The organism is Acrocarpospora pleiomorpha, assembly GCF_009687885.1.
Taxonomy (GTDB): Bacteria; Actinomycetota; Actinomycetes; order Streptosporangiales; family Streptosporangiaceae; genus Acrocarpospora; species Acrocarpospora pleiomorpha.
On record NZ_BLAF01000079.1, the window covers coordinates 1 to 46,274 of the forward strand.

At 68.3% G+C, this 46,274-nt stretch carries 37 protein-coding genes; 14 read left to right on the top strand and 23 right to left on the bottom strand.

Features of this window, described 5'->3' with window-relative positions; translation table 11 throughout:
• On the top strand, positions 1–1,264 hold a 1,264-nt coding region (locus Aple_RS44490; RefSeq protein WP_155350827.1), incomplete at its 5' end, for a flavin monoamine oxidase family protein.
• A gap of 14 nt (positions 1,265–1,278) precedes the next feature.
• Here the strand turns inward: Aple_RS44490 and Aple_RS44495 are convergent.
• From Aple_RS44495 to Aple_RS44520, 6 genes are read right to left on the bottom strand one after another with little or no spacing between them, the layout of a single operon-like run.
• A complete protein-coding gene (locus Aple_RS44495; RefSeq protein ID WP_246265271.1) occupies positions 1,279–2,118 on the bottom strand; it encodes a DeoR/GlpR family DNA-binding transcription regulator in 840 nt (279 codons plus the stop codon).
• Positions 2,118–3,632, bottom strand: a complete 1,515-nt coding sequence (locus Aple_RS44500) for an FGGY-family carbohydrate kinase (protein WP_155350828.1) — start codon at positions 3,630–3,632, stop codon at positions 2,118–2,120. The genes Aple_RS44495 and Aple_RS44500 overlap by 1 nt, the downstream gene beginning before the upstream one ends.
• Positions 3,629–5,257 (bottom strand): glycerol-3-phosphate dehydrogenase/oxidase, encoded by a 1,629-nt coding sequence (locus Aple_RS44505; protein ID WP_170321977.1) that lies wholly within the window; start codon positions 5,255–5,257, stop codon positions 3,629–3,631. The genes Aple_RS44500 and Aple_RS44505 overlap by 4 nt, the downstream gene beginning before the upstream one ends.
• Before the next feature lie 52 nt (positions 5,258–5,309).
• A complete protein-coding gene (locus Aple_RS44510) occupies positions 5,310–6,356 on the bottom strand; it encodes a substrate-binding domain-containing protein (RefSeq protein ID WP_155350830.1) in 1,047 nt (348 codons plus the stop codon).
• Positions 6,357–6,396: 40 nt separating this feature from the next.
• Positions 6,397–7,395, bottom strand: a complete 999-nt coding sequence (locus Aple_RS44515) for an ABC transporter permease (RefSeq protein ID WP_218038825.1) — start codon at positions 7,393–7,395, stop codon at positions 6,397–6,399.
• A 9-nt stretch (positions 7,396–7,404) separates the two neighbouring features.
• Positions 7,405–8,961, bottom strand: coding sequence for a sugar ABC transporter ATP-binding protein (locus Aple_RS44520; RefSeq protein ID WP_155350831.1), 1,557 nt, complete (start codon positions 8,959–8,961; stop codon positions 7,405–7,407).
• A 142-nt stretch (positions 8,962–9,103) separates the two neighbouring features.
• On the opposite strand from Aple_RS44520, the gene Aple_RS44525 reads away from it, so the two are divergent.
• Entirely contained in the window at positions 9,104–10,135 is a 1,032-nt protein-coding gene (locus Aple_RS44525) for a tagatose 1,6-diphosphate aldolase (protein ID WP_155350832.1), read from the top strand.
• On the opposite strand, the gene Aple_RS44530 is transcribed toward Aple_RS44525, so the two are convergent.
• Positions 10,091–10,579 carry a hypothetical protein gene (locus Aple_RS44530; protein ID WP_155350833.1) on the bottom strand — a complete coding sequence of 163 codons (489 nt, stop codon included), beginning with the start codon at positions 10,577–10,579 and terminating at the stop codon, positions 10,091–10,093. The two genes, Aple_RS44525 and Aple_RS44530, sit on opposite strands and share 45 nt — an antisense overlap.
• A gap of 85 nt (positions 10,580–10,664) precedes the next feature.
• Between Aple_RS44530 and Aple_RS44535 the strand changes: the two genes are divergently transcribed.
• On the top strand, positions 10,665–11,876 hold the full coding sequence (locus Aple_RS44535) for a M20 metallopeptidase family protein (protein ID WP_155350834.1): 1,212 nt from the start codon (positions 10,665–10,667) through the stop codon (positions 11,874–11,876).
• On the opposite strand, the gene Aple_RS44540 is transcribed toward Aple_RS44535, so the two are convergent.
• The 4 genes from Aple_RS44540 to Aple_RS56685 all read right to left on the bottom strand — a co-directional run bounded on the left by Aple_RS44540 (position 11,866) and on the right by Aple_RS56685 (position 18,429).
• Positions 11,866–12,336, bottom strand: a complete 471-nt coding sequence (locus Aple_RS44540) for a TIGR02611 family protein (RefSeq protein WP_246265266.1) — start codon at positions 12,334–12,336, stop codon at positions 11,866–11,868. The two genes, Aple_RS44535 and Aple_RS44540, sit on opposite strands and share 11 nt — an antisense overlap.
• Positions 12,337–12,385: 49 nt before the next feature.
• Complete coding sequence (locus Aple_RS44545; RefSeq protein WP_281361699.1) at positions 12,386–13,564, bottom strand: acetate kinase; 1,179 nt, start codon at positions 13,562–13,564, stop codon at positions 12,386–12,388.
• Positions 13,564–15,624 (bottom strand): phosphate acetyltransferase, encoded by a 2,061-nt coding sequence (gene pta / locus Aple_RS44550; RefSeq protein WP_155350836.1) that lies wholly within the window; start codon positions 15,622–15,624, stop codon positions 13,564–13,566. The genes Aple_RS44545 and pta overlap by 1 nt, the downstream gene beginning before the upstream one ends.
• A 78-nt stretch (positions 15,625–15,702) precedes the next feature.
• On the bottom strand, positions 15,703–18,429 hold the full coding sequence (locus Aple_RS56685) for a cellulose-binding domain-containing protein (protein WP_155350837.1): 2,727 nt from the start codon (positions 18,427–18,429) through the stop codon (positions 15,703–15,705).
• Between the two features lie 259 nt (positions 18,430–18,688).
• Here Aple_RS56685 and Aple_RS44560 point away from each other — a divergent pair, with 259 nt between their 5' ends.
• The 4 genes from Aple_RS44560 (at position 18,689) to Aple_RS44575 (ending at position 22,396) form a co-directional block, all read left to right on the top strand.
• On the top strand, positions 18,689–19,084 hold the full coding sequence (locus Aple_RS44560) for a nitroreductase/quinone reductase family protein (protein ID WP_246265269.1): 396 nt from the start codon (positions 18,689–18,691) through the stop codon (positions 19,082–19,084).
• 1 nt (position 19,085) lies between these two features.
• Entirely contained in the window at positions 19,086–19,988 is a 903-nt protein-coding gene (locus Aple_RS44565; RefSeq protein ID WP_155350838.1) for an aminoglycoside phosphotransferase family protein, read from the top strand.
• 305 nt (positions 19,989–20,293) lie between these two features.
• Positions 20,294–21,055, top strand: coding sequence for a sulfite exporter TauE/SafE family protein (locus Aple_RS44570; RefSeq protein ID WP_155350839.1), 762 nt, complete (start codon positions 20,294–20,296; stop codon positions 21,053–21,055).
• 312 nt (positions 21,056–21,367) lie between these two features.
• Positions 21,368–22,396 carry an ion channel gene (locus Aple_RS44575; protein ID WP_155350840.1) on the top strand — a complete coding sequence of 343 codons (1,029 nt, stop codon included), beginning with the start codon at positions 21,368–21,370 and terminating at the stop codon, positions 22,394–22,396.
• 234 nt (positions 22,397–22,630) lie between these two features.
• Here Aple_RS44575 and Aple_RS56545 read toward each other — a convergent pair whose 3' ends face one another.
• From Aple_RS56545 to Aple_RS44635, 12 genes are all read right to left on the bottom strand, one after another.
• Entirely contained in the window at positions 22,631–22,900 is a 270-nt protein-coding gene (locus Aple_RS56545) for an integrase core domain-containing protein (protein ID WP_155350841.1), read from the bottom strand.
• 491 nt (positions 22,901–23,391) lie between these two features.
• Positions 23,392–26,394 carry an aminotransferase class III-fold pyridoxal phosphate-dependent enzyme gene (locus Aple_RS44585; RefSeq protein ID WP_246265272.1) on the bottom strand — a complete coding sequence of 1,001 codons (3,003 nt, stop codon included), beginning with the start codon at positions 26,392–26,394 and terminating at the stop codon, positions 23,392–23,394.
• Positions 26,395–26,841: 447 nt separating this feature from the next.
• Positions 26,842–27,843, bottom strand: a complete 1,002-nt coding sequence (locus Aple_RS44590) for an ABC transporter substrate-binding protein (RefSeq protein ID WP_246265273.1) — start codon at positions 27,841–27,843, stop codon at positions 26,842–26,844.
• A 354-nt stretch (positions 27,844–28,197) separates the two neighbouring features.
• Entirely contained in the window at positions 28,198–29,322 is a 1,125-nt protein-coding gene (gene ald, locus Aple_RS44595) for an alanine dehydrogenase (RefSeq protein WP_155350844.1), read from the bottom strand.
• 115 nt (positions 29,323–29,437) lie between these two features.
• On the bottom strand, positions 29,438–31,291 hold the full coding sequence (locus tag Aple_RS44600) for an amidohydrolase (RefSeq protein ID WP_155350845.1): 1,854 nt from the start codon (positions 31,289–31,291) through the stop codon (positions 29,438–29,440).
• 103 nt (positions 31,292–31,394) lie between these two features.
• The gene (locus tag Aple_RS44605) at positions 31,395–32,366 is read right to left on the bottom strand and encodes an alpha/beta fold hydrolase (protein WP_218038826.1); all 972 of its coding nucleotides are present in this window, start codon (positions 32,364–32,366) and stop codon (positions 31,395–31,397) included.
• A 49-nt stretch (positions 32,367–32,415) separates the two neighbouring features.
• On the bottom strand, positions 32,416–33,468 hold the full coding sequence (locus tag Aple_RS44610; RefSeq protein ID WP_218038827.1) for an extracellular solute-binding protein: 1,053 nt from the start codon (positions 33,466–33,468) through the stop codon (positions 32,416–32,418).
• Positions 33,469–33,530: 62 nt separating this feature from the next.
• Positions 33,531–34,613 (bottom strand): ABC transporter ATP-binding protein, encoded by a 1,083-nt coding sequence (locus Aple_RS44615; RefSeq protein WP_155350846.1) that lies wholly within the window; start codon positions 34,611–34,613, stop codon positions 33,531–33,533.
• Positions 34,610–35,425, bottom strand: coding sequence for an ABC transporter permease (locus tag Aple_RS44620; protein WP_155350847.1), 816 nt, complete (start codon positions 35,423–35,425; stop codon positions 34,610–34,612). The genes Aple_RS44615 and Aple_RS44620 overlap by 4 nt, the downstream gene beginning before the upstream one ends.
• Positions 35,418–36,305 carry an ABC transporter permease gene (locus Aple_RS44625; RefSeq protein WP_155350848.1) on the bottom strand — a complete coding sequence of 296 codons (888 nt, stop codon included), beginning with the start codon at positions 36,303–36,305 and terminating at the stop codon, positions 35,418–35,420. The genes Aple_RS44620 and Aple_RS44625 overlap by 8 nt, the downstream gene beginning before the upstream one ends.
• Positions 36,302–37,600 carry an aminotransferase family protein gene (locus Aple_RS44630; RefSeq protein WP_155350849.1) on the bottom strand — a complete coding sequence of 433 codons (1,299 nt, stop codon included), beginning with the start codon at positions 37,598–37,600 and terminating at the stop codon, positions 36,302–36,304. Before Aple_RS44630 ends, Aple_RS44625 begins: the two co-directional genes overlap by 4 nt.
• A gap of 14 nt (positions 37,601–37,614) precedes the next feature.
• On the bottom strand, positions 37,615–39,075 hold the full coding sequence (locus tag Aple_RS44635; protein ID WP_155350850.1) for an NAD-dependent succinate-semialdehyde dehydrogenase: 1,461 nt from the start codon (positions 39,073–39,075) through the stop codon (positions 37,615–37,617).
• A 240-nt stretch (positions 39,076–39,315) separates the two neighbouring features.
• Here Aple_RS44635 and Aple_RS44640 point away from each other — a divergent pair, with 240 nt between their 5' ends.
• From Aple_RS44640 to Aple_RS44670, 7 genes are all read left to right on the top strand, one after another.
• The gene (locus tag Aple_RS44640) at positions 39,316–39,819 is read left to right on the top strand and encodes a MarR family winged helix-turn-helix transcriptional regulator (protein WP_155350851.1); all 504 of its coding nucleotides are present in this window, start codon (positions 39,316–39,318) and stop codon (positions 39,817–39,819) included.
• Positions 39,820–39,923: 104 nt separating this feature from the next.
• The gene (locus tag Aple_RS44645; RefSeq protein ID WP_155350852.1) at positions 39,924–40,865 is read left to right on the top strand and encodes a hydroxymethylglutaryl-CoA lyase; all 942 of its coding nucleotides are present in this window, start codon (positions 39,924–39,926) and stop codon (positions 40,863–40,865) included.
• Positions 40,862–41,599: an enoyl-CoA hydratase/isomerase family protein gene (locus Aple_RS44650; protein ID WP_155350853.1), complete on the top strand. Its 738-nt coding sequence runs from the start codon at positions 40,862–40,864 to the stop codon at positions 41,597–41,599. The genes Aple_RS44645 and Aple_RS44650 overlap by 4 nt, the downstream gene beginning before the upstream one ends.
• Entirely contained in the window at positions 41,596–42,801 is a 1,206-nt protein-coding gene (locus tag Aple_RS44655) for a CaiB/BaiF CoA transferase family protein (RefSeq protein ID WP_155350854.1), read from the top strand. Before Aple_RS44650 ends, Aple_RS44655 begins: the two co-directional genes overlap by 4 nt.
• Positions 42,798–43,574: an enoyl-CoA hydratase/isomerase family protein gene (locus Aple_RS44660; protein WP_155350855.1), complete on the top strand. Its 777-nt coding sequence runs from the start codon at positions 42,798–42,800 to the stop codon at positions 43,572–43,574. The genes Aple_RS44655 and Aple_RS44660 overlap by 4 nt, the downstream gene beginning before the upstream one ends.
• 5 nt (positions 43,575–43,579) lie before the next feature.
• Positions 43,580–45,205, top strand: coding sequence for an AMP-binding protein (locus Aple_RS44665; protein WP_218038828.1), 1,626 nt, complete (start codon positions 43,580–43,582; stop codon positions 45,203–45,205).
• The gene (locus Aple_RS44670; protein WP_155350857.1) at positions 45,202–46,161 is read left to right on the top strand and encodes an NAD(P)H-dependent flavin oxidoreductase; all 960 of its coding nucleotides are present in this window, start codon (positions 45,202–45,204) and stop codon (positions 46,159–46,161) included. The genes Aple_RS44665 and Aple_RS44670 overlap by 4 nt, the downstream gene beginning before the upstream one ends.
• Positions 46,162–46,274: the final 113 nt, after the last annotated feature.

The window sequence follows — 46,274 nt, forward strand, 5'->3', positions numbered from 1 at the left end:
GGTCCACACCCTGCGCGGGTTCGCGCCCGGCCTGTACGCGGAAGCCGGCGCCATGCGCATCCCCCGGGTGCACGACCTGACCCTGGAGTACTGCCACCGATTCGGCCTGGACCTGCGCCCGTTCGTAATGGACAACCCTCACACGCTCGCCTACATCCAGGGCAAACGCCTCACCATGGGCCGGCTCGACGCCGAACCCGATCTGCTCGATTTCGATCTGGCGCCCCACGAGCAGGGCCGTACGTACACGGATTTGTGGCGAGAAGCCACCGCCGAGATCCACGACCTGTACGCCCAGGAAGGCGAGAACGCCCTGGACCGGCTCTGCGCCGAATACGACCGCTACTCAATCCGGGCGTTCCTCCTCGAACGCGGCTTCTCCCCAGGCGCCATCGAGCTCTACGGGATCATGAGCTTCCGCGAGGCCAACCTGAACGCCGCCATCATCGAGCAGTTCCGCGAGATCATCGGCCGCGCCTTCGAGGACATGCAGGAGATCGCGGGCGGCTCCGACCTGCTCCCGACCGCGTTCTACCAGCAGATCAAGGACCAGGTCAGGTTCGGCCACGAAGTCCACGCGATCGAGCAGGACACCGACGGCGTGCGCCTGCACGTGCGCACCACCACCGGCCACACCACCCTCACCGCCGACTACGCGATCTGCACGATCCCCTTCTCGGTGCTCCGCGACATCGAGATCACCCCGCCCTTCTCCCGAGGCAAACAACGCGCGATCCGCGAACTCCACTACAACGCCTCCACCAAGATCCTCTTCCAGGTCCGCCACCGCTTCTGGGAACGAACCGACGGAATCATCGGCGGCACCACCGTCACCGACCTCCCGATCCGCCGCATCTGCTACCCCTCCTTCTCCGACCCCCACGAGGACCGCGCCGTCCTTCTCGCCAGCTACACCTGGGGCCAGGACGCCCTGCGCTGGGGCGCCATGTCCCGCGAACGCCGCATCCAGCAGGCCCTCGAAGACGTCGCCAAAGTCCACCCCGAAATCAACGACACCTTCGAATTCGGCATCAGCCACTGCTGGTACGACGACCCCTGGGCGGCCGGCGCGTTCGCCCTGTTCGAGCCCCAGCAGCAGTCCGGCCTCCACGACGACATCCTCAAGCCCGAAGGCCGGATCCACTTCGCCGGCGAGCACTGCTCGCTCTGGCACGCCTGGATCGAAGGCGCCCTGGAATCAGGCCTACGCGCGGCCACCGCCGTACACGAAGCGGTTTCCGGCACCCACAGCAGCGGCTCCTAGCACCACAATGGAGATCACGCGGTCACGTCCGGGGCGACCACGACCTCGACGCCGAGGTGGCGGATGCCCTCGACCGTCTCGGTGGGAGTGGCGGAGTCGACGATGACAACGTCGAAGGCGCTCAGCGGCATCATCATGTGCAAGGCACGACGTTCGAACTTGGTGTGATCGACATACAGGATGCGCTGTCGAGACGACTCGAACATCGCCTGCTTGATGAGCCCGGTCTCCACCGCCTGGTGGAAGCAGGCGTTGTCGATCACGGCCGCGGTCGACATGACGAAGACGTCGGCGCGCATCCGCCGGATGGTCTCGACGGTCTGGCCGTCCTGATAGGCATCGCACCACTCCTGGTACTTCCCGCCGACGAGGTTCAGGGCGATCCCCGGCTCGTGCTTCAGGGCTTGCGCGACCGCGTCGAAGTTCGTGATGACGGTGAGCGGTGATATCCCCTTGATCTCGTTCGCGAAGAAGATCCCTGTGGTCGAGTCGTCGAGGAAGACAGCCTGGCCCGGCTGGATGAATGTCGCCGCGGCCCGGCCGAGGGCGAGCTTGGCCAAACGGTTCTCGTCGAGGCGGTACTCGGTGCTCGACTCGAACAGTCTTGTCGAGACCGCGGTGGCCTTGCCGTGGCTGCGGCGGAGGATGCCGACGGTCTCCAGCTCGACGAGGTCGCGCCGGATGGTCATGGCGCTCACATCGAACCGTTTGGCCAGAGTGGCCACCGCGACGCTGCCGTGCGCGATCACATACTGGGCAATCGACCTCTGGCGCTGCTTGTTACCGCCTTCCGGTTCGGCGGACTGTCCGTCCATCTCCTCCGTCCCCTGGGCAGGCCCCGTGCTGGCGATCATCACGTGTTCGACCCTATCGCTGCCAGGCTCCGCCATACCGGGCCAAGCGCGTCCACGGCCGTGAGATACGCCTGATACCCGCGTTCCATGACGGCGGCGCCCGCCTCCGACGGCTCGTGCCTGCGCTGGTAGCGCACACAGCGGTCGACGGCCTCGGCCAGATCCGAGAACACCCCTACACCCACGCCCGCGCACAGCGCCGCGCCGAGCGCACCGGTCTCGTTGCTCTCCGGCACCGAAACCGGCCGGCCCAGCGCGTCGGCGAACATCTGCGACCAGATGCCGCTCCGGCCGCCTCCTCCGGTGATGGTGACCAACTCCGGCTCATACGTCCGGCGGAGTTGCTCCACATGCCATCGGTGGGTATGCACGATCCCCTCCATGACCGCGCGAACCAGCTGTCCTCTGGAGTGCCACGCACGCAGCCCGACGAAGCCTCCCGAGGACTCCTTACCGAACGGCGAGCCGTACAGGAAGGGCAGGTACAGCAGGTCGTGAGGCTTGTGCAGATCCTTGGCGACCTCGACGTTGAGAGCGGCGAACGGGTCCGTGTTGTCTTCTAGTCTCACTGAGCTCAGGTTGTCGGCGAACCATTCGAGGTTGCTGGCGGAGGTGGGTGACACGGCCATGCTCATCCACTGTCCGGGCTCGACGAAGCTGCGGCACAACCACATCGGGCTGGTGTGCGGCTGGTCGGCCACCACCTCGTTGATGTTGTAGGTCCCGGCGATCAGCGTCATCGCGCCCGGTTTCGCGCTACCCGAGCCGATGGCGCACGCGTCCACGTCATGCAGTCCCGAGACCACCGGGGTCCCCTGCCGCAACCCAGTGTATTCGGCCACCTCGGCGGTGACCCGCCCAGCGATCCGCGTCGAACCGACGATCGGGGGCAGCAGGGACCGAAGTGATCCCAGTCCGTAGAGCTCGAACGCCCGCTCGTCGTACCGCTGGGTCGCCACGTTCACGAATGAGCAGCTCGCGTCGGTGAGGTCGGTCGTCGCCTCCCCGGTGAACGCGAGCTTGAGCAGGTCCTTGCAGGACAGGGCGAAGCTGCTGCGCGCGAGCACCTCCGGCTCGTGCTCCCGCAACCAGGCGAGCAGCGCCGAGGCGGCCGCAGGGAACGGCGGCTGGCCGGTGAGTTCCAGCGCGGCGTCGTGAACCCCGGCGCGTTCCCACTCCTCGACGAGCTCCGCGGCGCGGGTGTCGAGGGAGAGGATGCCAGGCCGGGTGGGCTTCCCCGCCGCGTCAGTCAGGTAGACACCGTCTCCGTGGCCGGTGATGGCGACGGCACTGATCGAACCGCCGGCGTCGGAGCCTGGGAGGTTGTCGACCACCGCACGCACGGCCTTCAGGCCGGCCTCGACGACCTCAAGCGTGTCGCGCTCCACCCAGGCCGGCCGCGGCGTCGCGATGCGGACGCGGCACGAGGCGGAGGTGACCTCGTGGCCCGCCACGTCGAAGATGACGGCCTTGGTGATCGTGGAGCCGGCGTCGATACCCAGCAGATAGGTCATGGTGTTCCCGAGTAGCGTGGCTGCAGCTTCTTGATGTAGTGACGGTAGTGGGCCATGTCTGTTTCGACCCGGTCCACGGCCCAGCCGCAGAACCGTGTCACGACCTCGGCCACCTCAGCCAGCGAGGCCAGGCCGAGGTCGTCGTCGAGTCCGGTCATGATCCGCCGAGCGATGATGTCCTCCAGCGTGACGGCCTGTGACTCCTCGACGGCGAACACCACCTCCGCTGCGGTCGTCGCCCTCGTCCCCCGGAGCACCTCAGCGAGCCGGGGGTTTCGTGCGGCGATGTCCTCGACGGCCTGCGCCCGGATCCCGTACGAGGCCACGAGCCTTGCGGCCACCTCGGGAGGCAGCGCGGACCTTTCAAGGTATCCGGCGATCCAGGCGTTCCGGTCCGGGTGCTCGGCGCCGGGCAGCCGCGCCGTGCGGGTCGGCGTGCGCGTGACCTTCCGGTCGAGGAGCTTGAGCACCCGGTCGACCACGTCCTCGCCGACCGATCGGAAGGTGGTCAGCTTGCCGCCGATCACCGACAGGACTCCCCGCAGCGGTCCGTCATGCGTCTTGACGATATGCCGCCGGGTGATGTCGCCTGTCGGCCCGTCCGCGGAGTAGGGCAACGGGCGGACGCCCGCGTAGCACCACACCACGTCGTCGCGGCCCAGCCGGGCCTCGGGGATGAGTATGTTGGTCTCGGCCAGGATGTAGTCGATCTCGCCGGCCGTCGGCGACACCGCGCCCGGCTCACCGGAGAAACGGTCGTCGGTGCTCCCCAGCAGGTAGCGCCCCCGCCACGGGATCACGAACAGGGCCCTGGAGTCCGATCTGGCCTCGTAGTAGACGGCGTCCGAAGGCGCTCCGGGGAATCGGCCGACGACCAGGTGGGTGCCTTTCGTCCCGCCCATGAGGGGGACGGGTTTCGAGCTGTGCATCGCTGTCAGCACATCGTCGACCCACGGGCCGGCGGCGTTCACGACCAGTCTGGTCGTCACGCCGTACCGCCGGCCACTGGTGGTGTCGGTGAAACGCACGCCGGTGATCCCCTCGCCCGACCAGGTGGCCCCGTCGACCTCGGCGTGGTTGACGATATGCGCTCCGGCCGCACGGGCCGCCGCGGCGAGTTCGGTCATCAACCGCTCCGGCTCGGCCACCTGAGCCTCGAAGTACGCCACCCCGCCGCGCAGGCCGGTCCGGTTCAACGATGGCAGCAGCCTGACGAAGGATCCCGTGGAGTACTGCCGGTGCCAGGCGGTCGACTTGTCGAAGGACAGCACGTCGTAGGCGAGCATCGCCGCCCGCAGCAGCCACGGCCGATGGGTGGCGTCGCGGTAGAGCGGGAGGCAGAACCGCAGCGGCTCGATCAGGTGCGGAGCGGCTCTGAGGAGCCACTCGCGCTCCCTGAGCGAGTCGCGGACCAGGGCCACGTCCCCTCGCTCCAGGTACTTGAGTCCTCCGTGGATGAGGCGGCTGTTCCACGCCGACGTCGCCCACCCGAAGTCATGCTTCTCGAGGAGCAGTACCGGTACTCCGCGAAGCGCGGCGTCCCAGGCGATCGCCAGCCCGTTGCAGCCACCCCCCACCACGACGAGGTCGTACTGGGATCGAAGTGACAGTTCTCTGGAGTTCACACGCGAATCCTTGGACTTGGGGTCGGGTCGAAGGGGAACACGGGCAGGCCGGTTACCCGGCCTGGTCGCTGAGGCTGCCCGCCGAGATGTCGCCGCTCGCCACGTTGGCGTCGACAAGACCGGGCAGTTTGGCGAGGAATGCGTCCTTGCCGGTGACCACGTTCTGGTAGGCCGCGTCCACGTTGTCCTCGGTGATGATCGGCATGTTGTAGGTGTAGGCCTTCTGGTACGGCTTGCCGGTCGCGACCAGTCGCGCCACGGCGAGCCCCGCCGCCATTTCCACCACGCCGTGCTGCAGGTTGGTGCCGAGCATCGAGCCGTTCTGGACCGCCTTCAGGCCGTCCTCGATGCCGTCGATCCCCACGACGAAGATGTCCTTGCGCCCGGCCTCGGCCAGACCCTTGGCGGCGCCCAGCGCCATGTCGTCGTTCTGGGCCACGATTCCGTCGATCTTCCCGCCGGCCGACTGCAGCCACGTCTTCACCTTGTTGCCGGCCACCTCGGGCTTCCAGTCCGCCGCGTCCTCGGCGACGACCTTGATGTCCGGGTTCTTCGCCAGGATGTTGTGCATGCCCTTGGTCCGGTCGATCTCGAAGGACGAGCCGAGCGCGCCCTGGAGAATCGCGATGCGACCCTTGCCGTTGAGCTTGTCGACCATGATCTGCATCGCCTGCTCACCCGCCTTGACGTCGTCGGGCAGCACCGAGGTGGTGATGTTGGAGGTGTCCTTCAGCGTCGCGTTCACCGCGATGACCGGGATGCCCTCCTTCTTGGCGCGGGCGAGCTGAGGGCCGAGGGAGTCGGCCTGGACCGGCGCCACGATGATCGCGTCGACATGCTGGTTGATCATCTGGTCGATCTGGCTGGCCTGGGTGCTCACGTCCTGTTCCGCGGAGTTCCACAGCAGATCGATGTCACGCGCCTTGGCGTACGCCTCCATCCCCTCCTTGCCCTGGGTGATGAAGGGGGACATGAAGTAGACCGTGGCACCAATCCGAAGCCGGTGCTCGCCGCCTTCGGCGGTGTCGGGCCCGCAGGCGCCCAGCGTCATGACCAGGCTGGTGGCGGCTAGTGCGGTCAGTTTCCTGAAGGTACTCATCTGGCGTCCTTTACCGGTTGGGGGGTTGAAAGTGCGAGGGCTAGCTCTTGCGGCGGGTAACGAAGACATCCACGGCCACGGCGGTCGCGATGAGCGTGCCCTTGATGACGCTTTGCCAGTACGAGGGGACGAGGAGCAGGTCCAGCCCGTTGTTCAGCGTCTGGATGAGCAGCAGGCCGATCAGCGTGCCCCAGATCGTGCCGCGGCCCCCCATCAGGCTGGCCCCGCCGATGACGACGGCGGCGATCGCGTCCAGCTCGTAGCCGGCGCCCAGGGTGGGGGCCGCGGTGACCACCCGGGAGGACAGCAGCCCGCCCGCGAGCCCGGCGAGTGCGCCGGACACGGCGTAGACGCTGAACAGCACCCCGCGTACCTTGATGCCCGCGATGCGCGCCGCCGTGATGTTGCCGCCGACCGCGTACACCCGGGTTCCGTAGGTGGTTCGGCGCATGAGCAGGGCGAGGACGGCGAGGACGAGGAACATGAGCCAGACGGGCAGTTCGAGCCCGAACAGCGTGGTGTTGGCGAAGGCGCCGAACCCCGCGGGGATCCCGTTGATCGGTGCGCCGCCGCCCACCACGTACGCCAGCCCGGAGGCGGTCGTGAGCATGGCGAGCGTCGCCACGAAGGCGGGCAGGTTCAGGCCGGCGACCAGGATGCCGTTGACCGCGCCGCAGGCCAGGCCGGCCGCGACGGCAACCGCGATGCCCAGCCACAGCGCCTCGGGATTGGCCTTGGCCACGATCGCGCCGGACATGGCCGCGAGCGCGATCACGCTGCCCACCGACAGGTCGATGCCGCCGGTGAGGATCACCAGGGTCTGCCCGCACGCGATCAGCGCGAAGGGTGCGGCTGCCACCAGGATCGTTGCGAGGTTTCCCGCGGTGGCGAAGTGGGGGCTCGCGAAGGAGAAGTAGACAAGCACGCAGAGCACGGCGAGTGACATGCTGTTGGCGATCATGCCGTTCTTGACCTTGGTCGCGATCGCCAGCCGCCTAGAGACCGTCACGTCCGTTCCCGCGACGATGAGTTGCGTCATGAAAGGGGCCTATCTGGGAGAAGCGTGGAATCCGGCGGCGTGGGAGAAGATCTCTTCCTGGGCTGCCGCGGCCGAGGTCGTCGCGAGCGAAATGTCGCGCTCGATGCGTCCCCGGCGCATGACGAGCACCCGGTGCGCGAGCCCGAGCACCTCGGGCAGGTCTGACGAGGCCATGACGATCGCCATTCCGGACGAGGCGAGATCCGCGATGACGCGGTAGATCTGGCTGCGCGCTCCCACATCGACACCGCGCGTCGGTTCGTCGAGCAGCAGGACGTCGACCCGGTCGGTGAGCCATCGTCCGAGGACGACCTTCTGCTGGTTGCCACCGGACAGGGCGGCCACGGGCTGGTCCAGAGAGGCCGAGCGGAGACGCATGTCGTTCATCACGTCCGTCACCCGCGATCTGGCCAGGGTGACGCGCTTCCAACCGCCGACGGAGAATCGCGAAAGCCGGGGCAGGATGCCGTTCTCCAGGATGCTGAGACTTGGCACCAGGCCCGCGACCTGCCGGTCCTCGGGGACGATCGCCATGTGGGCGCCGATCGCGGCGGCGGGGTCGTTGCGGCGCACAGCGCGCCCGGACACGGTGACCGAGCCGCGCCTGCGACGTCGGATCCCCATGATGGTCTCGATCAGCTCGGTACGCCCCGCGCCTACCAGCCCGGCGAGCGCCACGATCTCTCCTGGGCGGACCGAGAAGCTGACCGGTGTGCCGAACCCCTCCACCTCGACGTCGGTGACCAGCAGCCGGGGCGCCTCGTCACGGGGTGGCGGGATCTCCGGGAAGATCTCGTCCAGATCGCGGCCGATCATCGCGGTGACGATCTGATCATCGGTGATCTCGCCGCCTGGCCGGTCCTCGATGAGGTTCCCGTCGCGCAGCACGACCACCCGGTCGGCCACCGCGCGGATCTCCTCCATCTTGTGCGTGGTGTAGATCATCGCGACCCCGCGCTCGCGCAGCCGGTCGATGATTCGGTAGAGCCGTGCCACCTCCACCTCGGAGATGGCCGATGTGGGCTCGTCAAGTAGCAGGACGTCGCATCCGGTGGAGGTGCTCTTAATGATCTCCACGATCTGCTGCATGGCCAGGCTGAGTTCCCGCATCGGGCGGCGTGGGTCCACGACCAGCTCGAACTCGCGAAGCAGCCGCCCGGCCTCCGCGATCATGGCCGATCGGTCGAGCAGGCCAAGCGCGCCCTTGAGCTCCCGGCCCAGGAACAGGTTCTCGTAGATCGTCATATCGGGGATCGGCGCGAGTTCCTGGGGCACGATAGCGATGCCCGCCTCGCGTGCCTCTCGGACGCTGGCCGCCCGGAGCGACCTCCCGCATACGTGGATCTCGCCAGCGCTGGGCGCCTCCTGGCCCGCGATGATCTTCATGAGCGTCGACTTCCCCGCTCCGTTCTCGCCGACGAGCGCCGTGACGGTGCCGGACCGCAGTGTCAGGTCCACCCCCTTGAGGACGGAGACGTGGCCGAAGGCCTTGTGCACGTCGCGACATTCGACGACCGGGGCGTCAGGTGATCGATCCGGGTACTCCTGGGTCGAGTGAAGCCGCACAGCAGCCTCCTTGTGCGTTTAATGTGTATTGCAACACCGTTTTAACATCGTTTACTGTGATGTACGGCATGTAGAGCCGTCAAGTGCACGAGCAAATCTGTGCGAACGATCAGTTAGCCCCGGACCAAGGGAGTCGCAACCGATGGCCAGACACAACGTGGATCCGGGCAAAATCCGCGGGCTGACCAGCCTCATCAGTGCGGACGGGCATTTCCTCATGTCCGCCATCGATCACCTGGGAGACTTCAGCCGGCTGCTGCCCGACGTGGGCGGTACACCAGATTTCGCACAGATTGTGTGTGCGAAAGCACGGATCGCGAGGGTACTCGCCGAGGAGTCGTCCGCGATCCTGCTCGATCCCGAGTACGGCATCGGTCATCTCACCGCGAGCGGCGCGGTACCGGCGGGGATCGGCCTGGTGGCCAGCATCGAAGGCGACGACTACGAGGTACGCCACGCCGAACGCCACACCCGCCTGCGCCCCGGTTGGTCACCCGCCAAGGCCAGGCTTGCCGGCGCGGACGCCGCCAAGCTTCTCTGGTACTACCGACCGGACGGGAATCCGGACGTACGGGCGAGCCAGCTCCGGGTACTGGAGAACTTCCTTCAAGCCTGTGACGACAACGGCCTCGTCTCCATCGTGGAGCCGATCTGGTCACCTCTCCCCGAGGAGAACGTCCTGGATCCGGCCTGGAGGGCGGGCCGCGTCAGGGGCATCATCGAGTCGGCCATCGAGATCGACCGCATGGGTACCGATGTACTGAAGGTCGAGTTCCCCGGTTACCTCGGGGACGAGAGGTCCGAGAAGGACGCGCTGCGGGCCTGCGAGGAACTCGATGCGCGCACCGACGCACCATGGCTGATCCTCTCGGCGGGCGTCGGTTACGAGGACTTCGTCACCCAGGTCGAAATCTCCGCGACCGCGGGCGCGTCAGGCTACCTGGCAGGGCGCAGCCTGTGGCGAGAAGCGGTCACGGCGTCCACACCGGCGGATCGCGAAGCGAGCCTCGATCTCGTGCGCGAACGCCTCCGTCGGCTCAACGCCACCGTCCGCGACAATGCGCGGCCGTTCGTAGCCACCCACCCGCTCGACGACATCCTGGGTGCGCTCGGCCCGTTCTGGTACGAGTCATGGCACGAGAACTCCGACGCACCGTCGAGATCGGGTCATTAGGTAGCTCGCGGTCGCCGCGCTGGTCAGCACCAGCAGCACCACGAGTGCGGTCAGCACCCCGGCCCCGGGTGTGACCTGCGGATCCGGGATCTCGTCGATGTCGGTTGAGCAGACCAGTGCCCTGCTCAGATCGCCCGCGTACACGCAGGCGGTCGCCGCCACCGCTGAGCCCGGATCCCCGCGCATGACGCCGCTCACCTCGTAGGTGCTCTCCCCCGGCGGCATCGTGACCAGCCAGGACGCGTGCGTCTCCCCCACCGACGCCCCCGCCGCCTCGACCTTCCGGAGTCCTGGCGGGAACGTGATCCGCACATTGGCAGCCAGCGGCGTGGTCTCGTGGTTGACGGCCTTGATGACGTAGGTCGTTCTCTGGTCGATCTCGTTGACGCCGTTGGCCAGGCCGACGGTGACCTGCGGCGAGGCCAATAGAATCGCGATCATCATTCCCCCCGCGGCTTAGGATCGCAGGTGGGGACCCCGGATGGCGCGGCGCATTGCCGGGACGCCCGCGAGTCGCGCACGATGAGGCATGAACATTCAGGACGAGCTGGTACGCCTCCGCCACTCCCTTCATCAAGAACCCGAGCTGGGCCTGACCCTCCCCCGGACTCAGGAGAAGCTACTCGCGGCGCTGGACGGACTGCCCTTGGAGATCTCCACCGGTGAGGCGCTGTCGTCGGTCACCGCCGTCCTGCGCGGGGGACGTCCGGGTCCCACCGTCCTGCTGCGGGCCGACATGGACGCGCTGCCCATCCAGGAGCGCGCGACGGTGCCGTACCGCTCGAAGATCGACGGGCGGATGCACGCGTGTGGCCACGATCTGCACATGGCCATGCTGGTCGGGGCGGCGCATCAGCTCAGCGTGAGCAGGGACAATCTCGCCGGGGACGTGGTGTTCATGTTCCAGCCCGGCGAGGAAGGCTACGAGGGCGCCAGACTGATGATCGAGGAAGGCGTGCTGCAATCGTCCGGCTGCCACCCCATCGCCGCGTACGGCATGCACGTCTTCGCCACCGCCGTCCCCACCGGCCTGTTCCTCACCAAGGGCGGCCCGATCCTGGCGGCGGCCGACACCTTCCAGGTGACCGTGCGCGGGCGCGGCGGCCACGGTTCCGCGCCGCATCGCGCGCTCGACCCGATCCAGGTCGGCTGCGAGATCGTCTCCCAGCTCCAGACGTACGTGACCAGGAGCTTTGACGTCTTCGACCCGGTGGTGGTGACCGTCGGGCAGTTCCACGGCGGCACCGCGGACAACGTCATCCCGGACGACGCCCGCTTCGACGCCACCATCCGCTCCTTCTCCGCCGAGACCCGCGCCCAGGTCAAGGAAGGCGTCGTACGGCTCGCGCGCGGCATCGCCGAAGCGCACGGCCTGACGGCGGAGTGCTCGTTCGGCATCGACTACCCGGTGACGGTCAACGACGAGGCGGAGGCGGAGTTCGCGGCCGAGACCGTGCGGGAGGTCCTGGGCGCGGAGCGCTACGTCGCGATGGCGCAGCCGGCGACCGGCTCGGAGGACTTCTCGTTCGTGCTGAACGAGGTGCCGGGGACGTTCCTGGTGCTCGGGGCGTGCCCGGCGGGGCAGGATCCGGTGGGGGCTCCGGCGAACCATTCGGCTGAGGCGGCCTTCGATGACGGGGTGCTCTCCGACGGGGCGACGCTGCTGGCGGCGCTGGCGACGCGCCGCCTGGCGGCGGCCTCGGCGGTGCCCGCCGGGGAGCTGAGCGAGCTCACCGGTTGAACAGGAGTTTCGCTTCCTGGATCAGGTCGATCTTGAGGGTGAGCTTCAGGGAGAGATAGACGATGGCGAAGGCGAGCAGGAAGGTGAGCGTGCCCGCGACGATGCGGACAAACCAGTTCTGCCGTTTCAGCCAGGCGGTCGCCGCGCCGACCACGCGCTTGGCGAAGTCCAGGACGTTGCTGGCCCAGTGGAACTCGGTGGCGAGCACGGCCAGGCCGCCGAACACGATCAGCCAGCCGGGGCCGGGGAACGGGACCATGATCAGGCCGCCGATCACCATGGCGCCGCCGATGATGCCGACGATGATCTTCAGGGTCAGTCGGCCGGCTGCGGTGGAGCGCCACCGGTCGAGCCATTTCATCGGCCCTCTGGCCTCCCCGTTGCGCGTGTATTCCGCTAGTTTCTCCTCCTCCCCGCTCTCAGTCCGTCCTTGTTCCTGCGCGTTCTCGGTTGTCGACACGGTTCACCCCCACACCTACGATAGCCAGCGGGATCTTCCGGTCTCCTCATCAATGCGGAGGAGTTCTCCCTACATCCGCAGTATCGACGGTCTGTTCGGCGATCTCCAATTCTTCGTCGGTCGGGATCACCAGGACCGTCACCTCGGAGCCGTCCTTCGAGATCGTCCGGGCTCGGGCGGAGTGCGCGGTGTTGCGGGCGGGGTCGATCGTGATGCCGAGACGGTCGAGGCCGGTGAGGGAGAGTTCGCGGGTCCGCGGGTCGTTCTCCCCGACGCCTGCCGTGAACACGATCGCGTCTACATGTCCGAGGACGGCGTAATAGTTGCCGATATATCCGCGTATGCGGTGGGTGTAGACGTCCATGGCCAGGCGGGCGTCCCGGTCGCCGTCGTCGACCTTGCGCCAGACCTCGCGCAGGTCGTTGGCCCCGGCGAGCCCGCGCAGGCCGCTCTCCCGGTTGAGGGCGGAGTCGATCTCGTCGAGGGTGAGTCCGGTCAGCCGCGCGACGTAGGGCAGCACGCCGGGGTCGAGGTCCCCGGATCTGGTGCCCATGACCAGCCCGGCCAGCGGCGTCAGGCCCATCGAGGTGTCCACGCTCCTGCCTCCCCGGACCGCCGTCGCGCTCGCGCCGTTGCCCAGGTGCAGGACGATTGTGTTGACCTCCTCGTACGACCGTCCGAGCAGTTCAGCGGCCTTCCGGGAGACGTACGCAGCTGACGTCCCATGAAAGCCGTATTTGCGGACATCCCACTCAGCGGGCACTGCATACGTATATGCCGCCGGTGGCAAGGTCTGATGGAAAGCCGTGTCGAAAACGGCCACATGCGGAAGCGTGGGAAACGCCCGCCTGGCGACCCGGATCCCTTCCAGATTCGCCGGATTGTGCAGCGGCGCGAGAGGAATCAACTCCTCGATCGCCGCCTCCACCTCGTCGTCGACCAGCTCCGCCCTCTCGAACCGGCTGCCGCCGTGCACCACCCGATGCCCGACCGCGACGACCCGATCCAGTGCGGGCCCTCGCGCGGCGAACGTGTCCAGCACCGCCCGCAACCCGGCCTCGTGATCGGCGAAACCGTCGGCGCCCACGGCCTCGCCATTGTGGACCAGATGCCCGGACGACTCCCCGATGCGGTCGACCAGGCCGGTCGCCAGCCGCGACCGCGTGTCCATGTCCAGCAACTGGTACTTGATCGACGACGACCCGCTGTTGAGAACGAGAACGTGCATCATTCTCCCTGCGCCTGAATCGCGGTGATCGCCACGGTGTTGACGATGTCGTGCACGGTAGCGCCCCGCGACAGGTCGTTGACCGGTTTCCGCAATCCCTGCAGCACCGGCCCGACCGCGACCGCCCCCGCGCTCCGCTGCACGGCCTTGTACAGGTTGTTCCCCGTGTTGAGGTCCGGCACGACGAACACCGTCGCCCGCCCGGCCACCGGGCTGCCGGGCATCTTGGTCCTGGCCACGCTCGGCTCGGCGGCGGCGTCGTACTGGATCGGGCCCTCCACCGGCAGGTCCGGTCGCAGCTCGCGGACCATCGCGGTGGCCGCGCGCACCTTCTCCACCTCGGGTCCCGCGCCGGACTCGCCGGTCGAGTACGACAGCAGCGCCACCCTGGGCTCCACCCCGAACCTGGCCGCCGTGGCCGCCGAGGAGATCGCGATGTCGGCCAGCTGCTCGGCGGTCGGGTCGGGGACCACGGCGCAGTCGCCGTACACCAGGACGCGGTCGGCCAGGCACATGAAGAACACGCTGGAGACCACGCCGACGCCGGGGCGGGTTTTGATGATCTCGAAGGAGGGGCGGATGGTGTGCGCGGTGGTGTGGATCGAGCCGGAGACCATGCCGTCGGCCAGGCCGAGGCCCACCATCAGGGTGCCGAAGTAGGACACGTCGGTGACGGTGTCGCGGGCCCGCTCGACGGTGATGCCCTTGTGGGCGCGCAGGCGCGCGTACTCGACCGCGAAACGTTCGCGGAGTTCGGGGTCGAAGGTACTGAGCACGCGGGCTTCGCCCAGGTCCAGACCGAGCCGGGCGGCCTGGGCGCGGATCTCGCGCTCGTCGCCGAGCAGGGTGAGGTCGGCGACGCCGCGCCGGAGCAGGATGTCGGCGGCGCGCAGGATGCGGGGTTCCGCGCCTTCTGGGAGCACGATGTGGCGGCGGTCGGCGCGGGCGCGTTCGAGCAGGTCGTATTCGAACATGAGCGGCGTGACCACGGTCGCGGGGGTCACGTGCAGGCGGTCGAGCAGGGCGGAGCCGTCCACGTGCGCGGCGAACAGGCCCAGCGCGGTGTCGATCTTGCCGTGGGCGTCGGGGGTGAAGCGGCCTTCGACCCGGGAGAGGCGGGTGGCGGTCTCGAAGGTGTCGCCGGGGGTGGTGATCACGGGGAGGCTGATCTCCATGCCGGTGAGCAGCCGCAGCACCGGCTCGGGGAGGGGCATGCCGCCGTTGAGGATGATCGCGGACAGGGCGGGGAAGGTGTCGGCGTGGTGCGCGGCCAGCAGGCCGGGGAGCAGGGCGGCCGCGCGGTCGGCGGGGGTGATCACCGCGACGCCCTCGGTGAGGCGCTCCAGGATGTTGGGGAGCGACATGGCGCCGACCATCAGGCCGCCGACCTCGCGGCCGAGTTGCTGCTCGTCGCCGAGGACCAGCGTGCCATGGCAGCCGGACAGCAGATCCGCGACCGTAGGCGCCGACAGCCTCGCCACCTCCGGGAGGACCCAGACCGGAGTGGGGCAGTCTTCTACGGCATCGGCCACTTCGGCCAGCTGGGCGGGGTCGACCCGGGTGATCGTGACCGCGATGCCGAAGGCGTGTTCCTCGGCGAGTTCCTTGGCGGAGAGTTCGACGGCGGCGGCGATCTCCTCCGGCGTTCGTTGCAGGCCGTTGACCACGTTGAGGACGGGGGTGCCGAGGTTGGCGGCGACTGCGGCGTTGAACTCGAACTCGGTGGGCGCGCCGACGTCGGTGTAGTCGGTGCCGATCACGACGACCGCGGCGCAGCGGGCCGCGACCGCGCGGTATCCGGCCACGATGTCGGCGATGGCCTGCTCAGGGTCGGCGTGCACGTCCTCGTAGGTGACGCCCGCGCAGACTTCGTACGACAAATCCATTTTGAAGCGGCTTCGGGCGGTGTTGATGAGGTTGTCCTCCACACCGGCCCGAACCACCGGCCGGTAGACGCCGACCACGCCCACCTGCCGGGAGAGCAGCTCGATCAGTCCGAGGGCGACCGCGCCCTTGTTGCTTCTGGCGTCGCTTGCCGCGACGTAAACGCCGATCGCCATGCGGGTAATGGTATGGCTCCCGCCGCTGGGCGGGCAGCGGGAGCCGTACCGGACTGGAGGTCGGAGGAACCTCCAGAATCAGAGGGCCGTGCAGGTCACCGGGTTGGGGACGTTGTTGGTGCCCGGCGCGGCGGCGTTGAACCCGAACGTTGTTGTCGCGTTCGGGTTGAGGTTGCCGTTGTAACTCATGTTGTTCACCGTGACGTTCGCCCCGCTTTGGGTGTGAGCGCCGTTCCACAGCGATTGGATCGTCTGGCCGTTCGCGTAGGTCCAGCGGACCTGCCAGCCGGTGATGGCCACCGTGCCGCTACTGCGGACGGTCACGGTGGCGCTGAAGTTGCCCGGCCACGTGTTCGTGATCGCGTACGTCGCGGTGCACGCCTTGCCGACGCCCGGGCTGGGGCTGGGGCTAGGCGAGGGGCTGGGGCTAGGCGATGGGGATGGGGACGGGCTGGGCGACGGACTCGGGCTGGGCGAGGGCGACGGTGACGGCGAAGGCGACGGGGGTGCGCCCGTGCGGTCGCCGTAGATGATGCCGCGGCCGTTGGTGCCCAGGTAGACCCGCCCGTAGGTGCGCGGGTCACCGGTGATCGCCTCGCCGATGTTGCCGTACTGGTGGGCGTCGTCGTTGATCCGCACCCAGGTGCCGCCCGAGTTGTCCGACCGGTACACGCCGCGCACATTGTCGATCTTGGCGATGGTGAACAGCGCCGGGTAGCTCTGCCCGGGAGCCGCCCGCCCGAAGCCGACGTTGTCCGCCTCCTGGACGTTCGCCAGCTTGGTGAAGGACGCGCCCGAGTTGGTGGAGTGCCACAGGCCGTAGGTCGCGCCCGTGCCGCCCGCCAGCCAGATGTCACCCTCGCGTCCGGGCACCGCCTTGAACCGGCCGGTGGTCGGCAGGCCGGTCGCCGCGGTCGCCGTGAAGGCCGCGCCGCCGTTGGTGCTGACGTAGAACTGGCCGTTGGCGAAGGCGTAGAACTTCTGCGAGTTCACCCGGTCCGACTCGATCCGCGAGTTGGCCGGCACGCCCGTCGCGGTCTGCCACGAGTTGCCGAACCCGACCGAGTAGACGACCTGGATGCCGCTGTCGCCCGGAGCCCAGACGAACCTGCTGCCGTCGGCCGACGCGGCCACCGTGCCGCCGTTGTTGACGCCGCCCGGCTCGCCGCCCTGGAACCAGTTCGCGCCGCCGTCGGTGGAGAAGGACACATGGCTGTCGTTCGGCCGGTCGGAGTCGGTGAAGTTGCCCGATCTGACCATCACGCTCGGGTTGGTCTCCGCGTAGTCCAGCGACGTGGTCGAGGTGAAGGTGGGCGCCGTGAACATCATCGGCGGGACCGCGTCCAGGTTGGTGTGCCGGAAACCGCCGATGTCGCCAAGGCCGCTGACCAGCGGCGCCGCGCCGGACGGCGGGCTGATCAGGTCGAGTACGGCGGTCTCCTCCAGCCCCTTCACCATCGGCCTGATGGTGAACTGGCCGCCGGTGTCCCAGAGTTTCAGGTCGGTGCTGCCGTAGATGGTCGCGCCGGTGCCGTACATGAATCGGTTGCCGTTGAACGGGTCGATCTCCAGCGACTCGACCATCCAGCCCAGCTTGGGCGTGACCTCCGGCGGCTGCGGGTTCGACCCGAAGGTGAGCCACGGCGCCGAGGTGATGTCCATCTTGTAGCGTAAGCTCCGGTTCGGGTAGGAGGTCCAGTCCCACACCCGGGTCCAGGTCGCGCCGCTGTCGGTGGACCTGAAGAAGATCACGTCCGGCCACCAGGACATCTGGGTGGACACCATGATGGTGCCCGGGTTCTGCCGGTCGATGGTCAGGCCGCTGTAGCCGAAGTAGTCGTCGGCGCTGCTGGACGGGATCGGGCTGATCTGGGTCCAGGTGCCGGTGGCGGTGGCGTAGCGCCAGACGTCGCCCTTCGCGCCGTCGTAGGGGCCGCCGGTGTCGCTGGTGGCCAGGTAGAGGTAGCCGTTGACGGTGTCGAGCACGCCCTTGTGGGCGATGTAGCCGGTCGGCTGCCCGGCCACCCGCTCCCAGCTGGTGCCGCCGTTGGTGGTCCGGTAGACCGTGTTCTGCTTGTCGGCCACGCCCACGTAGATGGTCTGGGTGGCGTTGCCGGAGGTGCCGGTGCGCTTGTCGAACGTCACCCAGACGACGCCCGGCTGGTGGGTGCCGTAGCCGTTCGGGTCGCTCGGGTCCGAGGCGTAGTTGCCGGCGTTCGGGAAGGAGGTCACCTTGGCCCAGGTGGCGCCGAAGTCGAGACTCCGCCACAGCCCGTTGCCGTTGGGCGCGCCCATGTAGAGCGTGCTGTTCCGGTTCGGGTCGACGGCCAGCCGCTCGCCCATGCCGCGGCCCGGCATGTTGCCGCCCATCTTGAACGGCAGCGGGGTGACCGACCAGGAGTCACCCTTGTTGGTGGAGCGCAGGATCGCGCCGTTGTTCGGGTCCCAGCTGTTGGTGTACATGCCGACCGCGGCGTACACACGGTTCGTCTGCACCGGGTCGGTGGCGATGCTGTCGACGCCGTTGTAGCCCCAGTTGGTGAACCCGACCCAGTCCAGCAGCGGCTTCCAGCTCTGGCCGGCCTGGTCCCAGCGGTACATGCCGCCGATGTCGGTACGCGCGTAGATAAGGTTCTGCTCTGTCTGGTTGAAGACGATGCCCGGCACGAAGCCGCCACCGTCGATCCGCACGTTCTTGAAGCTGTACGGGTCGGACGCGGCGGCACCCGCCGGCGCGTTTCGCACGACCACCGTGACCAGGGCCACGGCGACGAGCGCGAGCATGCTGAGAAGCTTTCTTCGCATGGACGGTCTCCCTCGGAAATGGTTAACCGCCATGCACGATCAGGTGGGGACCCTGACCGTCCGCCCAGCGCGTGCATGGAACTGCCGAGAGATTCACACAGCCGCCAAGCCCCCGTCAATAGTTTGAACTATAAACGAACTCAGGCGTCTCAGCTTGTGAGACGTACGCTTGCCAGGCACGCTTTTACCTGGAAGATCCGGTAGCTGACACATGATGGCAGGATTTCTGGTGATTATTTCGGTCATGGACGATATGCGCGTGATCAATACACGGACCATCGAGGACTTCCGGGCCGCCAGGGGCGGCGGCTCCTTCGCCGGCCGCCAACTCCTCCTGCTCACCACCCGCGGCCGCGTCACCGGCCGCCCGCACACCACTCCGATGATGTACGTCCTCGACGGCGACCACCTGGTGGTCCTCGCCTCGAACGCGGGCGCCACCGAGCCCCCGGAGTGGTACCGCAACCTGCTGGCCCAGCCCACGGTCACCGTCGAGGCGGGCGCGGAGGTCTACATCGCCACCGCCCGCCCGGCCGAGGGCGAGGAGCGCGCCCGGCTCTGGCGGTCGATCACCGAGCAGTACCCGTTCTTCCTCGAACACGAGCAGAAGGCGGGCCGGACGATCCCGATCGTCACCCTGGCCCGGGTGAGCTGAGCTGGAGATCGTGGTGCCGGCCGCGCTGGCGGCCCTGCATGTCCGCTACGAGCGGGACGCGGGGCCCGCGTGGACTGCCTCGCTGCCTGGCTTGGCCGAGCGGATGCTTGAGCGCTGGGGACTGCGGGTGGACGGGGGCGCGATGCACGGGGTCATCACGCTCGTGCTCCCTGTCCTGCGGGCCGATGGGAGTCCGGCGGCGCTCAAGCTCCAGCCGGTCACCGAGGAGACCAGGGGTGAAGGGCCGGTGTTGCGGGCGTGGGCGGGAGACGGCGCGGTGCTGCTGCTCGACGAGGATCCGGCCAGCGGGTCGCTGCTGCTTGAGCGGCTCGATGGGGGGAGGTCGCTGGAGAGCCTGCCGGATTCGTGGGAGGCGCTCGAGATCCTGACCGGGTTGCTGGCTCGGCTCGTTTCCGTGCCCGCGCCTGCGGGGTTGCGGAGTCTGGGCGATATCGCCGCCGGCATGCTGGCCGCCGTGCCGGAGGCGGTGGTCGGGGCCGATGATCGGCGGTGGCTGGACATGCTTGCGGGAGCCGTACGGGAAGTGGCCGGGGAGCCCGGTGATCGGCTCCTGCACTGGGATCTGCACTACGGGAACGTGCTGGCCGGGCAGCGCGAGCCGTGGCTGGCGATCGACCCGAAACCACTGGCCGGGGATCCTGGATTCGAACTATTGCCCGCGCTACACAACCGCTGGGACGACGTGCAAGCCACCGGAAATATCCGGATATCCGTGCTGAAACGGTTTAATCTCATGACCGAGATGCTGGGTCTGGATCGGGGACGTGCGGTCGGCTGGACGCTCGGCCGCATTCTCCAGGACGCCCTCTGGGACATCGAAGACGGAAACCCGGCCAAGGACCCGACCCATCTCGCCATCGCCGACGCTCTCCTTTCCCGCTGACTCCAACCTGTGCTTCTGGGTTGCCCCAGCGCCGAACGATCGGAGGACGTTGGCCGCCCCCGCGTGGAACTCCATGGTGGTGAAGTGGCGCTCCTGCCGTGCATTCGCGGACGAGCGCAGACAGATGTTCGCGGCCGTGCTGACGACGCTCAGCGTGGGCGTGACCAACGAGTCCATCGCCGGATCCTCCCTCTCCCCCGGAATCCCCGAACCATCATCAGCAGCGCCCGAACGACACGCTTGGCCTATATTCTCGGCGCCACGATGACCGGCCCACCCGACTCCGCAGCCCCGGCGGTCCGGTCATGACCGGCCTCGGCACCATCGCACTACTGGCCGGCGCAGGGCTACTCGCCGGGGTGGTCGGCACCGCGGGCGGCATCACCTCCTTGATCTCCTATCCCGCCCTTCTCGCGGTGGGTCTTCCCGCCCTGTCGGCGAACGTGGCCAACATCGTCGCCCTCGTCGCATGCTGGCCCGGCTCGGCCCTCGCCTCTCAGCCCGAGCTGGTCGGCCACGGACCATGGCTGCGCCGGTGGGTGCCGCTGTCGGCCCTGGGCGGGGCGGCGGGCTCGCTGCTGCTCCTATCCACACCGCCGGGCGTCTTCGCCGGCGTCGTGCCGTTCCTGGTGGCCGCCGGTTCGCTGGCCCTGCTCGCCCAGCCCCGGCTTGCCGCCCGGCACCGGCGCGGCCATCCGGCAGGAGCGGGCGGTGTGGTCCTTCCGCTGGGACTGATCGCGATGTCGGTGTACAACGGCTACTTCGGTGCCGGGTCCGGCGTGATGATCCTCGCCCTCCTCCTGATCACCTCCGAGCCCCGTCTGGCCACCGCCAATGCCCTGAAGAACATGGTCATCGGCGCCGGGACGCTCATCTCCGCCGCCGCCTTCGCCGCTTTCGGCCCCGTCGACTGGACGGCCGTCGCGCCGCTAGGACTGGGCATGTTCGTCGGCTCCACGCTCGGCCCCCGCATCGCACGCCGCCTACCGGCCACTCTGCTCCGCTGGCTGGTAGTCCTGATCGGCATTGGTCTGGCAATCCAGCTATGGATCAACCCAAACGGCTGATCACCTCCACGAGGCCGATGGGCAGAGCAACGGCGCCCGACCGTCAACTGCCCACCTGACCTGGCGTCTTGGGCGATCACCAAGGCTTGGATACGTGCCCATCAGCGTCCAGGCCATATCGGAGAATGTCCCACCCCCGTTGCTCCTTTCGCGCTGAATCCGTTTGCGCTGACTCAGATCGCGCTGATCGGGCGACCTGCAGATGCCCTGGCTCCATCGCGCACCTCTCGCTGCGATCTCCGGCAGAGATGAGGGCTGTTTTCTATGGGTTTGTCCCGTTAAGGTGACCTCCACGGATCCGTGGGAGGAAATGTGCCGGTCTTCGTGGCGCGTCTGCTCAGCCGGATCACGCTGCTGGGCAGCTGGTGGACGCCCGTACTGGTACTGACCGTGGTGTTCGTGACCAGCTGGCCGCTGATGGCCCTGGCCGAGCCCGCGGGAAGCGCGATCGTCGAGCCGGGCAATTTCTGGTGGTATTTCGTGGTGACCTCGGCCACGGTCGGCTATGGGGACCTCTATCCGGAATCAGCCGCCGGACACGTCGTCGGGGCGTACGTGATCGTGGGCGGGATCGCCACGCTGACCACGGTATTCACCCGGCTGGCCACCCGCCTGGAGCAGGCCAAGGGACGCAGGATGCAAGGAGCCATCACGGTGGATACATCCGGTCATATCGTGCTGCTCGGCTACACGCCCGGGCGGACCGAGCACATCGTGGACGAACTCATGGCCGATGGCACAACCCGGGTCGTGCTCTGCGCCTGGGACGAGGTCGGCGCGCACCCGATGCCCGACCGGGATGTGGAGTTCGTCCGGGGCGACCTGACCGACGCGGGAGTGCTCCAGCGCGCCGGCGTCCACCGGGCGTACAGCGTGCTGGTAGACGCCCGCGACGACAACGAGGCCCTGACCGTGGCGATCACCGCCGACCACGTCGCGACGGACGCCCACCTGGTCGTCGCCCTCCGCGACATCGCCCGCGTCCGCCACCTCCGCTACGTCGACGAGAACCTCCGCTGCGTCCAGTGGCACACCCCCCACATGATCACCGAAGAACTCAAGGACCCAGGCATCACCGAGATCTACACCCAGCTGATGACCCACGGCGGCGCCGACACCTATTCAGTACGCCTACCGGAATCCCTCGGCCCGATCTCGGTGGACAAATGCCAGACCACCCTCGGCAGACAACATGGCGCAACCCTCCTCGCCGCCCACACCGGCGAACACCTCCTGGTCAACCCCAGCTGGCAGGCCGAACTCCCACCCGGAGCCGTGCTGTACTACGTCGGCTCCCACCGACTGACCCCAGAACAGGTCGCCGAAACCCTCCGGACCTAGCCTTCTCTTCGACAGCTCCAGGTCACACACTGGCCAGCTCGCAGGGGACGTCGCGGTATCAGACGACGCCCCTGCGGGGGGTAGTCAGATCAGGCAGTGGGTGACAGCTGGCTGTAGAACTGTGCGCCTGGCCGAGTAGCAGGCGAGTCCGCCAGCGCGCCCCGCAACACGTACTCAACTCCTCACGGGTTCACCGCTTGGAGGTCTCCATCTCGCCACCCGCACGCCCGATCATCATGCCGCATCTGTCTCCTCCCCTGATGGTCGGAGCTCGCGCACGCCACACAACACCCCACAAGGCCATGAGCTAGGCGGATGTAATTGTCGACAAGCGCAGGGCTGCGTTGCGATGTCCGGGGGCCGTTGCTGCCGGGCTTGGTGCGGCCGGTGCCCGTTGTAGTGGATCAGGTATTCGTGCAGCACGCGGGCCAGATGGCGTTCGCTGAGGATCTGGATCCGGTCCAGGAGTTCGCGGCGTAGGGCTCCGATGACCCGCTCGCACATAGTCACACGCGATGATCCGTGGCTTGAGCGGTAAGGAACTACCGCCAGGTCGGCCCGGCGGGGCGGCGACTCGATAACGGCAGCGTGCAGGATCTCCCACACCGTGGAGGCCGCGATCGGGTAACCCAGGCGAGCCAACTCGCCGTGGATTTTCCTGTGCCCCAGGTCGGGTTCTCCCGCGCCATCCGCACTATCCCGGGCTCCGCCTGTCCGTGAAGGACCACTTACGCGCCACGAGGTGACGATGCCAACGCAAGATCGTCGCCGACGCGACCGGGAACACCTCCTCTCACCGGCCGCGGTGGATCAGCCGAGATAATGCCGCCAGCCAGAGCCGGTCGGCGTGACCCCACCGCGGCCGGCCACCAAGTTGACGGTGGAGCCCCTGGTTCTCGTGACGGAGCACCAGCAGCCCGTCCTCCTTGGACAGATCAGCGTGGACCAGCACCGCATCGTCAGGTAGACCAGCGACAACAACACCCCGCGATGGGTCACCATCCCGCCTCCAGGATCTCGTCGAGCGTCACGGTGAACTCGTCGGCATGGGCCCGGGAGAACATCAGGGGCGGCTTGAGCTTCAGCACGTTCCAGAACGCGCCGGTCGGATAGACGAGGACTCCCTCGTCCTTGAGGCGCTCGCAGACGATGAGCGTCTCTTCTCCTGCCGGTTCCTTGGTGTGCCGATCCCGGACGAACTCCACTCCGCTGTAGAAGCCCTGACCGCGTACGTCGCCTACCAGCTCGTGCCGCCCGGCCAGCTCGGCTAGCTGGTCCCGCAGATACTGCCCGACCGACAGCGCGTTGTGCTGCAAGTTCTCGTCTTCGAGGATGTCCAGTAACTCCAGCCCGATCGCACAGGCGACGGGGTTGCCGCCATAAGTGGAGAAGAACCGGCCGGTCGCGTCGAACGCCTGTGAGATGTCCCTCCTGGTGACCAGCGCGGCCATGGGGAATCCGTTGCCCATGGCCTTGCCCATCGTCACGAAGTCCGGCACGATCTCCGGGCCTTGCGTCTGGAATCCCCAGAACGCCTCGCCGAGCCGGCCGAAGCCGACCTGGACCTCGTCGGCGATGGTGAAGATGCCGCGTTCGGCGGCTGCGGCGAAGATCGGTGCCAGGTAGCCGGGCGGCAGCACGATCTGCCCCGCTCCCGCCAGCAGGGCCTCGAACAGGTACGCGGCCGGCATCCGGCCCTCCCCGGCGAGCCGGTCGAAGGCGCCGATCACCTGCCGGGCATAGCGAGCGCCCGCCTCCGGATCGTCATAGCCGTAGGGCCCCCGGTATCGGTCCGGAACCGGTGTCGGGTGGGTGGTGTCCGGCTTGCCGTAGTGCCGGTAGCGCGAGGGGCTCACATCGGCGACCGCCGAGGTATAGCCGTGATATGCGTCGTCGATGACGACCACGTCGTCGCGTCCGGTGACGTAGCGAGCCATGCGCAGGGCGAGGTCGTTGGCCTCGCTTCCGGAGTTGACGAAGTAGACGACGTCCAGGCCGTCCGGCAGCGTGGCGGTGAGGCGCTCGGCGTACTCGGTCAGCACGTCATAGACGAACCTGCTGTTGGTGTTCAGCCTGCCTAGCTGCCGCGACGCGGCCTTAACGAGCCTGGGATGGCTATGCCCGACCAGGGTCACGTTGTTCAGCGCGTCGAGATAGGAGCGGCCCTGCTCGTCGTAGAACCGGCAGTCCCGCCCCGAGGCCATGGCGATCGGCGTGCTGAAGTAGGTCGGGTGGGTGTTCGGCAAGTGTACGCGGCGGCCTTGCACGGCCCGGTGGATCACAGGTGTCCAGGCGGTGACCGTGTGCCGCGCGCCCAGCAACGGGGTCGGGTCGGGGAACAGCGCCTCCCAGACCCCGCGGTCGGAGTGTGTGACCCCGATGGGCACCGCGGTCCACTCGCCGAGCGGCGCGGTGGCGGTCTGGACCCGGACGCGTGGGGGGAGCCCGTCGCCGGTGTCCGCCGCGACGTGGCCGAGCAGCCTGTGGGGCTCCACGCGCTCACCCGCGCTCACCTCGACGGACAGCCCGGTGTAAAGGGTGCGGAAACCCACGCCCTCCGCCGGTTCATGCCGCAGCACGAGATCCACGCCGGCGACGCCGGAGTCCTCCACCACGCCGGCCAGCGGGGCGTGAACCGCCGTACCCGCTGCGGCGAACACGTCGACCCCGAGGTGGACGTTGGCCGGCTCCTGCTCCCCGGTACGGCGCCGGCGCGGAGCGAGGAACCGCGGCTCGCCGTACCGTCCGACCGGTGTTGCGGTGTCGTGGCCGAGGATCCCCGTGCGCGCGGCGGTGCGTAGCGCTTCCGGGTCGCGAGGGTCGATGCCGTCGAAAAGAGCGCCGCTCGCGCTCAGGTCGACCGGGACGAGCGGATCTGCTACAAGCGGAGCCATTGAGGCCGTGTTGGCCGCGAACCACTGCGTGACCGACGTGGCAGGCGGATGCGGGTCGAGCCCGCACGCCTGGCGAATGACCGCGGTGCCCAGAACGGCCGGCATGTCCGCCAGCGCGATCGCCAGCTCGATGGCGGCCTGTGAACGGTGTCTGGGGTCGCCGTGCCGCTGCTCAGCAGTGAGCCGGGCGGTGGTAGCGGCGACCGTGGCGGACCGGATGGCGATCAGTGGGAAGAGCAGGTCGAGCTCGGCCTCCTCCAGTGGGCACGCCTTATGGTAGGCGGCGGCCAGCGTCGCGGCCACGGTCAACGGGCGGGGTGATCCGCGCATGGCGCTGGACGCCAGCACCGCGAGGTCTGCGACCCGCGGGGCGGGCAGCGCGTCCCCGAAGTCGATCACACCGGACACGCGGTACCCGTCGTGGTTCCGGCGCACCAGCACGTTGAAGACGTTGAGATCATGATGGACGACGGCCGTCGGCAGCCGCGGCAGGCCCTCCTCGAGCATCGGCAGATGCCGCTCACGCAACCGTTCGACGGCCGCGCGGAGGTCCGGGTCCTCGATCCGAGGGATCGAGCCGACCAGCGCGGTGCCCGCATGCGCGAAGTGCCAGTAGTGCGGGCTCGGCGGACCGGGATGCTCGAACGTGGCGGTGGCCACGGCCAGCCGTCCCGCTGTCGTGCCGATGTCGGTGAGGAGTTCAGCAGACCGGCGTCGCACCTCGGCCAGCGGCGTCCCACTCACCCACGTCAGCATGCGGACCACCAGATCTTGGTCGCCGTCGTGGACCGTGGTGACCAGGGCTCCCGACCGATCCTCGACGACCCGCGGAATCTGTAGCCCCGGCTCGCGCTCGGCGAGCTGACGCAGCAGCGCCGACTGGAACTCGTTTGCTCGCCGATCCTGTGGACCGGACACCTTGAGGACATATTGGGCACCGGTGCCGTCCACGACGTGTGTGTTGTGATCGGTCTCCCCGGCCAGCGGCCAGCAGGAGACGGCCTGCACGCCATACTGGTCGCGTAGAATCGCGCGCACGAAAGAGTCGGTGGGTTTCGGCGCGCCCGCGGTGATCCGCTCGTAGCGCTCATCGTTGGTCTGCATTGGCACGGAGAACTCCTATCGGCCAGGTCTCGGCGGGACATCGCGGGACGGAGACGGCACGTCCGGCGCGCGAGCGCTCGCAACGTCAACCGTGGCCCGCTCCGCTGCCCGCGGAGGCATGGATGGGCTGTGAGGATGAGCGGACGCCGCAGGATCGGCGTCGGAATCGGTGACGATGGCCTGGTGCTCCGGATCCAAGCTAACCGTGAGGCTCCGGTCCGGCTCGGCCGGCAGAAGCCATCGTGCAGGAGGGCGATGTAGTTGCCCAGGCCAACCTCCGGTTCGGTGAAGCTTCGCCGCACGATCGTGCCGAGCGGTTAGAAGAAGAACACCAGCAGCAAGGCGGTCGCCGGCGAGACGAGCCAGCCAGCTGCCGCCGAGTACGGCCCGGTCGCACGGGCGCCGTCCGCAGTGGCAGGCGCCGGTGGCGCGAACGTCATCGTTGTCTCACCCTGCGAGCCACGTCGTGTACCTGGTGAGGACCTGGTCGAAGTTCTTGCCCCACCAGGCGGAGTCGGCCCGTACGACGCTACTCCGGCGGTCGGGTGTGAAGGGGTTGACCTGCTGCTGGATGGTGTCGAAGTTCGGCGTGATCTTCTCATTGATAGGCTGCACGGACGCCAGCTCGGCTAGCTTTGCCGATGGCTGCTCCTTGGAGGCGCTGGCGATGAACTTCATCGCCAATTCCTTGTTGGGCGTGCCTTTCGGCACCACGAGATCGTCCCAGTTGACGATCGTCTTGTCCCACACGACCCGGAAGGGGGCGCCCGCCTTGAGCGCCTGGTACGCCCTGGCGGACAGCACCAGCCCCATGTCGACTTGGCGGTCCACCAGCATCTGCTGCATCTGGCCATAGGTCTTGGCAAAGGTGGTCACATTCTTGATCGGGTCCAGCTTGCCGAAGGCCCGGTCGAGGTCAAGCGGGTAGAGCTTGTCCTGCGGAACGCCGTCGGCCAGAAGTGCGGCTTCCAGAAGTCCCACAGCGATCTCCGGCGGCACGATCCGTCGCCCGGGATACTTCTTGACATCGAAGAAGTCCGCGATGGTCGTGGGTGGGTTTCCCGCGTATTTCTTCTCGTCGTACATGAACATGAGGCTGTAGAAGTACGCGGGTACACCGCATTCCCCGACGGTGTCCGGCGGGAAGATGCTCTTGTCAATGACCGTGAAATCGAGTTTCTCCAGATACTTCCCGCAGTACTGCTGCGCGGCCGCAGCGCTGACGTCGACGACATCCCAGGTCACCTTTCCGGCCTCGACCATGGTCCGTATCTTCGCCTCGTCGACCGGACCGTCATTGCGCACCGTCACACCGGTCTCGGCGGTGAAGGGTTCCTGCCACGCCTTCTTCTGGTAGTCCTGGAACGGGCTTCCCGTGGACACGAAGGTAAGTGTTCGGTCGGGGTCACCGGTGGAGTTACTGATACTGCAGGCGCCTAGTCCGACCACGGCCAAGCACGCGGCCATGAATCTGAGGGCTTTGTTCCGATGCACGATCTCCTCCGGGAATGCTGGTACAGGGTTCTGCATTAGCTGTGGTTCGAATGTCCGGCGCCCCCCGAAGCGCCCATCGGCCGCTTGTCAGCGAACCGACTCGACGTACGCGGATAACGCCCTCGTGAGCGTGTCCACCTGTTCCTCACTGATCAGCACGCCGCTGATCGATACCGGTCTCGATCTGCGGCGCTCCGCCCACCCCGCGATATCGGCTCGTGCGGGCCAGCACGACTCGCGGGGCTGAGCCGAGCGACTTGATCGACCGGGATGCGAATTCGCCCGGCCGGTGGGCACGGCCAGTTCGCGTCAGGAAGCGGGGGCCAGCGCCCCGGGAAACGGAAAGTGGTCGAGGCCATGGGCGGCGGCGACGGAGGGGCTGGTGAGACGTCCGTTGTGGGTGCTGAGACCGCGCATGAGGGTGAGATCGGCGCGCAGAGCGTCATGCCAGCCCCGATCGGCGATGCGGGTTACGTAGGGCAGGGTGACGCTGGTGAGGGCGTGGGTCGAGGTGTTGGGCACCGCGCCGGGCATGTTGGCCACGCAGTAGAAGATCGTGTCGTGGACGCGGTAGGTCGGCTCGGTGTGGGTGGTGGGCCGTGAGTCGGCGAAGCAGCCGCCCTGGTCGACAGCGATGTCCACCAGGACCGCGCCCGATTTCATCCGGGCCACGAGGTCGGTGGGAACGAGGGTGGGAGCCTGCGCGCCGGGGATGAGGACCGCGCCGATGACCAGGTCCGCGTCCAGCACCGCCTGCTCGATCTGGTAGGCGGTGGAGGCCACGGTGCGGACGCGCCCGCGGTAGAGCGCGTCGGCGGCGCGGAGCCGGTCGAGGTTGACGTCCAGGAGAGTGACCTCGGCGCCCATGCCCACGGCGATGCCGGTGGCGTTCATGCCGGAGACCCCGGCGCCGATCACCACTACCTGGGCGGGAGGTGTGCCGGGGACGCCGCCCGGCAGGAGACCGCGGCCGCCCGCCGAGGCCATGAGGTGGTAGGCCCCCACCTGGGGGGCGAGACGCCCGGCGACCTCGCTCATCGGGGCCAGCAGCGGCAATGCGCCCGCGTCGGTTTCCACGGTTTCGTAGGCGATGGCGGTGACCTGTCGCTCCAGCAGCGCCTCGGCGCACTCCCTGGACGCGGCCAGGTGGAGATAGGTGAAGAGGACCTGGCCGGGGCGCATCCGGTGGTATTCGGCGGGGATCGGCTCTTTCACCTTGAGGATGAGATCGCTCTCGGCCCACACGTCGTCGGCGTCGGCGAAGATCTTGGCGCCAGCGGCGATGTACTCCTTGTCGCTGATGGAGGAGCCGGTGCCGGCGTCGTGCTCGATGAGGACATCGTGGCCGTGGCCGGTGAGGGTGTACACACCGGCGGGGGTGACGGCGACGCGGTATTCGTGGTTCTTCAGTTCCCGCGGAACACCGATTTTCATTGAACGCCCTTCCAATCGTGGCGGCAGGCGGCCCGCTCCTGGCCGTGCCGGCTGTGATGATCGGGAGATCGACCATCCGGGGAGGGTGTGGCTTGGCACCCTCCCCGGATGACGCCTATCCGCGTTGGATCTCCTCGGCGAGCTGGCAGCAGCACTTGCCGCCGTCCTCGCAGACATGGCCGGACTTGCCGAGTCCGGCACGGGCGAAGGCCACGCCTGCCGCCTTGGCCTGCGCGCCGTCCCCTCGCTCGTAGACGACCTTGCCGTCGACCACGGTCGCGGCCACCTGCATGTCGATGAGGTCGTGCGGGTCCCGGGCAAGCACGTTGCCGTCCACGATGCAGACGTCGGCCGCCATCCCGCGCTCCAGCGTGCCCTTCCACTTCTCCGCGTGGTCCTGGTAGGCGGCGGTGCGGGTGTAGGTGGCCAGCGCGTCGGGCACGGAGATGCGCTCCGCCGTACCCGCGACGCTGCCGTCGCCGCCTTCGCGCAGCGCGGCGGCCATGGTACCGCGCAGCCAGTGGAACGCCACCACCGGCGCGTCCGACCCGCTGGTCACCGGTACGCCCGCCCGGAGAGCGCTGCGGTAGGGCCACTGGTATTCGGTCAACTCCGGGCCGATGACCGATTCGAGCACCCGCCCCTGCAGATACAGGATCTCCGCGTTCATGTTCGCGCCGATGCCATTGCGCGCCATCGTCCGCAGCGTCCGCGCCGAGGGGAAGTTGCAGTGGATCACGTAGTGGCGTAGGTCCTTCTTGCGCCCATTCCGTCCGAGCGCGTTGACGTAGCCGGCCACCACCGCGTCGGTGGTCGCGTCGCCGCACGCATGCGTGCCGATCTGAAACCCGGCGTCCGTCGCGATCTTGATCATCTCGTGCAGGTTCGCGAGCTGTTCCTCATGCGTCGCGCCGCCGATGGTGAGCTGGCCGTTGGATCCGTCCGGATACGGCTCGTTCATCCATGCCGTCTTCTGCCGGGGGATGCCGTCGGCGAATACCTTGACGCCGACGACGTTCAACAGCCGCGTATCGACGCCCTCCGGCCGCTGGAACCCCTCGAGGACGTTGCGCAGCGCCTGCGGTGTGGAGCCGCCGCCCAGCAACGAGGTGATGCGCAAGGTGAGCGTCCCGGCACGCACCTTCTCCGAGTAGAGGTCCAACGGGCCCGTACCGGGCTCGGTGGCGCTCGTGATGCCCATGGAGTGCAGGAGCTTCACGGCGCTGTCGATGGCCCTCGATCGCTCCTCCCGGCTGAAACCGGGGACGACGCTGCGCACCAGGCCCTGTGCGGTCTCGCGGAAGACGCCGGTGGGCTCGCCATTCGCGTCCTTGTCAATGACGCCACCGGGTGGCGGCACAGTGTCCCGGGTGATGCCGGCCAGTCGCATGGCGGCCGAGTTCACGGACACCGCGTGCGCCGAGAAGTCGTTGAGGACCACCGGATGGTTCCCGGAGACCGGATCGATGTCGGCGGCGACCGGGGCCCGGGGCAGCTTGAGCTCCTGCCAGCCCCGGCCACGGATCCACGAGTCGGATGTCGGCGCCTCTTCCGCCGCCTTGCGGACCACGGCGACCAGTTCCTCGATCGTCGTGGTGTCCACGTTCAGGTTGTAGGGCTCGCCGCTCAGGCCGAGCGAGGCGACATGGTTGTGCGCGTCGTTGATGCCCGGCAGCACCGTGCCGCCGCCGGCGTCCAGCAGTTCCGTCCGGCTGCCCTTGAAACGCCGGATGGCACGGTCGTCCCCGACGGCGAGGATCCGCCCGCCGCGGATCGCGACGGCCTCCGCCTTGCGGAAACCCCTGTCCAGGACGAGCACACGCCCGTTGTGAATGATCAGATCGGCGGTCTCCCGCGACGACGACGACGCGTGCGCGGCTCCGGCGGGCATCATGCCCGCCATCGCCGTGCCTGCCGCCACCGCAGCGGCTCCACGCAGTACTTGACGACGGTCCACTTCAGGATTCATGTCGAGCTTCTCCTTGGCGCGTGGGGGGATTTAGACGTGCGGTGCCGCGCCAGAACACCGGAAGGCCGGGGACTAAGGTGCGATCAGCCGTCGGCTGTCGCGATCACACGCGAGTGCCGTGCGGGAACCTGGCACCCCGCAGGAACTGCACGAACTTGCGGTTGAAGGCCGAGGGCCGCTCCCACTGGGGCGCATGGTTGACTTCGCTGAAGGTCAGGGAGCTGGCGTTGGGCAGGTGCTCCAGTACCATCCGCGCGATCGGCGGAGGCATGTACAGGTCCGCGTCGCCCATGGTGATCAGCGTCCTGGTCCGGATGGTCCGGACAAGATCCCAGGTCGGCCGATTCGTCAGTTTCGGAAACGGAGTGGGGTCGGGCCTGGACTGGTGCACGATCTCCTCCCACGCGTGCACGCCATCCGGATTGACCGCCCGGTAGGACGGGCCCAATTCCTTCATGGAATGCGAAAGGCCGCTGAATCCCGTCCCCTGTATCCGGCTCAGCGCATCGAGGAACTCGGGTTCCCGGATTCCCATCTGGCTGTTGATCAGGGACAAGCTGCGCAATCGTCCCGGATGGGAGAGCGCGAAGTCCACGGCGACGTAGCCACCAAGAGCCGCGCCGACCAGATGGAACCGGTCGATCTTGAGGTGGTCGGCCAGCGCGAGCAGGTCTGTCACGGCGGACGGATCTGCGGAGGTCGCGGCCGATGACTGGTAGGTTCCGCGCCGCGAGTACGCGATCGCCCGGAAACCGTTCTTGGCCAGTGCGGGCTGCTGGTACGGCCAGGACAGCGCGCTCCCGGTGCCCGCGTGTAACAGAATGACCGCGGCGCCCTTACCGCCGGTGTCCCAGTACCAGAGTCGCCCGCCGGGGACCTCCACGAAGCCCTCGGTCGCCGCGACCTGCTCCGGGATCGGCTCCGGCGTCAGCGGATCGTCGTCACGGCCGGTGGCGGCCCCGGCCGCGGGCGTCCCCAGCGCCATGGTGGCCGGTACGGCCGCGGCCGTCGCCAGCAGTGCGCCCTTGAGCAGGGCGCGTCTGTGGGTGGCATTCATCCGATCGGGTTCTGACATGTGCCTTGCTCCTGTCTCTGTTGTACGGCCCTCCGCGTCGCCCATCTCCTCAGCTGATCTGCCACTTCGACCACCGCTCGACAACCTCGGCGCGGTGCTGCGTCCACCAGTCGGCGTCGGTGTACAGCAGTTTCTCGGCGTGTGCCGGGTCCATCGCGTTGACCTGTGCCTGCAGGTCGTTGAGCAGGGGTTTGGCCGTGGTGTTGGCCGCGCCTGCGCCGGAGACCTGTGCGAAGGCCGCCGCCTGCTCCGGTTGCGACGCAAACCGGATCAGTTCCTCGGCCAGCGCCTTGTTGGGGCTGCCCTTCGGGATCACCAGCGTGTCCCAGCTCATCGGGACCTTGTCCCACACCGGCTTCCACTGCGTGCCACCGGCTTGGAGCACTGAGTACGCGCGGGCGCTGACGACGAGCGCCAGGTCGGCCTGGTTGTCGACCATGATCTGCTGCTGCTGGCCGTAGGTCTGCGCGAAGGTCGTGTCGGACCGGATGCGGTCATAGACGCCCAGCGCGCGATCGACGTCCAGCGGATACAGGCTGTCCGCCGGCACGCCTTCGGCCAGCACCGCGGCCTCCAGGACGCCGATCGTCGGGTCCTTGCTGAAGATCACCCGCTTTCCCGGGAAGGTCTTGCGGTCGAAGAAGTCGGCGAGCTTGGTGGGCGGCTTGTCGCCGTAGGTTCGCTCGTTGTACATGAACAGCAGCCCGAAGAAGGCGGCCGGCACTCCGCAGTCGGACAGCGTTCCCGGTGGAAAGCTGTTCTTGAGGTCTCCGGCGTCGATCTTCTCCAGGAGCGTGCCGCAGGAATCTCTCGGCAGGAACGCGTCGGTGTCCACGACGTCCCAGGTGACATTGCCGGCTTCGACCATCGTTTTCAGCTTGGCGTTGTCCGATGGGCCGTCCAGCCTGACCTTGGCCTTGGCGGAGGTCTCGAACGGGCGCAGCCATCCCTGCTCCTGGCCGTTCTGGTAAGCCCCCTTCCCGTAGGAGACGAAGGTCAACGTGCGTTCGCCGCCGCTCCCGGCTCCCCCGGCGCCGCATGCTGTGAGCAAAGTCGCGACCATTCCGATGGCCGCCGTCAGGTGGAGCCTCTTTTGACGCATGGCGGGTTCTCCCGTTGTGCTTGAAGGTTCGTAAAGGGGGGTGAGGAGGTGTGCCTGGAAGGTCAGGCGTCAGCTGCGGCCCGGACCACTGCCTCGGTGGGAGATTCGTGGCCGGCCGGGAGTGGTCGGTCCGCGACGACGGCCTGGTGGCGCGGATCCCAGCTGACGACGACGGAGTCCCCGACGGCGCCCGGGGCCGCGGAACCGGCCAGCACCATCGCCGATCCCTGGACGCCGTCCGGGAACCGCAGGCCCACTCGATGATGGTTTCCCGCGTAGACGACCTCGACCACGGTCGCCTCGATTCGCTGGTGCCCTGCTGGGACGGTGTCACCGCCCGCGTGCAGCACTACGCGCTCCGGCCGGACCACGACCGCGCCGCCGTCACGGTCGAGGCCGGTGAAGGTGTTGGACTCGCCGAGGAACTGAGCGACGAACAGCGTCCGCGGCTGCTCGTAGAGCTCGGTCGGGGTGCCGACCTGCTCGATGCTGCCCTCGTTGAACACCGCAATCCGGTCGGACAGGGTGAGAGCCTCGTGCTGGTCGTGAGTGACAAAGATGAAGGTCATACCCAGTTCCCTGTGCATGCGGGCGATCTCGCCCTGCAACTGGTCGCGCAGCTTCTTGTCCAGCGCGCCGAGCGGCTCGTCCATGAGCAGGGCCCGCGGCTGGTAGACGACGGCGCGGGCGAGCGCCACCCGCTGCTGCTGCCCGCCGGACAGCTGCGCCGGCAACCGGTCGGCGAACGCTTCGAGGTGGACGAGTTCGATGACCTCGGCGACCCTGGCGGCGACCTCGGCCTTGGGAAGTTTCCGCTGCTGCAGGGGATAGGCGATGTTGCGGTAGACGCTCATGTGCGGGAACAAGGCGTACTGCTGGAACACCACGCCCAGGTTGCGCCGGTGCGGCTTGACTCGCGACACGTCCTGTCCGTCGATCCGGATCGAGCCTGCGGAGAGCGTGGTGAAGCCCGCGATCATTGACAGCAGCGTGGTCTTGCCCGATCCCGACGGGCCGAGGAAGGTCATGAACTCGCCCGGGGCGATCGTCAGTGACACATCGTCGACGGCGGGCCGGGCCGGGCCGGCGTACACCTTGCTGACGCCGCTGATGGTGATCCCGTGGCCATCGCTCGGCTGGATCATGACGTGCTCCGGGGCGCAGAAGGCTGTCGGCGGACAAGCAGGGGGATGAGCAGGACGAGCGTGGTGGCGACGACGATGAGGCTCGCGGCGGCGCCGATCGTGGGATCGATCTCGAGGGTGATGGAGTCGTACATCTGCACCGGCAGCGTCCGGATGTCCGGCGTCTGCAGGAAGAGCGCGATGACCACCTCGTCGAGGGAGGTGACGAAGGCGAAGACGAAGCCGGACCCCACCCCGGGTAGCACCAGCGGCAGGGTCACCCGGACGAAGGTGGTCACCCGGTTCGCGCCCAGGCTGGCCGACGCGGTCTCAACCGTTCGGTCGTATCCGGCGAGGCTCGTGCCGACGGAGGTGACGACGAAGGGCACGGCCAGAACGGTGTGAGCGAGGACGAAACCACCCAGCGTGCCATTGAGCTGCCACTGGAGGAAGATGCCATAGATCGCGACCGCCGTCACGATGCCGGGCACGATCATCGGTGCCATCATCGCCGAACGTACCGCGCCGAGACCGCGCCACACGGTCCGGTCGAGCCCGAACGCGGCCGCGACGCCAAGGACCGTGGAAAGCGCCGCGACGAGCAGGCCGACCTCGATCGACGTCAACAGCGAGCCGACCCATTCAGGCGAGGAGAAGAAGCTGACGTACCAGCGCAGAGACCACTCCCGCGGCGGAAACTGGAACGTCTCCCCGGCGCTGAAGCTCATGGGGATGACTACCAGCGTGGGGCCGAGCAGCAGCAGGGCGACACAGGCCACCCAGATGCGCAGGCTCCATCCGAGCCGCCGCTCGCGGCCACCCGGGCTAGGCATGATCCACCGCCCTGCTCAGGCTCGCCACCGGCCGGGCGATGCGGGAGACCGCGAAGAGCACGAGCAACGTGACCACGAGCAGGACGCCGCCGAGGGCGCCGCCGCCGGCGAAGTCGGTGAGGTCGCTCACCCGGGTCTCGATCACCTGGGAGATCAGGGCTTCCTGCGGGGAGCCCAGCAGTGCGGGCGTGATGTAGAAGCCCAGAGTCAGGATGAACACCAGCGAGAACCCGGAGATCACGCCGGGCAGCGACAGCGGGAGATAGACGGTGCGGAACGCCCGGTGCCGGGGGGCACCGAGACTGGTCGCGGCGTCCAGCAGCTTCCCGTCGATCGTGCTCATGGCACTGTAGAGCGGAAGCACCATGAACGGCAGCATCACCTGCACCATCGCCACCGTGACCCCCACGACCGTCCCCAGCAGGACCACGTCGTTGACGCCCAGCGCCGCGAAGGCCCTGTCGATCACTCCGCCCCGCTGCTCCAGCAGGTACCAGGCGAAGTTGCGGGCCATGACGCTGGTCCAGAAGGGCAACAGCACCAGCAGCAGCAGAATCCCGCGGGCCTTCGGTCCCACCCTGGTCATCGCGTATGCGTAGGGATAGGCGATGACCAGGGTGCACAGGCCGACCAGTAGGGCGGTCCACAACGTCCGGAGCAGGACGACGACGGACACCCCGTCGTCAAGGAGCGCGAGATAGTGACTGAAGCCGAACTCGGGTTCACTGACGCTCCGCCACACGATGAAGGCCAGGGGGTAAAAGAAGAACACGAGCAGGATCGCCGTCCCGGGCAGGAGCAACCAGCCCGCGACTCGCCGGCCGCGTGCCGCCGGGGGCGGGAGTTCGCCCGGCTCCGCGGGCAGCGTCGCGATGGTCATGGGGAGGTCTCCCCCACGGCCCTGATGTGCTTGATCAGCACCCTCGCCAGCTCGTCCACCTGCTCCTCGGTGATGACCAGCGGCGGCGACAGCACGATGGTGGTTCCGGCCGCCCGTACGATGACGCCGTCGGTCCGGGCCCCGCTCTGGACGGCCGAGGCGTCGCGATCCAGCTCGACACCCAGCATCAGCCCTACGCCGCGGACTTCGCGGACGTGACTCAGCTCTTCGAGCGGCCTGAGTGCCCGCAGCAGCCGCTCTCCCACTTTCGTGGCCCGGTCCAGCAGTCCTTCTCGTTCAAGGATGTCGATGTTCGCCAGCGCCACGGCGGCGCCCACCGGGTGGCCGTTGTAGGTGAATCCGTGCAGGAACTGCACGCCATCGGCGAGGTCGAGCACCCGCCGTCCGATCAGGACCGCGCCCATGGGGATGTAGCCGCTGGTGATGCCCTTCGCGGTGACGATCATGTCCGGCTCGATGCGGTAGTGCTCGCTGGCGAACCAGTGACCGGTCCGGCCGAACGCCGTGACCGTCTCGTCGACGACGAGCAGGATGTCGTTGCGGCGCAGTACTTCCTGAACGCGCGGCCAGTAGTCGGCCGGCGGCGGCACCATGCCGCCGACACCGAGCGCGGGCTCGCCGACGAACGCCGCGATCTTGTCGGCGCCGATCGCCGCGATCCTTTTCTCCAGCTCGTCGACCAGCAGGTCCGTCGCGTTCGCGCCGTGCTCGAGTTCGTGCGGTTTGCCGAGGAATTCGACGCCGGGCATCAGCGGGCCGTATCCGGCTCGCAGGCGGTCGATGCCGGTGGCCGACAGCGATCCGGCGCCCATCCCGTGATATCCGCCGGTGCGGGCGAGAATGACGGTCCGTTCCGGGTGCCCGGCGTGGTGGTGGGCCAAGCGGGCGAGCTTGATGGCGGTTTCGTTTCCCTCCGATCCGCCGTTGGTGAAGAACACCCGCTCGATGCCACCCGGGGCGAGTCGCAGCAGTCGCTCGGCGAGCCTGATGGAAGGTTCGTTCGAGTAGTCACCGAACGATGAGTAGAACTCCAGCTTCGCGATCTGGCCCGCGGCGACGGCGGCCAGCTCCATGCGGCCGTGCCCCACCGGACATTGCCACAGACCGCAAGTGCCGTCGATGTAGCTCCGGCCGGTGACATCCCACAGCATGGCGCCGTCGCCCCGGTCGAAGATGAGCGGCTCCGTGGGCGCGCCGATGACGGTGTGCGGGTGGATCACCGAGCGCACATCCGCCTGAGCGAGCTCGTGCGCACAAGTGGACTGGTTCGTCATGAGTTCTGGTCCTCCTACAACCGCACCGAGACCGATTTGATGTCGAGGTAGGCGTCAATGCCTTCGCTGCCGCCCTCTCGTTCCTGTCCGCTGTTCTTCATGCCGCCGAATGGCAGCTCGGGGCGTACCGGGAACGGGTCGTTCACGCCGACCACGCCGAAATTCAGCCGGTCCACGTTGCGCCAGACACGCGCGAGTGCTTGCGAGTACACGTAGGCGGCCAGGCCGTAATCGGTTCTGTTGGCCCGCTGGATGACCTCGTCCTCGCCGTCGAAGGCATACACCGGCAACACCGGGCCGAAGGTTTCCTCCGAGCTGATCAGCATGGTGTCCTCGGCACCGGTCAGGACTGTCGGCTCGAAGAAGGCGCCCTTGAGTGCGGGGTCGTCCGGCGCCCACCGGCGACCGCCGGCGGCGACCACCGCCCCACGATCGACGGCGTCACCGACGTGCCGCTCGACCTTGTCGATGGCGTCGAAGTCGATCAGCGGGCCGATCGTGGTCCCCTCGGCCGCGCCGTGCCCGATCCGCAGCTGCGCGACCTTGTCGAGCACGAGACCGACGAACTCGTCGTGAACGCTGCGGTGCACGTACAGCCGGTTGATGGAGATGCAGCTCTGCCCCGCGCCGGCGAACTTGGTCGCGACCACGGCAGCCGCGGCCGACTCGAGGTCCGCGTCGTCGTACACGATGGCGGGCGCGTGACCGCCCATCTCCAGCGACACCCGCCGGAGCCGGTCTCCGGTGGAGCGGATCAGGTGCAGGCCGACCTCGGTGGAGCCGGTGAAACTGACCTTCCGCAGCCTTGGGTCGGCCAGCAGGGCACCGGCCACCTCCGCCGGCCTGGTGGTGGTGACGCACTGCAGCACACCCGCGGGCAGCCCTGCCGCGTGGACGATCCGGATGAGCTCCGCACCGATCAACGGGGTCTGCTCGGCGGGCTTGACGATGAGCGGGCAGCCTGCGGCGAGCGCGAGCCCGACCTTCCGGATCAGCATGCTGGCGGGGAAGTTCCACGGCGTGATCGCCAACGCGGGCCCGACGGGCACCTTGAGCACCAGCCCCGGTCCTGCTCCGGCAGGCTGTGTCACCCGTCCGTGAGCGCGCCGTCCCTCCTCGGCCGCCCAGTCCAGCATCCTCGCACTGCCCATGACCTCAGCGCGCGCCTCGGCCAGTGGCTTGCCGTTCTCACTGGTCAGCAGGACGGCCAGCCGGTCGGCGTGCGCGCGGATCTCGGCCGCCGCGTCCCGGAGCATCCCCGCGCGGTCCTCTGCGCTGACAGCTCGCCAGCCGTCGGCGGCGGCTTCGGCGGCGGCCAATGCGGCCAGGGCGTCTTCCCGCCCACCGTCGGCAGCTTGGCCGATGACCTGCAGAGTCGCAGGATCGGTGACATCGAAACTCGCGGATCCCCTCTGCCACCTGCCGTTGAGGAGCAGCGATTCGGGTGCGACCGAGACTGGCGGCGAAGCCGGCATGTCCAAAACCTTCCTGAACGGATGACCGTGGCGGGTGGGGCCAGTCTCTTTGCCGGTATTGATAAAGTCAACAGCAGTGAAGCGTCGTTTCACGTCCGAGATCTCCGGATACGGATCGTCGCCCTTCCTGCCATAGTGCGCTCACTCTCCGGAAACAATCCGGCGAGCCCACCTGTTGCTGACATCAACTGCTACTCGAAGCCGCACCGTGCTCGTGCGCGTTGTCACTACAGTGGACGGATGGACACATCAACGCCCGCCGCGATCCGTGACACCCATCCCCGGACAGAGGCGACGAACCTCGTCCCCATCAGCGGCCTGCTGTCGTACCAGCTGAGCCGGGTCGCCAACGCGCTGTCCAGGAGTGCCACGGTCCGCTACCGCCGGCAGTTCGATGTCAGCCTCGGGGAATGGCGTGCGATCGCACTGCTCGGCGAATCGGCCCCGCAGACGCTCAACCGGCTCGCCCGGCTCGCCGCGCTCGACAAGGCGCAGATGAGCCGCGTGATCAGCGGGCTCACCGAGCGCGGCTTCGTACTCAGGGAGCAGGGGCCGAGGCGGACGACGCAGCTGTCGCTGACCCGGCGCGGCAAGACCCTTTACGAGGGCTTGATCACCGCGGCGAACGAGCGCAACGACGCGTTCCTGGTCTGCCTGACCCCCGAGGAACGCGTCGCCCTGGACGCCGCGCTCGAGAAGCTTGCCACCCTCGCTCGCGCACTCGAACGCTCCGAGAGCGCCTGAGCTCGGCTTCCTGTTGTGCTGGACAACACATAGCCTTCTGTTGACCTTATCAACAGTGCTCTGCGAAGCTGGCCGCATCAGGCGCGACAGGAGGTTCCCCAGAGGTGGTCGACCAAGTGACGATCTGCGAGTGCTTCGCCCGCGACGGGCTGCAGCACGAGGAGACATTCCTGCCAACGGACACCAAGATCGCGGTTATCGACGCGATCGCGGATGCCGGCTTCCAGCGGATAGAAGCGACCAGCTACAGCCATCCCGACCATGTGCCCGCCTTTCGCGACGCCGGCCAGGTCCTGGCCGGCCTGCCTCGGCGAACCGGAGTCGCGTACAAGGCGACCTGCCCCAACCCGACCGCGGTGCGACGCGCGCTCGCGGACGCCGAGGCCGGGTTCGGAGCCGACGAGCTGAGCTTTCTCGTCTCCGCCACCGAGTCACACACCCAGCGCAACCTCCGGACCACCAGGGCCGGGCAGTGGGAGCGGGTGGCCGAGATGGCACGGCTGGCCGACCGGCGATTCACCCTGGTCGGCGTCATCTCCGTCGCGTTCGGCTGCCCCTTCGAAGGGCCCGTCGCTTCGGACGGCGTCGTCGCCGACTTCGAGCGGTTCGCCGAGCTCGGCGTCGACCTGGTGACGATCGGGGACACGACGGGTCTGGCGACCCCGCGAACCGTGGCCGAGCTCTTCGGCCGAGTCCTGAAGGACTATCCCGAGGTGCCCGCCGTGGCTCACTTCCACAACACCCGAGGCACGGCGCTGGCGAACTGCGTGGCAGCGCTGGACGCCGGCTGCCGGCACTTCGACAGCGCGCTCGGCGGCGTCGGCGGGCATCCCAAGCAGATCACGTACGGCCAGGGGATGACCGGCAACGTGGCCACTGAGGACCTGGTGAACGCATTCGAGTCGATGGGCGTGGCCACCGGCCTCGACATCGACCTGGTCACCGCGGCCTCACGCAGGTGTGAGGAGGCTCTCGGCCGGCCGCTGCACAGCATGGTCGCCCGAGCCGGCTGGGGATTGAACGTGACAAAGGGGGAAGGTCAGTGACCGACCAGAACGTGCTGCTCACGGAGGATCACGGGGCGGTCCGCGTGCTGCGGATGAACCGGCCGGACAAGCTCAACGCGCTCAACACTCCGCTCACCCGAGCCGTGCTCGACGGCTTGCAGGCGGCTGAGGCCGACGACGGCGTCCGCGCAGTCGTGCTCACCGGAGCGGGCCGGGCGTTCTGCGCAGGCGCCGACCTCGCCGAGTTCTCCGAGCTCACCCCCCACAACCAGGAAGCGGTCCTTCGCAGAGCGGAGCTGACCGCGCGCGTGCAAACCATGCCGCAGAGCATGTCCAAGCCGATCGTCTCGGTCGTCCGCGGCGCGGCCGTCGGCGGCGGCGCCGGCCTGGCGACCGGGTGCGACATGATGGTCGTCGCCGACGATGCCGTCCTCGGCTATCCCGAGCTCAGACATTCCATCGTGCCCGCCCTGGTGATGACGGGTCTACAGCGGCAGTTCGGGCGAAAGCTCGCCTTCGAACTGCTGAGCACCGGCCGGATGCTCGACGCCGGCGAACTGGTCGCGCTGGGCGTCGCCAACCGGGTGACTGCCCCTGGTGAAGCACTCAAGGTGGGCATCGACATCGCCACCGGATGGGCGAAGACGAACACCCGGGCCATGACGGCGGCCAAGAGCCTTTTCTACCGGGTCGCCGACCTGCCCTTCGACCAGGCGATGCAGGCCGGCCGCGACGTCAACGCGATCATGCGTGGATTCCGGGAGGTGGGGTGAACCTCCTCGTCGGCATCACCGTCGTCGACTTCTCGAGAGTGCTCGCCGGGCCTATGGCCACCCAGATCCTCGCCGAGCTCGGCGCCGAGGTCATCAAGATCGAACGTCCGGGCGCGGGCGACGAGTCGCGCGGCATGCAGCCTTTGCTGCCGAACGGGGAGAGCGCGTACTTCTTCGCGTTCAATCGGGGCAAGCGCTCGGTCACGTTGAATCTCCAGACCGAGCATGGCCGGGAGACCGCCAGGAGGCTGGTGGCCAAGGCCGATGTGCTGGTCGAGAACTTCCTGCCCGGCACCATGGACCGTCTCGGCCTTGGCTACCGCGGGCTGGCCGCCGAGAACCCCGGCCTGGTCTACGTGTCCTGTACGGGCTTCGGGCAGACCGGGCCGAACGCGCACCTCAGAGGCTACGACACCATCTTCCAGGCACTGTCCGGCATCACCTCGATCACCGGCCATCCGGACGGGCCCCCGGCCAAGGCGGGAGTCCCCGTGGCGGACATGACCACGGCGCTCTGGATCGCCATCGCCGTCCTCGCCGGGCTGCTGCGCCGCAGCACGACCGGCAAGGGCGGCCAAGTGGACCTCGCGATGATGGACGTGCAGATCACCCTGCTCGCCCTGGCGGCGGCGCGGCTGTTCGCCCTGGACGAGGACGTCACCCGGACCGGCACCGCGCATCTGGGCCGCGTGCCGTCGGAGGCGTACCAGTGCGCCGACGGAACCTGGCTGCAGATCAGCTGTAGCGATCAGCACTGGCCGGTACTCTGCTCCGCGCTCGGTCTCCAGGAGCTGGCGAGCGATGACGCCCTCGCGACCAATGCGGGAAGGGTCGTCCAGCGCGACAGGGTGAGCGAGGTGTTGCGCACCGCCTTCGCCAAGAGCGACCGGGCCGAACTCGCCGCGGCCCTGCGAACGGCCGGGATCCCCGCCGGTGAGGTCCACACCGTGCGCGAAGCGCTCGCCGACGAGCACACGGTCGCGCGGGGTGTCGTGGGTCACTTCGACCACCCGATCGAGGGCCGGTTCCCCGCGCTGCGCACGCCGTTGCGTCTCGATGACCCGGACGGCCGGGGATTCTCCGCCGCCCCGATCGGCACCCCTCCGCTGCTGGGTGCGGACACAGCGACCGTGCTCATCGAGAAGCTCGGGCTCACCGAGGCCGACCTCGCCGCACTCGACGAAGCCGGGGCACTGCGATGACGGCCCCCGAACCAACCGTGATCATCGAAGCCCGGGATGAGATCGTCCGTATCGTCCTCAACCGTCCGCACGCCCGCAACGGCGTCAACCTGGCGATGTGCCTGGAGCTGCGCCAAACGTTCGAGAGGCTCGACTCCGATCCCGGGGTGCGAGCGGTGTTCCTCAGCGCCAACGGACCCGCCTTCTGTGCGGGCGCGGACCTCAAGGAGCGCGTCGGCAAGGACGAGGCGTGGGTGCGCCAACGCCGCCAGGCATCCTTCGCCGCCTATGAGGCCATTGAGCGATGCGCCAAACCGGTCATCGCCGTGATCGACGGCCCGGTCGTCGGAGCGGGCGGCGAGATAGCGATGAGCTGTGACTTCGTCGTGGCGTCGACGGCGACCACGTTCCGGTGGCCGGAGCCGCGCTGGGGCACTGTCGGCGCCACCCAGCGGCTGCAACGCGTGATCGGCAAGCGGCACGCCAAGGAGCTGCTGTACACCAACCGCGTCATGACCGCCGGTGAAGCCCACCGCCTCGGCCTGGTCACCCGGCTGGTCGAGCGGGCCGAACTGGGCGCGGAGGAAGCACGCATCGCCAGTGCGATCGCCACGGCGCCCGCATTGGCGATCGAGCTCACCAAACAGGCCATCGAGCTGGGCGGGGAGACCGATCTCGATCGAGGCATCCGGATCGAGATGGCCGCCATCGAACGGAATCTCTCGGACGGGTCATGGCGTGCGGGGGTACGCCGCTTCGCCGACCCGGCGGACGACGAGCAGCAGAAGGAGTGACGTACGTGGAGGAGAACTTCGATCCGGCGGACGCCTGCCCGGTGACGACCGACGCCGTGCTGCGCCGCGCCGTCGCCATCGGTCCCGACCTCGAGGCCGTCGTCAGCCCTTCCGGCCGGTGCACGTACGCGGCACTCGCCGCCGAGGTGGACCGCATCCGCGCGGCGCTCGCCGCGGCGGGTGTACGACGCGGTGACCACATCGCGATCTGCCTCGGCAACGGCCCTCGATGGGTCGCGCTGTTCCTGGCCATCGGCTCGCTCGGCGCGGTGACCGTGCCCGTCAACACCCGGTTCCTGACCGAGGAGTTCGCCTATGCGCTGCGGCAGTCACGTGCCACGATGCTCTTCGTCGCGGACCGCTTCCTGAAAGCGGACTTCATCGCGATGCTCAGGAACATCTGCCCGGCGGTCGACTCGGCGCTGCCCGACCCCGGCCTGCCTGATCTGCGCGAGGTGGTGATCATCGGCGACGACGTCCCCGCCGCAGGGCGCTCCTGGCCGGACTTCCTCGCCCACTCGGCGGAGCCCGCCGAACCGGTGTGTGAGCCGGACGACGTGCTGCTGATCCAGTACACCTCGGGTACGACCGCCTACCCCAAGGGGGTGTTGCTCACTCACCGGAGCATGTGCGCCGACGCCTTCTTCTCCGGCCTGCGGCTGGGTCTGCGGGCGGGCGACCGGTTCCACAGTGCCCGGCCGTTCTTCCATGTGGCGGGCAGCGCCTTGTCGATCCTGTCCAGCCTGCAACATCTGGTCACGCTGGTGACCATGGAGCGCTTCGAGGCCGGGGAGGCGCTGCGGCTGATGGAGGCCGAGCGGTGCACGCACTTCTCGGGCAATGACACCATCGCCCTGATGCTCCTCGGCCACCCCGACGCCACCCGCAGGAAACTGGCGTTGCGCGGGGCGTGGCTGGCGGCCTCCCCCGCCATCGTCCGCCGAGTGATCGACGAGTTCGGGGCGGCCGAGGCGGTTGTGGCGTACGGACTTTCCGAGGCATCGCCGAACGTCGCCCAGTCGGCGTGGTGGGAAGAGCAGCAGATCCGGGTCTCCGGCCGGATGCTGCCCCAGCCAGGCGTCACCGTCCGGATCCGGGACGTCGAAACGGGCCGGAACCTGGGGCCAGGTGAGGTCGGCGAGATCCTCGTACGCGGCTGGAATGTCATGCGCGGCTACTTCGGCATGCCCGAGGAGACGACGGCGACACTCAGCCCGGACGGATGGCTGTCCACGGGCGACCTCGGCAAGCTCGGAACCGACCGCAGGCTCGAGTTCCTGGGCCGCGCGAAGGAGGTGATCCGCGTCGGCGGCGAGAACGTCTCCCCCACCGAGGTCGAGGACGTCCTGCACCGGCATCCCCAGGTCCGGCAGGCCGCTGTCGTCGGGGTTCCCGATGCCCGGCTGCTGGAGGTGCCCTTCGCGTTCGTGGTGGTCGCCGAGGGCGCCCAAGCCGAGGCTGAGGAGATTCTGAGCTGGGTGGGCAGCCGGCTGGCCGGGTTCAAGGTCCCGAGATACCTGCGCATCGTCGACGGATTCGAGAGCATCGGCATGACCGCGAGCTCGAAGGTCCGCAAGCGCAGCCTGGCTGAGCATGCCGAAAGGCTACTGGCCGGGGAGACCCTTCGATGAGGATCGAGACTTCGGTGACCCGATTGCTCGGTGTCGCACTCCCCATCGTGCAGGCGGGCATGTCCTGGGCCTCGTCGGACGCGGCGCTGCCGCTCGCGGTCTCTCGAGCGGGCGGGCTGGGCGTCATCGCCGCGGGGCCGATGCGGCTGCACGATCTGGAACGCACCATCGACGAGGTACGGGCCGGGACCGACAAGCCCTTCGCCGTGAACCTCCCGCTGTACCGCAAGGGCGCGGACGAGGTCATGGACTTGCTGGCGGCGAAACGCGTACCCATTCTGATCGCCTCGCAGGGTGGCCCGCGCCGCTACCTGGACAGGTTCCATGACGTGGGCACGACCTGCCTGCACGTCGTCGCGGGCACCGAACACGCGGCCAAAGCCGTCGACGCGGGCGTGGACGGCCTGGTCGTCGTGGGCGGCGAGGCCGGTGGGCACCCGCCCGCGAGCCTGGTGTCCACCCTGATCATCACCCGGGCCGTCGTGAGGGCCGTACGTGGCACGCCGGTCATCGCCTCCGGCGGTTTCGCGGACGGCGCCGGCCTCGCCGCAGCGCTCGCGCTCGGCGCGGGCGCGACCCAGTTCGGCACCCGTTTCCTGGCCAGTCACGAGGCCGCTGTACACAGCTCCTACAAGGAGGCTGTGCTCCGGGCGGGGATCGCCGACAGCCGTACGGTGGGCCGCGACCTCGGCATGATCCGCGCCCTCGCCAACCCCTTCACCGACCGCATGACAGAGCTCGAGAACACCGGCGCGGACCTGGAGCAACGGCGGGTCGAATTCAGCAAGGCGACGCTGAGAGCCGCGGCTCTCGATGGGGACACCGCCGACGGGAAACTGGAGGCCGGCCAGTCCGCGGGCCTGATCGACTCGGTCCTGCCTGTCTGCGAAATCGTGCGCAACCTGATCGAGGAGTACCGCACAGCGCGCCGAGCCCTTCCGGAGATCCGCGACTGACCATCCTGCTGGGCGCTCGCGGAGACGAGGTGCTCGACCGGTGGCGATCCGTGCCCAGAGCGTGGCCCGCTGCCCGGATAGGAGCCTGACAGCGGCCACGTCGTGAGCGATTT

Bases quoted from the DNA above. Each gene is read 5' to 3' on its own strand.
- Aple_RS44495 (WP_246265271.1), bottom strand. From the start codon at position 2,118: ATGATCGCCAGCACGGGGCCTGCCCAGGGGACGGAGGAGATGGACGGA.
- Aple_RS44500 (WP_155350828.1), bottom strand. From the start codon at position 3,632: ATGACCTATCTGCTGGGTATCGACGCCGGCTCCACGATCACCAAGGCC.
- Aple_RS44510 (WP_155350830.1), bottom strand. From the start codon at position 6,356: ATGAGTACCTTCAGGAAACTGACCGCACTAGCCGCCACCAGCCTGGTC.
- Aple_RS44515 (WP_218038825.1), bottom strand. From the start codon at position 7,395: ATGACGCAACTCATCGTCGCGGGAACGGACGTGACGGTCTCTAGGCGG.
- Aple_RS44525 (WP_155350832.1), top strand. From the start codon at position 9,104: ATGGCCAGACACAACGTGGATCCGGGCAAAATCCGCGGGCTGACCAGC.
- Aple_RS44530 (WP_155350833.1), bottom strand. From the start codon at position 10,579: ATGATGATCGCGATTCTATTGGCCTCGCCGCAGGTCACCGTCGGCCTG.
- Aple_RS44535 (WP_155350834.1), top strand. From the start codon at position 10,665: ATGAACATTCAGGACGAGCTGGTACGCCTCCGCCACTCCCTTCATCAA.
- Aple_RS44545 (WP_281361699.1), bottom strand. From the start codon at position 13,564: ATGCACGTTCTCGTTCTCAACAGCGGGTCGTCGTCGATCAAGTACCAG.
- pta (WP_155350836.1), bottom strand. From the start codon at position 15,624: ATGGCGATCGGCGTTTACGTCGCGGCAAGCGACGCCAGAAGCAACAAG.
- Aple_RS56685 (WP_155350837.1), bottom strand. From the start codon at position 18,429: ATGCGAAGAAAGCTTCTCAGCATGCTCGCGCTCGTCGCCGTGGCCCTG.
- Aple_RS44570 (WP_155350839.1), top strand. From the start codon at position 20,294: ATGACCGGCCTCGGCACCATCGCACTACTGGCCGGCGCAGGGCTACTC.
- Aple_RS56545 (WP_155350841.1), bottom strand. From the start codon at position 22,900: ATGTGCGAGCGGGTCATCGGAGCCCTACGCCGCGAACTCCTGGACCGG.
- Aple_RS44585 (WP_246265272.1), bottom strand. From the start codon at position 26,394: ATGCAGACCAACGATGAGCGCTACGAGCGGATCACCGCGGGCGCGCCG.
- ald (WP_155350844.1), bottom strand. From the start codon at position 29,322: ATGAAAATCGGTGTTCCGCGGGAACTGAAGAACCACGAATACCGCGTC.
- Aple_RS44600 (WP_155350845.1), bottom strand. From the start codon at position 31,291: ATGAATCCTGAAGTGGACCGTCGTCAAGTACTGCGTGGAGCCGCTGCG.
- Aple_RS44605 (WP_218038826.1), bottom strand. From the start codon at position 32,366: ATGTCAGAACCCGATCGGATGAATGCCACCCACAGACGCGCCCTGCTC.
- Aple_RS44610 (WP_218038827.1), bottom strand. From the start codon at position 33,468: ATGCGTCAAAAGAGGCTCCACCTGACGGCGGCCATCGGAATGGTCGCG.
- Aple_RS44615 (WP_155350846.1), bottom strand. From the start codon at position 34,613: ATGATCCAGCCGAGCGATGGCCACGGGATCACCATCAGCGGCGTCAGC.
- Aple_RS44620 (WP_155350847.1), bottom strand. From the start codon at position 35,425: ATGCCTAGCCCGGGTGGCCGCGAGCGGCGGCTCGGATGGAGCCTGCGC.
- Aple_RS44625 (WP_155350848.1), bottom strand. From the start codon at position 36,305: ATGACCATCGCGACGCTGCCCGCGGAGCCGGGCGAACTCCCGCCCCCG.
- Aple_RS44630 (WP_155350849.1), bottom strand. From the start codon at position 37,600: ATGACGAACCAGTCCACTTGTGCGCACGAGCTCGCTCAGGCGGATGTG.
- Aple_RS44635 (WP_155350850.1), bottom strand. From the start codon at position 39,075: ATGCCGGCTTCGCCGCCAGTCTCGGTCGCACCCGAATCGCTGCTCCTC.
- Aple_RS44640 (WP_155350851.1), top strand. From the start codon at position 39,316: ATGGACACATCAACGCCCGCCGCGATCCGTGACACCCATCCCCGGACA.
- Aple_RS44660 (WP_155350855.1), top strand. From the start codon at position 42,798: ATGACGGCCCCCGAACCAACCGTGATCATCGAAGCCCGGGATGAGATC.
- Aple_RS44670 (WP_155350857.1), top strand. From the start codon at position 45,202: ATGAGGATCGAGACTTCGGTGACCCGATTGCTCGGTGTCGCACTCCCC.